37 protein-coding genes (1 of these 37 running past the window's edge) are annotated in these 57671 nt (G+C 55.8%); 23 read left to right on the forward strand and 14 right to left on the reverse strand.

Going from position 1 to position 57671, the window contains the following annotated elements; genetic code table 11:
• Window positions 1-617: 617 nt before the first annotated feature.
• Window positions 618-1334, reverse strand: a complete 717-nt coding sequence (locus tag TRESADRAFT_RS07060; protein WP_002704244.1) for a 5'-methylthioadenosine/adenosylhomocysteine nucleosidase — start codon at window positions 1332-1334, stop codon at window positions 618-620.
• Between the two features lie 422 nt (window positions 1335-1756).
• Between TRESADRAFT_RS07060 and TRESADRAFT_RS07065 the strand changes: the two genes are divergently transcribed.
• The 4 genes from TRESADRAFT_RS07065 (at window position 1757) to TRESADRAFT_RS07080 (ending at window position 6730) form a co-directional block, all read left to right on the forward strand.
• Entirely contained in the window at window positions 1757-2605 is an 849-nt protein-coding gene (locus tag TRESADRAFT_RS07065) for an alpha/beta hydrolase (protein ID WP_002704246.1), read from the forward strand.
• A 228-nt stretch (window positions 2606-2833) separates the two neighbouring features.
• Complete coding sequence (gene pepF, locus TRESADRAFT_RS07070; RefSeq protein ID WP_002704248.1) at window positions 2834-4630, forward strand: oligoendopeptidase F; 1797 nt, start codon at window positions 2834-2836, stop codon at window positions 4628-4630.
• Window positions 4631-4891: 261 nt separating this feature from the next.
• Complete coding sequence (gene add, locus TRESADRAFT_RS07075) at window positions 4892-5917, forward strand: adenosine deaminase (protein WP_141607240.1); 1026 nt, start codon at window positions 4892-4894, stop codon at window positions 5915-5917.
• A 6-nt stretch (window positions 5918-5923) separates the two neighbouring features.
• The gene (locus TRESADRAFT_RS07080; RefSeq protein WP_002704251.1) at window positions 5924-6730 is read left to right on the forward strand and encodes a hypothetical protein; all 807 of its coding nucleotides are present in this window, start codon (window positions 5924-5926) and stop codon (window positions 6728-6730) included.
• Between the two features lie 94 nt (window positions 6731-6824).
• Here TRESADRAFT_RS07080 and TRESADRAFT_RS07085 read toward each other — a convergent pair whose 3' ends face one another.
• Complete coding sequence (locus TRESADRAFT_RS07085; protein ID WP_040842533.1) at window positions 6825-8882, reverse strand: tRNA uridine-5-carboxymethylaminomethyl modification enzyme MnmG/GidA; 2058 nt, start codon at window positions 8880-8882, stop codon at window positions 6825-6827.
• A 934-nt stretch (window positions 8883-9816) separates the two neighbouring features.
• On the opposite strand from TRESADRAFT_RS07085, the gene TRESADRAFT_RS07095 reads away from it, so the two are divergent.
• Entirely contained in the window at window positions 9817-10455 is a 639-nt protein-coding gene (locus tag TRESADRAFT_RS07095) for an RpiB/LacA/LacB family sugar-phosphate isomerase (protein WP_002704255.1), read from the forward strand.
• Between the two features lie 89 nt (window positions 10456-10544).
• On the opposite strand, the gene TRESADRAFT_RS15110 is transcribed toward TRESADRAFT_RS07095, so the two are convergent.
• From TRESADRAFT_RS15110 to TRESADRAFT_RS07110, 3 genes are all read right to left on the reverse strand, one after another.
• Complete coding sequence (locus tag TRESADRAFT_RS15110; RefSeq protein WP_002704257.1) at window positions 10545-11360, reverse strand: phosphatase PAP2 family protein; 816 nt, start codon at window positions 11358-11360, stop codon at window positions 10545-10547.
• Window positions 11357-12145 (reverse strand): 23S rRNA (guanosine(2251)-2'-O)-methyltransferase RlmB, encoded by a 789-nt coding sequence (rlmB, locus tag TRESADRAFT_RS07105; RefSeq protein WP_002704260.1) that lies wholly within the window; start codon window positions 12143-12145, stop codon window positions 11357-11359. The genes TRESADRAFT_RS15110 and rlmB overlap by 4 nt, the downstream gene beginning before the upstream one ends.
• A gap of 69 nt (window positions 12146-12214) precedes the next feature.
• A complete protein-coding gene (locus tag TRESADRAFT_RS07110; RefSeq protein ID WP_002704262.1) occupies window positions 12215-12715 on the reverse strand; it encodes a YchJ family protein in 501 nt (166 codons plus the stop codon).
• A 227-nt stretch (window positions 12716-12942) separates the two neighbouring features.
• On the opposite strand from TRESADRAFT_RS07110, the gene TRESADRAFT_RS07115 reads away from it, so the two are divergent.
• The gene (locus tag TRESADRAFT_RS07115) at window positions 12943-14853 is read left to right on the forward strand and encodes an AMP-dependent synthetase/ligase (RefSeq protein WP_002704264.1); all 1911 of its coding nucleotides are present in this window, start codon (window positions 12943-12945) and stop codon (window positions 14851-14853) included.
• A gap of 94 nt (window positions 14854-14947) precedes the next feature.
• Here TRESADRAFT_RS07115 and TRESADRAFT_RS07120 read toward each other — a convergent pair whose 3' ends face one another.
• Window positions 14948-16345, reverse strand: a complete 1398-nt coding sequence (locus TRESADRAFT_RS07120; protein WP_002704265.1) for a small ribosomal subunit Rsm22 family protein — start codon at window positions 16343-16345, stop codon at window positions 14948-14950.
• 191 nt (window positions 16346-16536) lie between these two features.
• Here TRESADRAFT_RS07120 and TRESADRAFT_RS07125 point away from each other — a divergent pair, with 191 nt between their 5' ends.
• Both TRESADRAFT_RS07125 and TRESADRAFT_RS07130 read left to right on the forward strand, forming a co-directional pair.
• The gene (locus TRESADRAFT_RS07125; RefSeq protein WP_002704267.1) at window positions 16537-17922 is read left to right on the forward strand and encodes an OmpP1/FadL family transporter; all 1386 of its coding nucleotides are present in this window, start codon (window positions 16537-16539) and stop codon (window positions 17920-17922) included.
• A 30-nt stretch (window positions 17923-17952) separates the two neighbouring features.
• Window positions 17953-19494: a lipase family protein gene (locus TRESADRAFT_RS07130; RefSeq protein WP_002704268.1), complete on the forward strand. Its 1542-nt coding sequence runs from the start codon at window positions 17953-17955 to the stop codon at window positions 19492-19494.
• A 607-nt stretch (window positions 19495-20101) separates the two neighbouring features.
• Here the strand turns inward: TRESADRAFT_RS07130 and der are convergent.
• Entirely contained in the window at window positions 20102-21706 is a 1605-nt protein-coding gene (gene der / locus TRESADRAFT_RS07135) for a ribosome biogenesis GTPase Der (protein ID WP_002704269.1), read from the reverse strand.
• A gap of 201 nt (window positions 21707-21907) precedes the next feature.
• Window positions 21908-23635 (reverse strand): phosphoenolpyruvate--protein phosphotransferase, encoded by a 1728-nt coding sequence (gene ptsP, locus TRESADRAFT_RS07140; RefSeq protein WP_002704270.1) that lies wholly within the window; start codon window positions 23633-23635, stop codon window positions 21908-21910.
• A gap of 286 nt (window positions 23636-23921) precedes the next feature.
• Between ptsP and TRESADRAFT_RS07145 the strand changes: the two genes are divergently transcribed.
• From TRESADRAFT_RS07145 to TRESADRAFT_RS07165, 5 genes are all read left to right on the forward strand, one after another.
• Entirely contained in the window at window positions 23922-24476 is a 555-nt protein-coding gene (locus TRESADRAFT_RS07145; RefSeq protein WP_159100040.1) for a TetR/AcrR family transcriptional regulator, read from the forward strand.
• Between the two features lie 15 nt (window positions 24477-24491).
• Window positions 24492-25199, forward strand: a complete 708-nt coding sequence (gene rsmI / locus TRESADRAFT_RS07150; protein ID WP_002704277.1) for a 16S rRNA (cytidine(1402)-2'-O)-methyltransferase — start codon at window positions 24492-24494, stop codon at window positions 25197-25199.
• A gap of 24 nt (window positions 25200-25223) precedes the next feature.
• Complete coding sequence (locus TRESADRAFT_RS07155) at window positions 25224-25520, forward strand: flagellar biosynthesis anti-sigma factor FlgM (RefSeq protein WP_002704279.1); 297 nt, start codon at window positions 25224-25226, stop codon at window positions 25518-25520.
• A gap of 171 nt (window positions 25521-25691) precedes the next feature.
• Window positions 25692-26849, forward strand: coding sequence for an iron-containing alcohol dehydrogenase (locus TRESADRAFT_RS07160; RefSeq protein WP_002704281.1), 1158 nt, complete (start codon window positions 25692-25694; stop codon window positions 26847-26849).
• A gap of 9 nt (window positions 26850-26858) precedes the next feature.
• On the forward strand, window positions 26859-27704 hold the full coding sequence (locus tag TRESADRAFT_RS07165; protein WP_002704283.1) for a TrmH family RNA methyltransferase: 846 nt from the start codon (window positions 26859-26861) through the stop codon (window positions 27702-27704).
• A gap of 20 nt (window positions 27705-27724) precedes the next feature.
• Here TRESADRAFT_RS07165 and TRESADRAFT_RS07170 read toward each other — a convergent pair whose 3' ends face one another.
• Complete coding sequence (locus TRESADRAFT_RS07170; protein ID WP_245534334.1) at window positions 27725-29140, reverse strand: HDOD domain-containing protein; 1416 nt, start codon at window positions 29138-29140, stop codon at window positions 27725-27727.
• 449 nt (window positions 29141-29589) lie between these two features.
• Here TRESADRAFT_RS07170 and TRESADRAFT_RS07180 point away from each other — a divergent pair, with 449 nt between their 5' ends.
• From TRESADRAFT_RS07180 to TRESADRAFT_RS07210, 6 genes are all read left to right on the forward strand, one after another.
• Window positions 29590-30861, forward strand: a complete 1272-nt coding sequence (locus TRESADRAFT_RS07180) for a hypothetical protein (protein WP_002704293.1) — start codon at window positions 29590-29592, stop codon at window positions 30859-30861.
• 164 nt (window positions 30862-31025) lie between these two features.
• Window positions 31026-31793 (forward strand): Nif3-like dinuclear metal center hexameric protein, encoded by a 768-nt coding sequence (locus TRESADRAFT_RS07185; protein ID WP_002704295.1) that lies wholly within the window; start codon window positions 31026-31028, stop codon window positions 31791-31793.
• Window positions 31794-31832: 39 nt separating this feature from the next.
• On the forward strand, window positions 31833-32351 hold the full coding sequence (lspA, locus tag TRESADRAFT_RS07190) for a signal peptidase II (RefSeq protein ID WP_002704297.1): 519 nt from the start codon (window positions 31833-31835) through the stop codon (window positions 32349-32351).
• Window positions 32348-32650 (forward strand): hypothetical protein, encoded by a 303-nt coding sequence (locus tag TRESADRAFT_RS07195; RefSeq protein ID WP_002704299.1) that lies wholly within the window; start codon window positions 32348-32350, stop codon window positions 32648-32650. The genes lspA and TRESADRAFT_RS07195 overlap by 4 nt, the downstream gene beginning before the upstream one ends.
• A 342-nt stretch (window positions 32651-32992) precedes the next feature.
• A complete protein-coding gene (locus TRESADRAFT_RS15115) occupies window positions 32993-34768 on the forward strand; it encodes a methyl-accepting chemotaxis protein (protein WP_050985057.1) in 1776 nt (591 codons plus the stop codon).
• A gap of 239 nt (window positions 34769-35007) precedes the next feature.
• On the forward strand, window positions 35008-36858 hold the full coding sequence (locus tag TRESADRAFT_RS07210; protein WP_217169684.1) for a [Fe-Fe] hydrogenase large subunit C-terminal domain-containing protein: 1851 nt from the start codon (window positions 35008-35010) through the stop codon (window positions 36856-36858).
• A gap of 171 nt (window positions 36859-37029) precedes the next feature.
• Here TRESADRAFT_RS07210 and pta read toward each other — a convergent pair whose 3' ends face one another.
• From pta to uvrC, 3 genes are all read right to left on the reverse strand, one after another.
• Complete coding sequence (gene pta, locus TRESADRAFT_RS07215) at window positions 37030-38055, reverse strand: phosphate acetyltransferase (RefSeq protein WP_002704306.1); 1026 nt, start codon at window positions 38053-38055, stop codon at window positions 37030-37032.
• A 298-nt stretch (window positions 38056-38353) separates the two neighbouring features.
• Window positions 38354-39127 carry a class I SAM-dependent methyltransferase gene (locus TRESADRAFT_RS07220; RefSeq protein ID WP_002704308.1) on the reverse strand — a complete coding sequence of 258 codons (774 nt, stop codon included), beginning with the start codon at window positions 39125-39127 and terminating at the stop codon, window positions 38354-38356.
• 42 nt (window positions 39128-39169) lie between these two features.
• Window positions 39170-41143, reverse strand: coding sequence for an excinuclease ABC subunit UvrC (uvrC, locus tag TRESADRAFT_RS07225; protein WP_002704311.1), 1974 nt, complete (start codon window positions 41141-41143; stop codon window positions 39170-39172).
• Window positions 41144-41225: 82 nt separating this feature from the next.
• Between uvrC and TRESADRAFT_RS07230 the strand changes: the two genes are divergently transcribed.
• Both TRESADRAFT_RS07230 and TRESADRAFT_RS07235 read left to right on the forward strand, forming a co-directional pair.
• The gene (locus TRESADRAFT_RS07230; RefSeq protein WP_245534335.1) at window positions 41226-42665 is read left to right on the forward strand and encodes a fibronectin type III domain-containing protein; all 1440 of its coding nucleotides are present in this window, start codon (window positions 41226-41228) and stop codon (window positions 42663-42665) included.
• Between the two features lie 100 nt (window positions 42666-42765).
• Complete coding sequence (locus tag TRESADRAFT_RS07235) at window positions 42766-46152, forward strand: tetratricopeptide repeat protein (RefSeq protein ID WP_002704317.1); 3387 nt, start codon at window positions 42766-42768, stop codon at window positions 46150-46152.
• A gap of 66 nt (window positions 46153-46218) precedes the next feature.
• Here the strand turns inward: TRESADRAFT_RS07235 and TRESADRAFT_RS07240 are convergent, their stop codons facing one another.
• Together TRESADRAFT_RS07240 and murJ are read right to left on the reverse strand one after the other, a co-directional pair.
• Window positions 46219-47391 (reverse strand): M24 family metallopeptidase, encoded by a 1173-nt coding sequence (locus tag TRESADRAFT_RS07240; RefSeq protein ID WP_002704319.1) that lies wholly within the window; start codon window positions 47389-47391, stop codon window positions 46219-46221.
• Between the two features lie 52 nt (window positions 47392-47443).
• Window positions 47444-49048: a murein biosynthesis integral membrane protein MurJ gene (gene murJ, locus TRESADRAFT_RS07245; protein ID WP_002704321.1), complete on the reverse strand. Its 1605-nt coding sequence runs from the start codon at window positions 49046-49048 to the stop codon at window positions 47444-47446.
• 300 nt (window positions 49049-49348) lie between these two features.
• Here murJ and TRESADRAFT_RS15120 point away from each other — a divergent pair, with 300 nt between their 5' ends.
• Window positions 49349-55507 carry an Ig-like domain-containing protein gene (locus TRESADRAFT_RS15120; RefSeq protein ID WP_002704323.1) on the forward strand — a complete coding sequence of 2053 codons (6159 nt, stop codon included), beginning with the start codon at window positions 49349-49351 and terminating at the stop codon, window positions 55505-55507.
• Between the two features lie 137 nt (window positions 55508-55644).
• Window positions 55645-57671, forward strand: the start of a protein-coding gene (locus TRESADRAFT_RS07260) for a hypothetical protein (protein ID WP_002704325.1). 10501 nt of this gene lie beyond the right edge of the window; the window shows 2027 of its 12528 coding nt (coding positions 1-2027); the start codon lies at window positions 55645-55647; its stop codon lies beyond the right edge, outside the window.

The raw sequence follows: 57671 nt of genomic DNA on the forward strand, positions 1-57671 counted from the left end.
CGGAGCAAGCGCACGCAGCTTTCCGTGGAGTGGGGAGTGCGCCTTTGTGGGGGTGCGCGCGTGGAAAGGTGATTTTTCGTTCTGGGTTTTGCTTGCGGAGATTTGCGGGTTCTTGGATTGGCTTTGTCGGAGCAAGCGCACGCAGCTTTCCGCGGAGCGGGGAGTGCGCCTTTATTGGGTTGCGCGCGTGAAATGGGGATTTTTCGTTCTTGGTTTTGCTTGCGGAGAGATTTGCGGGTTCTTGGATTGGCTTTATCGGAGCAAGCGCACGCAGCTTTCCGTGGAGTGGGGAGTGCGCCTTTGTGGGGGTGCGCGCGTGGAAAGGTGATTTTTCGTTCTGGGTTTTGCTTGCGGAGATTTGCGGGTTCTTGGATTGGCTTTGTCGGAGCAAGCGCACGCAGCTTTCCGTGGAGCGGGGAGTGCGCCTTTGTGTGGGGCGCGCGCGTGAAAATGTGATTTTTCGTTCTGGGGTTTGCTTGCGGAGAGATTTGCGGGGTCTTAGATTGGCTTTGTCGGTGTGCGGTATGGCGTCATTCCGAACTTGTTTCGGAATCTTGGCATTGCATTGCGTAGATGCGAAACAAGTTCGGAATGTTTTTTTGCATCCCGGTTTGCTGTCAGGCGATTTTCTGGATGATGCGCTCGACGAGTTTCGCGCTCATCGTGGCGGCGGTTTTGTCGTTGAATTCGTAGCTGGATTCCTCGCCGTCGTCGGCCATGTCGCTCATGCAGCGGAGGACGAGGAACGGGATTTTGCAGAGGTGGCAGGCGTGGGCGATTGCGGCGCCTTCCATTTCCACGCAGGCGGGGGAGCATGTGCTGACGATTTTCGATTTCACGTCGCGGCTTGAGATGAACTGGTCGCCGGATGCGATTCTGCCTTCGATTATTTTATGACCCGCGAACGGTTCCTCTCCTGAAAGCTCGGCGAACGCGTCGAGGGCGGCTTTCCGCATCGCTTCGTCGGCTTTGAATTCGCTTGTCTCCATGCGCGGGATGACCGTCGGCTTGTAGCCGAATCCTGTCACGTCGAAGTCGTGGTAGACGGCGTCGGTCGAGGAAACGAAGTCGAGGATTCCGAGCCCGTGTGCCGTTGCGCCCGCGATTCCCGTGTTGATTATGTGCGTGACCCCGAATTCGATTGCGAGGCGCTGCGCGCACAATGCCGCGTTCACCTTGCCGATTCCGCTCATGACGATTACGGCGTCCTTCCCGCCGATTTTTCCCGTTACGAACGAAAGCCCGCCGCTTTTCGTCTCCGACTTTTCCGTTGCGATCGACTTGAGGTATTCGACTTCCTCAGCCATCGCGCCGATGATTCCGATTTTTGTCATATTCAGACACTCCTTTTGATTATTCTGCTTAATTTTCGCAATTCCGTCAACATTTGCTAAAATTCTGTTATTTTTGCGAAGTCTTGCAAAAAAACGCAAGATTTTCAACGATTTTCAACGAAAAGGTATTGATTTAAAATCGATGAAGGTCTATTATCATCATCAGCAGCAAGAAATTGGTTCGTCTGTCAGGCGAGCCCGTCTTATAAAAACCCGCGCAGTTTCTCCTCCTTTAAGCGCGGGTTTTTTTTGCCCTTTTTCCCTTTTCTGAATAAATACCGTCGGAAACTTCAGTTTCCAAACATCTCTACTATAATCCTCCCGCGTGATTTTGCCCGTTTTTGGGATTTTTTTGCGAAAACGCCGTTTTTGCCGCGAATTTTTAAGCATTAAAAATGATTCGGTGTGGTAAAATTGTCGCCATGTTAAAAGAAAGTGAGACAATCATCCTTCCTGTCCACTATTCCGGGAAGGTTTTCAATTCAAATCAGAAGCCGGTCTTGAAAACATATCTATTGGAGACATCTGTCCCGCTTCCGCTCGTTCTTATTTGCCCGGGCGGGGGATACGAGCATCTTTCCGAGCGGGAAAGCGACCCTGTCGCGCGGAAGATGAATTCGCTAGGCTTTCACGCCGCGGTTCTGAGCTATTCGCTCGCGCCAATGGAATTTCCCGCCGCCCTGTGCGACCTTGCGGAGGCTGTCGCGACGATACGGGGCAGGGTTGCCGAATGGAACGTCAATCCAGACGGAATCGTCGTCGCGGGCTTTTCCGCGGGCGGTCATCTTGCCGCCTCGCTCGGATGCTATTGGGGATTCGGGCTTCTCGACGACCTCGTCCCCCATTCGAAGGATGAAATCCGCCCGAACTACATGCTCCTGTGCTATCCGGTCATAACTGCGGACGTGAAGCATTGCCATGAAGGCTCAATCCGAAACGCTCTCGGAAAGAACAACCTCGACATGCGCGATTTCGTCAGCATAGAGAACCATGTTGAGCCGTCGTTCCCGCCGACTTTCATGTGGCATACGCTGGAGGACGAGGCTGTTCCTGCCGAAAATTCGCTTCTTCTTGCGATGGCTTTGCGCCGCGAGGGCATCGATTTCGAATACCATCTTTTCCAGAAAGGCTGCCACGGACTTTCGCTCGCGACGCCCGAAACGGCGAAGCCTGACGGAAGCTGCCAGCAGAAGGAATGCGCGGTCTGGCCCGAGCTTTTCAAGGCGTGGTTCGACTCGCGCGTCCGCTGTCCCGAATCCGGGCGCGAGTAGCGGCGTTTTTTGTTTCGGCTCTGTCTGAATTTCTGGTGCCATTCCGGACGGATTTCTGTGAAATCGATTTTCTTTGAAAACCTGTTTCGGAATCCATCAATATGGCAAAAAAAATAACTCAACCGTTTTTACAGGCAGAGCCTACGTTTTTATGTGGCGCCTCACAAAAATTCCGTGCCCGGAAAGGCGATTTCCGGCACGCCGACATTCATTTTCAGGAGATTTTTTATGGCAGATGAGATTCCGTTGAGGAAAGATGTCCCCGAAAGCGACAAATGGGATTTGACTACGCTGTACGGAAGCGACGAAGAATGGGAGCGCGCGCTCTCCTCCGTTTCTGGGCTGACGGAGAAGGTCGTTTCTTTTAAAGGAAAGCTTTCGCAGGGCGCGGAGTCGTTTTTGGGCGCGCTCAAGGCGCTTGAGTCGCTGTACATGACGCTTGAGACCGTCTCGAATTACGCCGGGCTAAAGCTGACCGCCGACGAAGGAGACCCCGACTCGCTCGACAAGGACGGGCGCGCGACGATGGCGTATTCGAAGTCGCTTTCCGAGATTTCGTTCTTCGACCCGGAGATGATGGCGATTGACGACGATGTCATCGAGGAATGGATTTCCCGCCCTGAATTCGACGATTACCGCGTGTTCGTCAAAAAGGCGCGCCATTTCAAGAAATACACGCTTTCCGAGAAGGAGGAGCGCATCCTCTCCCTTCAGGCGGAAAGCGCGCAGACTGCGCACAACGCGTTCGGAATGCTGACGAACGTGGACATGAAATTCGGGACGATTTCCTGCAACGGCGCGGAAAAACCGCTCACGCAGTCGACGTATTCGATATTCATCCACGATTCCGACAGGAATATAAGGAAAGAAGCGTACAAGAAATTCTACGGCGCGTTCGCCGACCATCAGAACACAATTGCCGCGCTCTATGCCGGAAGCGTGAGCCACGACGTCTTCAGCGCCCGCGCCCGCGGATACGAGTCCTCTCTCGCGTCACGGCTTTACGGGGACAAGGTTCCGGAAAGCGTCTACAGGAATCTGATTGAGACCGTCCACAAGAACCTGCCTGTCCTCCACCGCTACTATTCGCTCCGGAAAAAAGTCCTCGGCGTCGATGAGCTGCGCCATTACGACGTCTACGTCCCGCTCGTGAAGGACGTGAAGATGAAGACGAGCTACGAGGAGGCCGTCGAGATTTGCCGCAGCGCGCTTTCGCCGCTCGGGAAGGAATACACGGACACTCTCTGCGGCGGGCTTCTCGGCGGCTGGGTTGACCGGTACGAGAACAAGGGAAAGCGCTCCGGCGCGTTCAGTTCCGGCTCGTACAAGGGGTATCCGTATATCCTCCTCAACTACAAGGAGGACGATATACGCGACGTCTTCACCATGGCGCACGAAGGCGGGCATTCGATGCATTCGTGGTATTCGAAGAGCAGCAATCCGTTCATGCAGTACGATTACACGATTTTCGAGGCGGAAGTCGCGTCCACGTTCAACGAGGAGCTTGTCTTCGAGCATCTCCTGAAAAACGCGAAGGACAGCCAGATGAGGAACTATCTCCTTTCCATGCGCGCGAACGACATCCTCGCGACGCTCCACCGGCAGACGATGTTTGCCGAATACGAGCTGAAGGCGCACGAGCTTGTCGAAAGCGGGACGCCGCTTTCCGCGGACGTTTTGCGGAAAACATACCGCGAGCTGCTTGAGCAGTATTTCGGCCCGGAGATGGTTTTTGAGGATGAGAGCGATTTGGAAGGGCTCCGCATCCCGCATTTCTACGGGGCGTTCTACGTCTACAAATACGCGACGGGAATAAGCGCGTCGCTTGCCCTCGCAAAACGCGTCGTCGAAGGCGGCGAGCGCGAGCGGAACGATTACTTCGCGTTCCTGCGCTCCGGCGGCTCTCGCTATCCCATCGAAAGCCTCAAGGTTGCGGGCGTTGATATGTCCACGCAGGAACCCGTGCAGAGCGCTCTCGACGTTTTTGCCGGAATCGTCGGGCAGCTTGAGGAATCGCTCTTCTGAAAGAGGAGTCGCCGCTTCTTTTTGCCCGATTTGAAAAATAGTTTTGCCCCGGAACGGGAAAATCGGTTTTTTGCCGATATAATTAATACGCGAGGTTCCGGGGCTTTTTCGGGGCTTACGCCGAAGCATGTTTGATTCACGGATATGACATCGGGTCGCCGTTCGTGGGTGGGGCAGGCGAATCCAATCCGTTTTTCCCGTTTTGGGGCGTTCATTTTTCGTAGCGGTTCGGTGTCATTCTGAGTCAAATGGAGTTGATCAATGATGGAAAAAGCTGATTTCTACGATTTCTTCAGGAAGATTCCTAAAGCTGAGCTTCACCTTCACATAGAGGCTGTCATAAGTTTTGACTCCATCAACAAATTCTACATGCGGAAATTTCCGGGCATCGGCAAGGACGAGGCCGCCCGCGAAATAAAAAAGCTTTTCACCTACGACAATCTCGACGGCTTTATTCAGGCGTACCTTCAGATTCAGGAGATGTACGAATCCGTCGCCGACTTCGACCTTATTTTTTCCGACCTCAAGGATTATATCGTGAGGAACGGCATCTCGTATGTCGAGGTTTTTGCGGCGCCGAGCGCATTCGTCAAGAAGGGATTCGATTTCTCTGCGATGGTCGAAAGCTACAGTCGCAACGTCCGGAAAGTAAAGGAAGAGACCGGCGTTGACGTCAGAATCCTCATCGACGTTTCCCGCACGTTCGGCGCGGAGAACGCGGAAAAGAACCTTCAGCTTCTTCTGGCGAACAGGATTCCGGAGATAATCGGAATCGGTCTCGGCGGCTCGGAATCTAAAGGCCCGTGCCGCGATTTCGGCGCCGTTTTCGAGAAGGCGCGCGATAACGGGCTTTTCACCGTCGCACATGCGGGTGAGGACGTCGATGCGTTCTCGATTTGGGACGCGATAGACATCCTCAAAGTGTCGCGCGTCGGCCACGGCGTCACGGCGTTCCAGGACGAAGCCCTTATGAAGGAGCTTGTCCGCCGTGGCATCGCCCTTGAATCCTGCCCTATGAGCAACGTGTTCACGAAACGGTACGTGAAGTCGCTTTCCGAACATCCGTTAAGGAAATTTTTCGACGAGGGAATAATGGTGACGCTGAACACGGACGACCCTCTTTTTTTTGGCGTCGAGCTTGTCGACGAGTACTGGAACGCATATTCTCAGATGGGATTTTCCGCCGCCGAGCTGAAGGAAATTGTCAAGAACAGTTTCCGCGCCTCGTTCCTTGACGAAGGCAGGAAGGCGCGTTTCTGCGCTGCCGTCGATGAGGCGTGGGGATGAATTCAGATGGATTCGTTTTGTGATGCCTATGTAGACCTTTGCGCCGGTATGGGGCAGGGGGAATTCGCGGGATGGGCGGGATTCAGCCGGGACGGAATGAGCGACGACGAGGTGCGGCAGTTCTCCGCGATGAGATGCGTCTGCGCGGACGACATCCGCTCGCTTTTCGCGTTGTCTTTGGCGCGCCTTTCGTGCGACGGGACGGCTCGCGCGGTGTGCTCCGTCGGTCTCGATTTCGTGACGTCCGAAATTCCCGTAAGAAAGTTGCTTCCCGTCCTGAGCGAGCTGAAATCCGCGTCGGGAATCGAAATCGAATACGTCCTTTCCATAAATTCCGATTCGTCCGCCGTGATGAACGAGGCTTCTGTCGCCGATGCGTTCTCGCTGTTGGGAAGCGGGCTTTTCCGCGGCGTTTTTTTCTCCGGTTCGCCGTTCATCGAGAAGCCCTCTGTTTTCTCGCGCTTCATCCGCTCCGCGTTCAGGCACGGGCAGATGACAGGAATCGACATGACGCATAATGCGCGCCTTTCCCGCGCCGCGAACTGCCTCATTCGCGATGTGCGTCCCTGCGAGGTTGTCGCGTCATCTCTTTCCGATGCCGATTTCCTGATTTCCAATATCGATTTTCTTTCCGAGAACAACGTCGCCGCTGTCTTCACGCCCGACCTTTTCCGGCGCTACGGCTCCGAGCTGCTGAACAGAATCCGCTATCTCCATTCCTGCGGCGTCAATGTCGCGTTCGGTTCGGGGCGGTTCCTTTTCCACGGAATTTCCGCGCGGCTTTTCTGCGAGGAGGCTGCAGTCCGCCGCTGAGAAAGGCGTTCCCCGCTGCGATGATGCAAAAAATGCCCGGCAGGAAAAATTCTCGTCCTGCCGGGCATTTTGCGTTCCGCTTTTCGGGGGGGAATCAGCCGAGATAGACCATAAGCAGCATTATGTCAGAATTTCGAATCCCGGAAATCCGGCTTGCCTGCCCGAGCGTCAGCGGCCGCACCTGCTCGAGCTTCTGGCGGCTTTCCGACGAGAGGGCGGGAATCGCACCGTAATCGAAATCGGCGGGAATCCGGTATTTTTCCATCTTGTGCATTTTTTCGACGCGTGCGTCCTGCTTCTCGATGTAGTATTTGTATTTCGCGTCTTCCTGCGCGATTTCCCAGAAGAGCGGCGGAAGCCCGGGATTCTCCGCCGACGGATTCTTGAGAAGGAGCGCGCTCGCCTCGTCGATGAGCGCGTATTTTGCGGAGACGGAATCGAACTGCGCCTTCGTCTTGAGCCCGACGCGGAACGCCTTTTCGGAAAGACGCCTGTCCGCCGTGTCGTGCCGGAGCTTGAGCCGGTATTCTGCGCGCGCCGTGAACATCCGGTACGGCTCCTTCGTGCCGAGCGTCACGAGGTCGTCGATGAGGACGCCGATGTACGCCTCGTCGCGCCCGAGAATGAGCGGCTCGTATTTCGGCACGGCGCGGAAATTCGAATTTCCGTTCGATTCGGAGAAATTTCGTATGTATTCGTTCGTCAGGTTCGTGATGTTCTCCGAGATGCGCGAGAAACGCTCCAGCTCGTCCGCGCTGAATTTGGGCTTGGGCTGGAACGAGCCTTCCTCCGCGCTTGACGGCGACTGACCAAGCCCGCTTTTCGCGTCGGGAAGCTTTCCGCACAATTCTTCGTGCGCCTTCGCGTAGAGCGATGCGTTTATTCCTGCGACAAGTCCCTGGCCTGCCGCCTCCTCGTATCCGCTCGTCCCGTTTATCTGACCCGCGTTGAAAAGACCCGCGACGCGCTTCGTCTCAAGCGAGGGGAACAGCTGCGTCGGCTCGACGTAATCGTATTCGACCGCGTATCCGGGGCGCGAGACGTGGCATTTCTCGAATCCGAGAAGCGTCCGCAAGAAAGCGTCCTGCACTTCCTCGGGAAGCGACGACGAAAGCCCGTTGAGGTAAATCTCGTCCGTAAGAAGGCTTTCCGGCTCCACGAAAAGTTGGTGTCGCTCGCGCTCGGCGAATCGCATCACCTTGTCCTCGATTGACGGGCAGTACCGCGGCCCGACGCCGCTGATTTTTCCCGAGTAGAGCGGAGAGCGCGAAATGTTTTCGCGGATTATTTTGTGCGTCTCCTCGTTCGTGTAGACGACGTGGCACGGAACCATCGGCCGCTCGACTTTCTCCGTCTCGAAGCTGAACGGGATTACCTCGTCGTCGCCGTCGTTCTCCTCAAGGAACGAGAAATCGATTGTGCGCCTGAGAATGCGCGGCGGCGTTCCCGTCTTGAGCCGTCCCGTCGTGAACCCGAGCCGCCTGAGAGATTCGGTAAGCCCGAACGCGCCCGTCTCGCCGATTCTTCCGCACGGCGCGTCGTATTCCCCGATGAAAATCCGCCCGCCGAGAAACGTTCCCGTCGTGAGGATGACCGAGCGCACTGGGATTATCCTTCCGCGTTCCGTGACGACGGCGGTGACTTTCTGCATCATCCCCGACCGTGCCGCCTCCGAAAGGTTCTCGCCCCTCGACTCGCCCGGAATCTGCCCCTTCTGCGCGCTTTCCGAGTCCGGCGGGAGCTTTTCGTCCGTTGCCGCCGTTATGATGTCCGTCACGGTGTCCATCAGCGTGTGGAGGTTTTCCGTCGTCTCGATTGTCTGGCGCGCAATCTGTGAGTAGATGATTTTGTCAGCCTGCGAGCGTGGCGCCTGAACGGCAGGCCCCCGGCTTTTGTTCAGCATCCTGAACTGTATCATCGATTTGTCGATTATCTTCGCCATCTCGCCGCCCAACGCGTCAATCTCGCGCACGATGTTTCCCTTCGCGATTCCGCCTATCGAGGGATTGCATGACATTCGTGCTATTGAATCGATTGTCTGCGTGATGAGAACCGTTTTGAGTCCCATCCGTGCCGCCGCGAGCGCGGCTTCCGTTCCCGCGTGTCCGCCGCCGACAACGGCGACGTCGTAAGATGAATAAAAACTTGGCATGGCGGATAGTCTAACGTCCGGCGCGTTTATTGTACATTGCGCACGCATTGGTTTCCGCGCGTTTATCGTTTGCTTTTTGTAGCGTGCGCGCGCAGCTCCCCGCTTTTGCGGGGAGTGCGCCTTGATGGATGGTGGAGATGTGCTGAAGTTTTGTCGTGTTAAGAAAGAAGTTTGAGGATTGCGTTTTGTTTTTTCTGTCACGCATTTGTTTCCGCGCGTTTATCGCTTGCTTTTTGTAGCGTGCGCGCGCAGCTCCCGGCTGGAAGGGAGAATTATCAGTTAGCAAGCATTCGCGCCAAGAAGAAACGCGCACCCTAACTCGGGAAGGCGCACGGGGAGGCACGCGGGGAAGGCACGCGCTCCGCGCGTGCCGACGAACGCCCGATACAACGCATAAAGATAAGGACGCGCAAAGGTCTACGGGGCACACGGGGAGGCACGCGCCCCGCGCGTGCCGACGAACGCCCGATGCAACTCATAAAGAGTAACACGCGCAAAGATTCACGGGGCGCGAACGCCCGATGCAACTCATAAAGAGTAACGCGCGCAAAGATTCACGGGGCGCACGGGGAGGCACGCGCCCCGCGCGTGCCGGCGAACGCCCGATACAACGCATAAAGATAAGAACGCGCAAAGGTCTACGGGGCGCTAACGCCCGATACAACGCATAAAGAGTAACGCGCGCAAAGATTTACGGGGCGCGAACGCCCGATACAACTCATAAAGGGTAACACGCGGAAAAGATTCACGGGGCACGCGGGGAGGCACGCGCCTCGCGCGTGCCGGCGAACGCCTGATACAACGCATAAAGATAAGGACGCGCAAAGATTTACAGGGCGCGTCTAATTCTTGACGTTTTCGTGCGCTTTCAGAAGGGGATGTTTCTGCTAGAATGGGGATGTTCAAAATATCAATGCTTTTTAAGGAGACAAACATGAGAATCGCTCTTATAAACGAGAATTCGCAGGCGGTCAAGAATGCCGTCATCTACAATTCGCTCAAGAAGGTTGCCGACGCGCACGGGTTCGAGGTGGTGAACTACGGGATGTACTCGGCGGAGGACAAGGCGCAGCTCACATACGTTCAGAACGGAATCCTCGCCGCGGTGCTCCTCAATTCCGGGGCGGCTGATTTTGTCGTGACGGGATGCGGAACGGGCGAGGGCGCCATGCTCGCGCTCAACAGCTTCCCGGGCGTCATCTGCGGGCACGTCGCGACGCCGCTCGACGCGTACACGTTCGCGCAGATTAACGACGGGAACGCGATTTCCATCCCGTTCGCGCTCGGATTCGGGTGGGGCGGCGACCTCAACCTCGAATATATTTTCGAGAAGCTTTTCAGCGAGCCGTTCGGGCAGGGATATCCGCGTGAGCGCGCCGTTCCCGAGCAGCGGAACAAGAAAATCCTCGACGGTGTCCGCGCCGCCGCGTTCAGGCCTCTTCCCGAAATCCTCCGCGCGCTCGATTCTGAGCTTGTGAAGGGCGCCCTTTCCGGCGAGAAATTCCGCGAGTATTTCTTCCGCGACGCGAAATGCGACGAGATGAAAGCCCTCGTGAACGAAATCCTCGGCTGACGTTCCGAAAATCGCTTCAAAAAATCCCCGCGCTCCGTTCCGGATTGTCCGGATGAAGACGCGGGGATTTTTTTTCGGATTCGGAAAAATCAGAATTCGTGCCGTATCGAAAAGCCGAGAGGGCTTGCCGTTATCGTCGTCGCCGCATTTTTCGCGTTGAGCGTGTGCATGAACGGGACGAGGAACCCGACCGCGCTTCCGACAGCCGCCCCGACCAGAACGTCCGTCGCGAAGTGGCATCCCGCGAGGATGCGGCTCGCGCCGGTGAATGCCGCGAGAGCGTGCGCCGTAATCGCGAACGGAATCTTCATCCGCGACTCGGGGAACCATTTGCAGAACGTGTAGCTCGCGAACGTCGCCGACGCGAACGCCATCGTCGTGTGCCCGCTGAAGAACGAGCGTTTCCAGCTGTCCTCAATCGCCTCGTCTCCGCCGTAATAGTTGTACGGGCGGACTCGGCTGACGGGGCCTTTGAGGAGATGCGGGAGCGTGTGCGCCACGAGGACTGTTTCCGCGAACATCACCGAATGCGTCAGAAGCTCGCTGTTCCCCCCGTCGCGGTGCACGAAATACGCGCCGAAGAGAAACGAGCCTGCGGGAAGGACGCACATCATGGCGTCGCCCGTCCTGTCCCACGCTTTGCTGTAGCTGTGCATGAGCGCGCGGTCGAACGGGTTCACGTCGTTTTTGTCGAACGGTTTTCCGTCCCAGTCGTCTTCGACGAACGCGAAGTCGTATATGTTGTGGAACACTTCCCCCGCAATCTCGAACGCCCCGATGCCGATTTCCGTTCCCTTTCCGAGCGAGAAGGGCTGGGCATTCGCAATCTGGCAAACTGCGAGGAGAAAAAGAGCCGCCGCGATTTTTGCGGCACCCGTTTTTGTCGATTTTTTCTCGGCCATCATTTTCTTCCGCTTGTCTCGTAGAGGAGGACGCCCGCCGCGACGGAGACGTTGAGGCTGTCGATTTTTCCGCATGTCGGAATCGAAACAATCTTGTCGCACTGCGATTCGAGGAGCTTTCCGATTCCGCTTCCCTCGCTCCCCATGACGATTGCCGTCTTGTCCGCGAATTCGACTTCGCGCACGTTCTCACCGCCCGCGTCCGCGCCGTAAAGCCAGAATCCCGCCTCCTTGAGCATCTGCGCCGCGCGCACGAGGTTCGTGACGACCGCGACGGGAACATATGCCGAGGCGCCCGCGCTTGAGCGTGCGATAATCTCGTTTTCGGAGACGTCGCTTGCTCCGTGCCTGCTCGGCATGACGACGAGCGATGCGCCGAACTGGTCGCACGAGCGGATTATCGCGCCGACGTTGTGCGGGTCCGTTATCGAGTCGAGGATAAGCACAGTCATTTTTTCTTGCGACTGCCCCGCCTCAAGAATCCACCGGTCAAAATCGACAACGTTCGCCTTCGATTCCTCCCCGTCCGCCTCCATCACGATTCCGCGGTGGTCTCGCGCGACTTCCGGAAGACTCCTTACGAGCGAGTCGAGCGCTTTCGCGTCTTCGTTCACGATTTTTATTCCGGCATTCCGCGCCGCCTCAAGGATTTTCTTCACGCGCGGCCCCGTCTTCGCGACATGAAGCACGATTTCCGCGCCCTTTTTTCCCCCGTTTTCATTCTGCTCGTCCGCCGCGCGCCTGACTCTCTCCTCTATCGCGTGGAACCCCGTGACAATCTGCCTCATATATACCTCCAAATAAGTAAAAAAAATCGGTGGCTTTACCACCGATTCCTTGTTTTCTGTTATCCGAACTTATCTTCCGCAGCACTTCTTGTATTTTTTTCCGCTTCCGCACGGGCACGGGTCATTGCGCCCGATTTTCGCGCCTTCGCGGACGACGGTCATCGGCTTTACGCTGCCGACCGAATACATCCAGCTGCCCTCGATTTTCTTGAAGTAGCCGATTTCGTGGTGGATTTCGCGGAGCCCCTGCTTCGTCGTGTACGTTGCCTCGAACTCGACGATTCCCTCGTCATCGCTTTCGGTTCCTTTCTCCGTGCGGAGGATTTTGAGCCCGTGCCATGTCGAATTCTTCGCCCAGTCTTCCGTCGCCTTGCGGTCGATTTCCGCGATTTTCTCGCCTTCCTCGCAAGAGTTGATTATGAAGTCGATTTCCTTTTTCTCGTATGAGGAATAGCGCGCGCGCATGAGGCTCTCTGCCGTCGGTGCTTTTGCGGTTCCCTTGATGATTGGTTCGCAGCATTCCGCGTAGGTTTTTCCGGAGCCGCACGGGCACAAATCTTTGTCAGCCATTTTGTTGTCCTTTATAAAGTAAAATTGAATTTGCCCGAATTATATCAAATTCTGCAAAACGGTTTCAACTTTTTCCGAATACGCTCTATAATGAGCAGACATTTTTTTTGACAAAAATCATGTTTTTGTCATGGAATCCCCGTGCCGACGCCGGGATTTCCGACGGATGAACGCGCCTTTCTTTTTTGCGCGGCTTTTCCAAATAATTTTTCAAGGGGTTCATACATATGGAAACTACACTTCCTCGTCTTTTCAGAAAACGCGCCTCGGAGCATCCCGAGCTTGCGTTCCAGATGTCACGGTGCAAGGACGGGCATTTCGAGCCGACAACGTACAAGGAGGCTTACGAAAACGCGGTCGCGTTTGCGGGCGGGCTTCTCGCCCACGGGGTCGCGCGCGAGGAGCATATCGGGCTTGTTTCCGACAACAGGAAGGAATGGGAGCAGGCCGACATGGGGCTTCTCATGCTCGGCGCGATTGACGTTCCGCGCGGGTGTGACGCGACTTCCGGCGATTTGGAATACATCCTCTCTTTTTCCGAGTGCCGCCGCGTAATCGTCGAGAATTCCGCGCAGGTGGAGAAGATAATCGCGCTCAAGGAGAAGCTTCCGCTCGTGACGGAGCTCATCATGTTCGACAATCCGGGCGACAAGGATATCGAGTCCGCGAAGAATGCGGGGCTTTCGCTTTTCTCGTTCGAGCAGATTCTTTCCGAGGGGCGCGAATTCAACGCCGCGAATCCGGGAAAAGTCGAGGATGAGATGGACAAGGGAAAGTGGGACGACCTCGCCACGATAATATTCACCTCGGGGACGACCGGAAAGCCGAAGGGCGTAATGCTTTCCCACGGGAATTTCATCACGCAGCTAGACGAGGTGTGCGAGAGAATCTACCTGTATCCCGGCGACCGCGGGATGATGGTTCTTCCTGTCTGGCATGCGTTCCAGCGCGCCGTCGAATACGTCGTCCTGAACCAGTCCGCCACAATCTGCTACTCGAAGCCCGTCGGCCCCGTCCTCCTCGCCGACTTGAAGGCGCTGAACCCTCAGGTTCTTCCGGCTGTTCCGCGCGTCTTCGAGGCGGTCTACGACGGAATCTACCGCAATATGAGGAAAACGGGCGGAATCGTCCTCAGGCTTTTCAATTTCTTCGTCGCAATCGCGCTTTTCCATTCGAAACTCGACCGCGTCCTATTTGACCGCACGACGAGGTACGGAATGGACAAGAGATGGCTGCAGTGGCCGGCGTTTGTCATCCCGTGGCTCGTCTGCTACCCGATAAAGCTTTTGGGCGGCGCGATGATTTTCAGGAAAATCCGCAAGATGCTCGGGACGAATTTCCGCTCCGGTGTCGCAGGCGGCGGCGCGCTTCCTCCAGCCGTGGACAAATTCTTCTGGGCAATCGGAATCAAACTCGTCGAGGGATACGGCCTCACGGAAACGGCGCCGATTATCTCCGTCCGCCCGATTGACCGCCCCGTTTTGGGGAACGTCGGCTCGGCAGTCCGCGGGATTTCCGCGCGCGTCGTAGACCCGCTTACGAGGAAACCGCTCAAGCGCGGGAAGAAGGGCGTGCTCGAAGTGAAGGGCGGAACGGTGATGAAGGGATATTACAAGCAGCCGGAGCTTACCGCAAAGGCAATCGACGAGAACGGGTGGTTCGACACGGGCGACCTTGCGCGCCTTACCGCGAACAACGAAATCGTCCTGTGCGGAAGGGTGAAGGACACGATTGTCCAGACCGGCGGGGAGAACGTCGAGCCGCTTCCGATTGAGATGAAGATGCAGGAATCGCGTTTCATAAAGACTGCCGTCGTTCTCGGGCAGGACCAGCGCTATCTTGCCGCACTCGTCGTTCCCGAGCAGTCGGAGGTCGAGGCTTTCTGCACGTCGTCCGACCTTCCCTACAAGAAATACGCCGACATGGTGAAAAGCCCCGAGGTTCTCCATCTCATCGAGACCGAGGTCGCGACTCGCGTCAACGCGAAAAACGGGTTCAAGAGCTACGAGCGCATAAACAAAATCGCGCTTCTCCCCAAGGAATTCGAGGTCGGCGTGGAGCTTTCGGCGAAGCAGGAAATGATGCGCTACCGCATAAACGAAATCTACGCGAAGGAAATAAAAGCGCTTTTCCGCTGATGGAAGCGCCGCAATAAAAAAGGGCTGCCCGAAGAGAATTTCTGCGGGCAGCCCTTTTTGTTTTTTCCGAGACGGAGCGGATTCCCTTTTTCCGTCAGATTGACACGATTCTCGCGCCCGATTTCTTGTCCTTCGCGAGTTTTCCCTGCGGGTAGGGTATTTCGAGCGACTCGCCGTTTTTCGGTCTTGCGCCGGACTCGTCAATCGCGAGGAGAAGCCCGAGCTCGCTGCACGCGTAGTAGCCCGATTTGTGGAGTTCGGGAAGCTTTATGAAATCGCTCGCAATCCTGATGCGAAGCCGCGCGTCCTTCCGCTCCTCGCCGATTTTCTCAAGCTCCGCCGCGCGCTTCTTTTCCGCCTCTTCCGCGGAATCCTTCCTGCATACGACGAACGACAGCGACGCCCGCTCCTTCGGAAGCCCCGCCTTCTCGGAAAGTTTCAGGAGTTTGTCGGGCGCGCCGTCCGTGCTGAACGCGAAGTTGCACCATTTCCCGTCGCGTTTTCCCTGCGTGCGCCCCGCCATCGGGCATTCGCCGGCGTGCGGGCAGGGGGAGACCGGCAGAAATCCGCGCCTTATGAAGGCGTCGCGCATGAGCGAGACGAACCGCGCGGAATGCGGGTCGCCCGGCTCCACCAGAATGGCCGTCGCCGGTTTCGAGCCGTCGCCTTCAAGGTACGACTCGATTGTCCCGGAATATTTCTTGGCGAGGAAATCTGTCGGCATCGTCTCGTTCTGAATCATCTCGTTGAACGCGTTCGCGCACGTGACGAGCGACGCTTTTTCCTTTATCTCCGTCCCGATTGCGCCCTTGACGCGGATGATTCTCCACGGCTCTGCTTTCCCGCCTTTCGAGAGAATCTTCGCCGCGACGGAAAGAAAAATCTCCTCGCCCTGCGCGAGCGCGTTCTGCGATATGTCCATGCAGTACCACGTGATGCGCCTGCTCCTCAGTTCCGGGCGGGCGAGGTAGAGCGCCGTCACCGCCGTGAGCGGGCCGCTTCCGATGTCGATTGCGATTCCCCCGTCGGGAATGTCGAGCGCTTTTTTTGGAAGGGACGAGAAAAGCCTCGTGAGGCGGACGATGTTCCACCACATGAAATAGGAAATATACGCGCTGACGCTCTGCGCGTCGTTCATGTATCCGACACGGCGCGTCGTGCGCTCGTCGGTGAGCTTGTGCGAGAGCTTTCGTATTTCCGCGGCGAGGAAGACGCGCTGCTTTGACGAAAGCCCCATGACGTCCGCGGCTATGTCGCCGAAGTTTTCGATTATGTCGCGCGCGTCGTCCGGGATTTTCTTGTCGCCGAGAATCTCCGCGCGCGAGAAGACGCTTTTCCGCCTTTCCGCGTGCCGGTGCGTTCCCCTCCCGAGCGGCGCCTTTTTCTCCGCTTTCTCTCCCTTTTCCCTCTTCATGAACCGCTGTGCGCGCGATTCCTTCATTCCGCCTTCGCTGCCGTATTTCTGTTCCCTGTTGCTGCTGTTTTTTTCCATGATTTGATTCCTCCCGCGCGTTTTTTCCGCGTGAACGTTTTCGGGTTCCGCAGTGGTTCCCTATGATACCCGATTTGCAATCTCGACGGGAAGAATCGGGAAAATTCCGCGGAATTCGTTCAAAACGTCTTTGACAAAATGACAAAAGATGTCAAAGTGTCATGCAAAATTTTTTGATTGGAGAAAGAAGAATGAAAAAATCGTCAGGACTTGCATGCGCGGCGCTGTCGTTCCTGTCGGCGTTCCCGCTTTTCGCGAGCGGAGTCGAGAACAAAACGAACATGAGCACGGGCTACCTGAGAAATCCGAGCCGGAACTCGGAGGCGAAGCGTCCAGAGGCTTCGTACTACAACATAGCCGGAACCGCGTTCATGGAAGACGGGCTTTTTGTGGAGGCGGGAAACCAATTCGTCTTCAAGGAATACGGAAACGAACTGGATACGGGCGACAAATACGCTTCGAAAGGGCTTTCAGATTATTATTCGAACGACGAGACGACAGTCTGGCTCTATCCGGACGCGGATTTCGTCTACAAGCGCGACAAGTTCGCCGTGTTCGGGAATTTCGGTGTGTACGCGGGCGGCGGCTCTCTGAGCTTTTCCGAGGGAACGAGCGCGACTTCGCTCCTTTTCGCGGGCGCGGCTTCCGACTACATGGAAAAATCGGCACAGGCCTATGCGGCCGCATCTGGCGCAACAGACGAAGATAAGAAAAACGATTACCAGAACGCTGCGGAAACTGCCAGCACTGCCGCGTCTTATCTCATGAAGACGGCGCGGAAAGGCGGACACTCGCTCGACGTGACTTCTATTACTTACGGCGGCCAGCTCGGACTCGCCTATTCAATCCTCGACAACCTTTCCTTCGCCGCGGGACTCCGCTATGTGCACGGAACGCAGGTCATGTCGATTTACAGCGGCTACTTCAACGAGCTTGGAAACGGCGGCGACAAGATTTCCTACAAGGCGAACGGCTGGACTGTGAGCGGCGTTTTCGGACTCCACTACAGGCCGATTGAGACTGTCGATTTGGCGGTGCAGTACCAGGCCAAGTCCTCCGTGAAATACAAGGTGAAGGACGTGGAGGGGGAACTTGCCGACGACTTCGGAATCTACGACGGAAAGACGTTCCACACGGATTTGCCTGCCGCGTTGAACTTGGGCGCGGGCTGGCAGGTTTTGGAGCCTTTGTATCTGAGCGCGAGCTTCAACTACTACTTCAACTACTTCGCCGACCAGAATTCCATTCTTGGCGAGACGGACTACGACAACTCGTGGGAAGTCGCTCTCGGTGCCGACTACAAATTCTGCAAGTGGGCTTCTGCGAGCCTTGGCTTCCAGTACGGAAACCAGGGGACGAACGACAGCTCGAACAGTTCGTTCAACCCGGTCCTCGACAGCTTCTGCGTTGGAACTGGCGTCGAGTTCTATCCGGTCGAGAACCTCACTGTCACGCTTTCCGGGCTTTTCGCGACCTACTTCGACATGGACTACTACCTGAGCGGAAACAAGACCACGCTCAGCAAGGACGTGACGAACCTCAGCATCGGTGTCACCTACCACTTTCCGTCGCTCTAGCTTTTGATTCTTTTTAAGGAGAATTTCTGTATGTTTCTCAAATTGACTGGCAAAATGAAAAAATCGGCGCTTCCTGTCTTGGCGGTCGCCTTCGCTTTCGCGTTTTTCTCATGCTCCAACGACGATGGGGCGGACTACGACTACGAATCGAACAACGCGGTCGTCAATTTCACTCTCGGCTCGAACGTCCTGAGCTTCGACACTTCGTTCGCCTACGACAACTCCCTGCTCGTTGGCGCGGACAACAGCGCGTACTCTCCGGCTCTCGCCCGTTTCGCCTTCGCCCTCGCGTTCGACTGCTACGACACTGCGAAGGTTTCACTAAAAACAAGCTCGAAGAATCCTTCTAGCTCCTACGACAACACGGCTCTCTACTCGAACTTCGGCTTCGAGGACGCTGAATACGTGGAGCTTTCTTCATCCGATTACCTGGCGGACACACGCGACCTCACGAATGCGGTCTTCGCGCACAAAACCGTGGATTCGGGCGACAAAAAATACCAGATTTTCACTGTCGCCGTGCAAGGCTCTTCCGGCATGGACCAGTGGTTCAGCAACTTCGACGTGGGCGACTTTTCCGATGCCGCGACTACAAAAACGTATGCCACACTCTCCGCGACTCACTCGGTGGCTGCCGCGGTTGCTGCTGGGAACACCGACCAGGCTTCTGTTCAGGCAGAATCTATTTCAAACTACACGACTCTCGCCAGTTCATTTGCGACCGAGCACAAGGGCTTCGCTCTCGCTTCCCTCCGCTTGAAAGAAAAATTCGAAGCGTATGTCGCAGAACATGAAGTTTCAGGTTCGGAGAAAATCGTTCTCCTGACAGGACACTCTCGCGGCGCGGCAATCGCGAACATTCTCGGAAAAGTGTACGAGGACGACAGCGGCTGGACTTCTTTCGCTTACGGATTCGCGACTCCGAGGACGACCACAGCGTCGAACGCCTCCGAGTACAAGACAATCTTCAACATCGTGAACACGGACGATTTGGTGACGGAACTTCCGCTCAAAAACTGGGGCTTCACCCGCTACGGAACCGACAAGGCGGCGAGCATCAGTTCCACCTACCTTTCCGAATGGAAAAAGACTCTCCCTCTCGCGTCTGCCTACGTCAGCGCGAACGGCGAGGACACGAGCTACCTGAACGGAGTAGCGTCCGGCCGCACTGACTTGTACAAACTTGAAGACGCTTCCGCCGTCCAAAGCAACACGTTCAACCTGACTTTCGACACGGAGGCCGAGGCGAACACAATGCTTTCCTACCTGAATGGCTATGGTTTCGGAATCGCTGCATACGACCCGTACAGCACATTTTCTGTTGTGGAGAATGACGGAAAATACACGCTTTCCGCAACGTTCCGCCCGCAGTTCTTCCTGAACACGCTTGTCATGTCGATTTGCCTTGCCTCTTCTGACACGACGGCGGCCACAAAATTCGTCACGACGATGTGCGGAGGCTATTCTCTCCTCCACAAGAGGGCGCTCTTCACGATGTCGCAGAAAATCACGGGCTTCGCGTACTCGCATTCCGCCCCGTGTTATTCGATTCTTGCAGATAATCTCGAGTAGCGCCCCCCTCGATTCAAAAAAAATCGCGTTGCTTTCCCCCAAAACAGGAAAACAACGCGAAAAAATCCGCCAAGGCTCGCTCCAAGAAATAAAGACAAACGCGCATCAAACAACGTGCGCAACTTCATCAAGGCGCACTCCCGCTTTCGCGGGAGCTGCGTGCGCACGCTCCAAGAAATAAAGACAAACGCGTGTCCAAAACGCGCGCAACTTCATCAAGGCGCACTCCCGCTTTTGCGGGAGCTGCGTGCGCACGCTCCAAAAATAAAGACAAACGCGTGTTCAAAATGCGCGCACTCCCGCCAAGGCGCACTCCCGCTTTCGCGGGAGCTGCGTGCGCACGCTCCAAAAAATAAAGACAAACGCGCATCAATCAAAGCGTGCGCCTTTGTCACTCTTCGAAGCGTTTTTCCCATTTTTTGCGGCTTGCCTTCAGTTCAAGCGTCACCGGAATTTGGTCGAAGCCGTCGCGGAAAATGCGTCCGTGCATTTTCCGCTTGGAAACGGCGTGCGCCGTTTCTCATTTTTCGCGTGATGAGATGTCGCGACATCCTGTCGCTGTTTGAAAAAAAACAGCTTTTATCGCGTCATGCGGGCTTCGAAAATATTACTCCTCGAAGCGTTTTTCCCACTTCTTTCGGCTCGCTTTCAGTTCCAGCGTCACCGGAATTTGGTCGAAGCCCAAATCTTTGCGAATCTGGTTTTTCAGGTACGTCACGTAGCTTTCGGGGACGTTGTCGGGGCTGGTGCAGAATATCCTGAAGGCGACGGGGTTCACGCTTGTCTGCGTCATGTAGCGGACTTTGAAGTGTATCGCCTTTGTCGCGGGCGGCGGATAATGGAAAAGCCAGTCGGCAAGCGCCTTGTTCAGCGCGGATGTCTCCACTTTTCGGACGAGCTGCCCGTACAGCTCGATTGCCTTGTTCATCAAATCCTTGATTCCCTCTCCGTTCAGCGCGGAAAGCGGGAGAATCGGCGCCCAGTTCATCTGCCCGAACATGATTTTTATGTACTCGGTCGTTTCGCGGAGCGTTTTGCGGCTCTGGTCCTGCGTGTCCCATTTGTTCAGGATGAAAATTATCGCGCGCCCGCGCTCGAACGCGAGCGAGCAGATTTTCTTGTCCTGCTCGGCAAGTCCCTGCTGCGCGTCAATCATGAGGAACACGACGTCGCACTGGTCGAGCGTCTTGATTGCGCGGTTGACGGAATAATACTCGACATTCTCGTGGACTTTCGCGCGCCGCCTGATTCCCGCCGTGTCGAGCACCTCGAACGCGCGCCCCGCGTACGTGAATTCGCCCTCGACGACGTCGCGCGTCGTTCCCGCGTAGTCGCTGACGATTGAATTCTCGCTGTGCGTGAGCCTGTTCGACAGCGTGGATTTCCCGACGTTCGGTTTTCCCATTATCGCAATCCGTATCGGGCGGTCCTCCTCGCTTCCTTCCTTCACGTTCGAGAAATCGAGTCCCGCGACTATTTTCTCCGCGAAATCGCTTATGTGGTCGCCGTGGTCCGCCGAGATGAACATCAGCTCCCTGAAACCGTACTTGAGGTAGTTCCATGAGACGTCCTTCCCGTTCCCGCCCTCGCATTTGTTCACCGCGGTGACGACTTTGTCCTGATACGGGCGGAGCAAGTCGATGAATTCCTCGTCCTCGCCGGTGATTTTTCCCGCCTCGAGGAGAAGGACGATTCTGTCGGCTTTTTTTATCATCGAGAGCGTCTTTTCCACGACGAGCTCGTCCATCTCCGCTTCCTTCGTCCCGATTTCGCGGTCGATTTTGTATCCGCCGGTGTCCACAAGATGGACGGGCTTTCCCGCGATGAACGCCGTCGCCTCCACCGGGTCGCGCGTGACGCCCGGTGTCGGGTCGACAATCGCGAGCCTTCTCCGCATGAACCTGTTGAACAGCGTCGATTTTCCGACGTTCGGCCTTCCCGCGATGACGACGAGCGGAAGGTTCGTGTACAGTTTCCCCCTCGTGAACGTGATTCCGTCCTCGCCCTCGTCCGTGGCGTTCGCGTCAATCTGCCCGAATTCGTCCGATGCCGGCGCGCTTTTTTCCTCTTCCGGGGCTTCCGCTTTCTTCCCGTTCTCGCCTGCCGCGTTCATCTCCCTGATTTCCTCTTCCGTGAGCGGCATCTGCGATATGTCGGCTTTCTCTGGTTTCGGCTTTGAGAAGTCCGGTTTCCTCTTCTTCTGTTTTGCCATTGTCCTTTCCTTAACTGATTTTTGTTTCTGGATTTAATGTATTTCCGTCCGCCATTCTATCCTATTGGCGTACTGTTTCAAAGTGCGGATTGCGGGCTGCGGGGGATAAAGGCGGGCGCGTGTATCAATAGACCTGTTCTGAAACTGTTGTCTCCGAACAGCCTTGATGAACCGCTTCCGATTTCCGCGCCCGCGTTCAGATTAGAATTTGTTGAATTTGCTTTCCGAAAGCCCTTCGAGCTCCTGAACGGTGAAGCGCGACAGAAGCTCCTTCACCTTCGAGATTTTTGTCGGGCTCATGCTCAGGTTCCGTATTCCCATTCCCGCGAGAACCATCACGCTCTCGTTCTTGCTCGCCATCTCGCCGCAGACGGAGACCGGAATTCCCGCGCTGCTCGCCTCGCTGACCGTGCGCTGGATGAGGCGGAGCACTGCGAGGTGGAATTCGTCGTAGAGCGGGGCGACGGCGGCATTTTCACGGTCGACGCCAATCGTGTACTGCGTCAGGTCGTTCGTTCCGATTGAGAAGAACGCCGATTTCTTTGCGAGGCAGTCGGCGATGATGGCGGCCGCGGCTGTCTCGACCATTATCCCGATGGGAACGTCCTCCGCAAAAGGAATTTTCTCCTCGCGGAGCTCCTCCTTCGCCTTTTCCGCAATCTTCAGCGCGGCGGTCACCTGCTCGACGCTCGTGATGAGGGGAAGCATGATTTTGAGGTTGCCGTGGACTCCTGCCCTGAAAAGCGCGCGGAACTGCGTCTTGAGCTGGTTCGGGTTGGCAAGGCTCTGCCGTATCGCGCGCAGCCCGAGAAGCGGGTTTTTTTCCGACTCGCTGCTCGCGTCCGCCGGAGAGATTATCTTGTCGCCGCCGGCATCGAGCGTCCTTATCGTGACGGGCTTTCCCTTCATCGTCTGGAGAACTTTCTTGTACGCCTGATATTGTCCTTCCTCGCTGAACGCGGTCGTGCGCGTGTGCGCCTGGCTTATCTCCGATTTCGATTCCGTCATGAAAAGGAATTCCGTCCTGAAAAGCCCGATTCCGTCCGCGCCTTCGTTTTTGGCGATTTCCGCCTCTTCGACGGTCCCGATGTTCGCCAGTATGTTGAATTTCGTCCCGTCCTTTGTCTGCGCGGGTTTGTCCCTGAACCGCTCGAGGTATTCCTTCCGTCCGCGCTCCGCCTCGATTTTCTTCTCGTATTCCCTGAGCGAGTCCGCATCGGGGGAGTTGATGACCTCGCCCGCATCTCCGTCGACGATTATCGTCTCGCCGTTCTTGATTTCCTGCGTGGAGTAGTCGAGCGCGAAGACTGCCGGAATCCCGTAGTTCCGCGCGAGAATTGCGACGTGCGACGAGACTCCGCATTCGACGAGCGCAAGCCCCGCTATTTTCCGTTTTGAGAGGACGATTGTGTCGCTCGGGCTCATCGTCTTCGCGACGATGACGGCTCCGTCCGGAACGCTGTCTATTTTGAACGGGTGGAAGTCGAGCAGGTCGTCGAGGACGCGCCCGAAAACGTCGATGACGTCCTCCGCGCGCTCGGCAAGGTATTCGTTCCCGCTCGAGCGGAGCATCTGCGCCGATTCCTCGACTTTTTGGTTCAGTATGAATTCTATGTTGTAGTCGTTCTCGTCGAACGATTTTTTGACGCTCTTTATGAATTCCGGGTCGTTCAGCATCATGAAATATGTCTCGAAGATTTCCTTCTGGACTTTGTTGCTCGGAACGGACGTGTCTGAAACCGCGTCCATCTGCGCGGCTATCTGCGTGATGACGGTCGCGACAGAATTATCGAATCGCTCAAGCTCTTTCTTCTTGTCCCCGGGAAGAATTCCCACCTGAGGAATCACGCGCTTTTCCGATGCCGGGATGACGAACGCTTTCCCGATGCCAACTCCAGACGATGCCGATGTTCCTAAGAATAAATTCATGATAAGCAAGTGTACAATTATAAGAAAATGCTGTCAAATGATTCTTTTGTTTACCGTTGTTTTGAAAATCTTTGAAATGAATTGAAATTCTCCTCATTTTTTGCGAGATATTTGAGAAAAAATCATGTTTTTTGTTCGGAATAATCCATTGCTGGTTGGAAAATGTTGTTTTACGATGTCTGTAAATTTTATGTAAATTTTAAGCAAACACATTCGGAATCAGCTCGTTCGTGCTTGGGGCGTGCGGCCTGCTCGCGCGGGCGGCGTTCCTGCCGATATAATGGGGATGAAAAGAGAGCGGATTTCAAAGCAGCGGATAATAGAAGCGTTCGTGTCGGAATCATTCACGAGGGGAGCGGAAGGGACGTCGCTTTCCGACATCGCTGCCGCGCTCGGGATAAAGAAATCGTCCCTCTACAACCATTACCCGAACCGCGAGGCAATCGTCTCCGACGCGCTTTCGTATTGCGGCGGCCTTCTTTGCGCGCGGATTCCGCTTTGGCTCGAAGAGGCTCGCGCGCATTCCTGCGATTTCCTTTTTGCCTTCGCGCGCGCGTTGTTCGCGGATTTCGGCTCGGGGCAGCTTGTCGAGGCGGTGTCCCTTGTCGAGTCGGAGAAATTTTTCGACGACGTGGCGTTTTCCGTGTCGAGCCGCTTCAAGGTCGGGATGGTCGGCGCGCTTTTTCCCGTGCTCGGTGCCCGCGCGGAGGGATTTGTCGGAGCGCTCTGCCTGATGCTGGACGATTACGTCTCGGCAGGAAAGATGATGGCGCGCCGCGGCTGCGGAATTGAGGTTTCCGAGGAGAAACTCCGCGCCCTTATCAACGGATTCTCAAGGTGATATAATTTTTTGCGAATGGCTACTTTATATATTGTTGGAACGCCGATAGGAAATCTCGGTGACATAACGTTCCGCGCGGTCGAGACGTTCAAGAGCGTCGATGTGATTGCCGCGGAGGACACAAGGCATACTCTTCAGCTTCTGAACCATCTCGGGATAAAGAAGCCGCTTGTCTCGTGCCGCTCGCAGAACGAGGGCACGGCAGGGCAGAAGATAATAAAGATACTCGACGAGGGGCAGGACGTCGCATATGCGAGCGATGCCGGAACGCCGGGTGTGAGCGATCCGGGCGCTGTCCTTGCCGGAATGGCGCGCGCTGCCGGGCATAAGGTCGTCCCCATTCCCGGTCCAAGCGCGTTTGCCTCTCTCGTGAGCGTTGCCGGCGCCGGCGGAAAGACGCTCGTGTTCGAGGGCTTTCTCTCGCCGAAGCCCGGACGCAGAAGGAGCCGCCTCCGCGAGCTTCTCGCGACGGGGGATGCTGTCGTCCTTTACGAGTCGCCGTTCCGCGTCGTGAAGTTGCTGACGGACATTGCCGATATTGATGGCGGGAGAAGGGTCGTCGTCGGACGCGAGCTTACGAAAATCCACGAGGAAATCGTGGAGGGAACTGCCGCTGACGTGCGCGATGATTTTGCGGGACGGGACAAGGTTCTGGGGGAGTTTGCCGTGTTCATATCCGGTGTGAAGAAGGCTCAACTTTCTGGGGAATTTGCCGATAATTAATTCATCAAATAGGGCAGGTCGTTTATGATGTTGAACAAACTTGATACTTTTGGGGGAGTAAATCCCCTCAATACCGTACAGAACACACACCACGCAAGTAATAGGCCAGCGGGAATCGCCGTCAACGACTCGATAAGCGTTTCGGCTGAGGCGATGAGTGCTGCTGAGGCGTATTATTTGGATCAGGTTGCTGAAGAGACACCGGATGTTCGTTCTGACCTTATTGCATCGATCAAAGAAAAAATAAAGGATCCGAATTATCTCAATCCTGAGAGAATCGCATCTGCTGCAGACGGTCTTATGATGGCTTGGGGGCTTTGATCTGGATAATTGCGACTGCCCATCGTCCTTCGGTGGGCAATCTGTAATGGATTGCGGATTTTGCCTGTAATGCAAGGGAGTGCATTCTTTCAAATTTTCTTGATCAGGGGGCGGGCGCGCCCATTAAGACGGAATCCATTTTCCGTCTTTTTTTGTTGAGAGGTGTTTTTTATGGCGGATTTTACGTTCAAGTTGTCATCAAATATCATGCTCGGCTCTTATATGTCGAGCAGAATCGGGCAGTTTATTCTCGAATGCGGGAACAGGGTCATGTTCATCGTCGACCCGATTCTGAAGGAGAACGGTATTGCCGACAAGATAAAGCAGGCTTTGTCGGAGCGGCAGGTCGATTTCTTCATATTCGACGAAATTTCCGAGGGCGCCGTGACGAAGAGCATCGAGGCTGCCCTGAACCTCGCGAAGGAGGCGCACATCCATTCCGTGCTCGCGGTTGGCGGCGGGAAGACGATGTGCGTCGGGCGCGCCGTGGCGTCCGTCCTGAACGACATAATGGCGGGCAAGGATTTCTACACGCTTGTTGACGGCGCGCTTCCGGAGAAGAATCCCGTTCCGCTTATCTGCGTACCGACATCGCTTCGCGACGCATACATTTTTACCGACCGGATTCCCGTAATCGATTCACGTTCGTCAAAAACGAAGCTGATGCCCGCGCGCGACGGTCTGTGCTCCGTCGTCGTCTTCGATCCGAACCTGAACGTGACGCTCTCGCAGAACCAGACGAACTCGATTTCAATCGAGATTCTCTGTCTCGCAATCGAGGCGTATCTTTCCCAGAAGGCGAATTTCTTCAGCGACATGCTCGTCGAAAAATCGCTCGGCCTGATGCGCGGGGTGATGTTCGGAAGCGAGAATTCGTTCATGGCGGAGACGCAGGAGGAAATCCTCTCCCAGGCGGGATGCCTTGCGTCGCTTGCGGCGGGGCTCAGTTCCGTCGGGACGGCTTCGCTTCTTTCGCTCTGCATAAATTCGATATACAAGATTCCGCGCTCGCTCACCTCGTCAATCCTCCTTCCGTATGTGATTTCCGATTGCGCGAAGTTCAAGCTCGACCGCGTGAGCCGCATTTCGAGGATGCTCGGCGTTGCCGGCGACGGCGATGACGACGAGCAGGCGGCGAATGCGCTCGCGGAGTCAGTGAGGCAGCGCATCGCCCAGGCCGACCTTCCCGCGCGCCTCAAGGACCTCGGCGTCTCCATCGAGAACCTCGCGCTTGTCGTGGAGAATGCCGCGAAACTCGAATTCATCAATTTCCTTCCGCGCAGCATGAACAGCGACCTTTTGTTCGAGCTCGTGAAGGCAGCGTTCTGATTTTCCGCCATGATTGAGCCAGGAAAACTCAACACGCTTTCCCCCGGGCAGAAGCGCAGGAAGCTTGCGCTCACGTTCGGGGCGCTTGAGCGGGATATAGACGGAATTCCGGAGAAGGGGAGCGAGTATTCGTTCAAAAATATGCCGCGCGCGGAATACACGAAGCGGCTCGCGCAAATCGTCATCGATGACCCGTCGCTGCCGCCCGATGCGAGAGAGGAGCTTTCCGCGCTTGTGGGACGCGAGCCGTTCGACGTCGATGCGGAGCGGCGCACCTGCAACGTCGCGAGGAACAATCTGCTTGCTATAATCGGAACGTTTCCCGCGGAATGGGATCTCATAATCGCGCCGCACAAGACGGCAGCCGCCGGAACGGTCGCCGTGCGCGATTTTTTTCCGGGCGTCTGCGTCTATGCGGAGGATATCCGCTCTCCGTTCAACATCGGCTCGATTTTCCGGAGCGCGGAGGCGATGGGGGCCGAAAAGGTCATAATATCGCCGAGATGCGTTGACCCGTCGCACTCGAAATCGCTGCGGAGCGGGATGGGATGCGTCGAGACGATGGGATTCGAGCGCATGTCCGTAGGAGAGCTTTCCGATTACGCTGAAAAAGAAAATCTCCCAGTCTTTGTCCTTGAGACGGGCGGGGACGACATCAGGACGTTCGATTTTCCGGAGCGCGGGATTTGCATCATCGGCTCCGAGGAGCTCGGCGTCAGCCCCGAGGCGCTTTCCGCGGCGACATACGGGCGCGTGTCGATTCCCATGAAAGGGCTGAAGGCGTCGCTTAACGTCGGCGTCGCGTTCGGAATCCTGATGCAGAAATGGGCGGAGAGCCTTGCGTCAAGGAAATAGAGGCAAGCCCCCGTCTGAAATCAGAACGGCTCCTTCGCGAATTCGCTTGCGAGCTTTTCGGAAATCATCTTGAGCTGGCTTTGCGTCGTTATGTGGAACGAATTGAGGACTTCCTTGTCGAACTGGTAGAAATCGACTTCCTCTCTCTGGAAATGCGCGAGCATGTCCGCAAGGTATATGATGTTCGCCGTCGCCTTGTGTTCCGGGGCAGCAAGCTCCGGGTCGTGGTGGAAGCGGATTACGTTTGTTATGACTTCGGGGAAATTCCATTTTTCGGCGATGAGCGCGCCGATTTCGCCGTGGTTCACGCCCGCGACGAGCCTCTCGAAAACGTCCGTCGAGATGTCCTTTTTTACGCAGACCGATTTCATCCTTTCGTTCATGAGCGGGTGCACCGCCTCGAAAATAAGCTTGCCCATGTCGTGGAGAAGCCCGCAGATGTACGAGTCCTCCGCGATGGTCGCGCTTGTCGGGTAGAAATTCTTTGCCAGGTTGTACGCGTAGAAAGCGACGCGGTAGGAATGAATCCACATGTCCTTCCTGATTGATTTCTTTTCGTCGACGCCGTCGCCGAGCCGAGACAGCTCGTTTATAGACGCGATCGAGAGAAGCATGTTCTTTATGCCGTGTATTCCGACGAGCTTCACGGCTTCTGAGATGCTCCGGCAGGGAGATGCGAGCGCGAACGCCGCTGAGTTGACGAGCCGCAGCAAATCCGTCGCGAGCGAGACGTCGCTCGATATGATTGACGCGATTTCGCTCATTTTTGCGTTCGGGTCGTCAAGAAGGTTGTTTATGCGCGTTATGTTCTCGGGAAACTGCGGAAGATTGTCGATGAGCTTCACGAATTCATGCGACACGACGGAAAGCTCCTTCTGCGATTTTTCGTTTATCGGAAGGATTATCCGCGTTATCGTCTCGCCGTTCTCGCAGAGAACCTGATAGTTCTCCTCGGTAAGACCGACTTTCTCGAGCATCAGTATCATGATTATGATTCCGAGCCCCGCGCCTTCCGAATCGTCGAGAATCTGGTTCATCGCCTGGTCGACGGACGTGTACTGCTGCGCGCGGGAAAGCTTGTCGTGTATCCTCTTGTATTCGCGGAACGTCATCTCGGAATTGTTCCTGACTTCGAGCTTTATCTTGTTGTTCCTTGTCTGGAGGATGAATTTGACGTACAGCCCCGCGGCGCGCTGCATGTTCATGTACCTTTTTATGTCGCCGAGCGTGTCCTGCTTGAAGTTTTTCATCCCCTTCTCGTATTGGGCGTCGTCGGTTATGTCGAGCCCCTTTTCCTTGAAGTAGATTCGCTTCGTGTTCGCCTTTTTCGAATTCGTGACAAGCTCGTTCAGGCAGTATCGGAGGTATTCGTTCATCGAGCTTTGGTTGAGTTCCTTGAGGAATGCCGACAGAACTGCCTCCATGTATTCAACCATGTCCCTCGGAAGGGTGTAAGTCGTAATGGATAGAGGAATGCCGGCCCTTATGGCCATCTTGATTTTTGAAACATCCAAAGTAATGTTGCGGTTTGGCATGAATGCCTCTTTCTCACCTTTTTTAGATTTTGTTTTCTCCGGAAACTTGCATCCAACCCTCCGGTACGAAAATTCGTCTCTGATTATAACACACAATTTTTTTTTGAACAAACATCGCTTCCCGCCGGAACAAGGCAACCGCATTTTTGCTCATGTATAGAGTTTTCCCTGTTCCTCTTTGGATAAAAAACAACAGTGTTCGTTGCAAAGTCGTTTTTTCATCACTTCGGCTATGGAAAATTTTATAATGCGTTTGACCTGCCCGCCGGAAGAGCCTTCCCCAAAAAATGGGCAGGACTCCGTTTCGTGCATGGTGGAGTGGATGCGCGAATTCCTGTATCATTGTCCGCATGTTCGATTTGTTTTTGGGGCAGTGCCTTGTGCTGCTGCTGCTTTTTATATCGGGAGTCCGTGTTTTCTTCATCAAGAACCCGAAAATCGATGCCGCGACGGTCGTAAGCCCGTTTTCTTTCATCGTGTCGCTGCTCGTCATCGCCATCTGGGGCTTTTCCTATATTTCGCTCGCGCTGTGCTGCCTTTCGTTCGTCGTTTTCGTGACGAACCTCCGCGCTATTTTCAGGCTTTCCGCGGAGCTTTTCGTTGACCATTATTCCGCCGTGTTCATTGTCGCGTCCGTAATCGAGACTGTCCTGACTCTCGTTCTGGCGGCTGCCGTGCTGTATTTCCGGCCGGTGCGCTGCGTTCCCACGGATTTCGGCGTCGACAAGACCGTCCTCAGCGTTAACGGGAACGCCGCTTCCGGGTTCCGCGTCGATTCGGGGATTCTGCCGGAGACGCTTGAGGACGCCGATTTCTCGAAAGTCGCGGAGCTTTCCGATTTCAGCCGCGTGAAGGAATTCTTCTTGGGGCATTCCGTTTCGGGGACCGTCACGATTTATTCGCCGACGGAGAAAGTCGAGTGGATTTCGTCCGACGATTCCCTCCTCAACGGAATCGATTTCTTTATCGGGCCGCACGATGTCGTCGAGCCGTTCGAGAGCAATGATGACGAGCCTGCGGTCGAGGCGCTCAGCGCGGCGGAGGCTCCGCTCCTCATTTTCGTGGGAAGCGCGCTTGCCGAGACGTTCTGCTACGAGCCGTATTTCGTTTTTCTCGCGCAGAAAGGATTCACCGTCATCACGGCCGATTTCTTCGCGCCGGACATGCGCCTCTTCAACGACCGGCGCGATTCGCGGATATTCCGCCGTTTTTCCGTCGTCCGCGCGATGCTTGAGGGTGGCGAGGAATTCGAGCGCATCAAGGGCGAGATGGCTGCCTTCACGCAGAAGGGATACGAGGCTCTTTCGTCGCTCGTACTCGAAAAGTACGGGAACGAGCGGAAGGTCTTCTATATTACGGACGGGCTTTCGTCGGAGCAGATTTTCGCTTTCTCCGACAAATTCCCGGGGAGCGTCGAGGGTATGCTGCAGATGGAATTCATCCCGGAATACAAGAACGTGGGGCTGGGGTTCATCGAGCAGACGGACATCCTTCTCGCGCACCGGCTCGGAATCGCGCGGGACGGGGAATTCTTCATCCCGCGGTATTTGTCGTTCAAGACGGTGCAGCAGCTCGCCGGATTCGTCGCGGAGAAAAAAAGCAGGCGGAAGGTTTCGGATTGAGCTGTTTTTCGGCGTTCCTTTCCGAATCCCGGAATATCGTTGTCGAACAAGCCCGCCCGGAGATTTCCGTTTCGGGGCTGGCTTATTGAAATGCGATGCTCGAAATCGCGTTATCCTGTTCGGGCGTTTTTGCGCCGGACGGGTTTGATAATTTGGAGGAAAAAATGAATCTCATTGAGCTGAACAGGTTTTTCAACTCAATCCTTCACAAGGAGGATTTTTCGTCGGACATTTCGCTCAACGGAATCCAGATTGAGAATTCCGACCCGCGCGGAAAGGAAATACGCAAAGTGGCGTTTGCCGTCGACGCGTGCGAGGCTTCCGCGCTCCGCGCCAAGGATGCGGGCGCCGACGTCCTTTTTGTCCATCACGGGCTTTTTTGGGGACATTGCCAGACTGTGACGGGAACGCTCTACAAGCGGATTTCCCCGTTCATCAAGAACGACATCGCGCTGTGCGCCTACCATATTCCGCTCGACGCGAACGCGGAGGTCGGGAACAATTTCGGGATGGCGGCTCGGCTCGGTATTCAGGAGCCGCGCCCGTTCGGAAAATGGCGCGGGATGACGCTCGGCGCAATCGGCGAGCTTTCTGAAAGCGTCTCCGTCGACGCGCTTGCCCGGATGATGTTCCCGGACGGGGAGAAGCCGTCGCGGATTCTTCCGTTCGGAAAGAAGGAAATCAGGCGCGTGGCGATAATCTCGGGCGGTGCGGGCGACGACTTCGACCAGGCGGTGCGCGCCGGTGCGGACGCGTTCATAACAGGCGAGGTCGGCCACGAGCAGTTCCACGAAATCGAGGAGTCCGGAATCAACGTCATCGCGGGCGGCCATTACCAGACGGAAACGGTCGGCGTCCGCCTCATGATGGAGCGCGTCTCGAAGGAGCTTGCCCTTGAGACGGTGTTCATCGACATCCCGACGGGAATGTAGGAAATCAAAAAAGAAACATACGGAGATACATGTCAGAAAATGAAAAACAAAATTGAAAAACTTCTTCCGGTGGCGCTTCTCGTCGCCGTCGTCGTGTTCGATCAGGTTACGAAGCAGCTCGTCGTGGCGAACATTCCGGTGCATTCGGTGGGCGCGTCGTTCTTCGGCGATTTCCTGCGGATTGTCCTCGTCTACAATACGGGGGTCGCGTTCTCCATCGGGCAGGGGAGCGGCGAGATTGTCCGGCTAATCCTGTTCAAGATTCTCCCGATTGTCGCGCTCGGCTTCGTGATGGCGTTCTATTTTCTGAGCGACAAAATCACCCGCCTCCAGCGATGGGCGATTTGCGGAGTCGTGGGCGGCGGAATCGGGAACATAATCGACCGCGTTTTCAATCCGCACGGCGTCATCGACTTCATCGACGTGAAATTCTACGGGCTTTTCGGCTTCGAGCGGTGGCCTACGTTCAACATCGCCGATTCCGCCGTCGTCGTCTGCGGAATCCTCCTGTTCGTCTCCGTGATGCTTTCGAAAGGCGGGGAAGGAGCTGAGAAATGACGAGGGGCGAGAGGACTTTCATTTTCAACATCTGCGTTCTCGTCCTGAACATACTCATCGGGACGGTCATCGAGGTGTTCATCATTTTCGCGAGCGCGTTCATCCTTGCAGGCGCGCCGGAAAGCATCAGGCAGAGCGCGCCCGTCAGCGTCATCCTGCCGTTTTTGCTTCTCGCGGGGCTTCTCTGCGCGATTGCCGTGTCGCGGCTGTGCATTATCTGGGCGCTCGACAAATTCGACCTCCGCGACAAACTCGACCCCAAGCTCGTCACGCGGTATCCGCCGTCAAAAAAATCGTGACGGATTCAGATATCGGTTTTTTGCGACCTGCATAAACAAACGGATTCGTTCAGGACTAACGGCCTTCACTTTTTTAAAGTGGGCGATGGTAATCGCGAACAAATCCGTTTGCCTTAGGCGCTGTCCGGATTTCCCGTGCCATTCCGAACGGGGACCTTTGAAATCGCAATCCCGCGAAATTCCGTTCATCATGGCAAAATCCGAATCAGCCGTTTTTCAGGGCGAAGCCATGCAAAAAAAAGAAAAAATTGTCTTGAAAATATCCGGATGTACGGAATAGAATTTCTGCTCATAGGCCGATTTGAAAACGGCATTCATCCTAAGGCTTTTGAAGGGGTGTCTATGGCAGGAAAAAGGACGCTGTACAAGGACAAATTTGTCCCGATTATTCTTATCTCAGGAATGGCTTTGCTGCTGCTTTTCGCTTACAACGCGATTTCAAGGAACATGGCGAAGAACAACCTGACGCAGGTGCTGCGCGAGGAAGTGAACCAGAAGGGAATCATGATGGAGGATTATCTCCAGCCGGAAATCGCCCTGACGAAAAAACTCGCGTCCTCCCCGACAATCGTGCGCTTCTTCAAGAATCCCAACGACGCAGAAAACCGCGAGCGGGCGTTCGCCGAGCTCAGGAGCTATAAGGAGGCGTTTTCCTCGCATATAGTCTTTTGGGCGAACGACGTGGACAAGGAATTCTGGAACGACATGAAACTTGCCTATGTCGTTGACCCGAGCAATCCCGACGACTATTGGTACAACATGACGCTCCACAAAACAGACGTCTACAATTTCAACATAAACTACAACGCCGATATGGACATGACGTGCCTGTGGCTCAACGCGGTCGTGCGCGACGAAAAAGGAAATGCAATCGGCATGGCGGGAACGGGCATCGAACTCGACAACTTCATAAACAAATGCTACGAGACGCTGCGGAACGGAATCCACCTGTATTTTTTCAACGACGACAAGGAGATTACGGGCGCGCAGGACAAAGAGCTGCTTCTGGAGAAGGCATCGATAAAGCGCGTCTACAACGGAAGCGACGATTTTGACGCCTTGATGCGGGAGGCGCGCGATTTGGCGAGCAACTCGAACGGGCAGCACACGTTCAGGGTCAACGCGAAGGAATACGGCGTCATGCGCTATTTGTCGAGCTACGGCTGGTACCTTATTGCGACCGCCCCGACAAGCGCCGGAAAATCGAGCGGAAACATGGTGTTTTTGATTATCTGCATCGCGCTTGAGATTGTGTTTTCTGTTTTCGTTCTTTTCATATCGAAATTGCAGGCGATGATGAGGAAGGCGACTTCTGCGAGCAACCGCCTGATTGACGAGACGGAGGATCTTACCTCGTCATCGAAGGAAAACGCCGAGACAGCCCAGAACCAGAGCGCTGCCGTAAAGGAAATCGTCGCGACGATGGAGGACAATACCGCGCTGTCCGAGAATATCTCGAAAAAAATAAAGGACGTTACGAGCCTCGCGAACAAGACGTCGGAGGATGTTGCCGACGGAGTGCAGTACCTTGAGGAGAATGTCACGCAGCTCGGGAAAATCGCCGAGGCAAACCAAACGACGATTGAGGGAATCAAGGCTTTGGGCGACAAAATCGCGAAGATTTGGGATATCGTGACGCTTATCAATGCCGTCGCGGACCAGGCGAAAATCATCGCGTTCAATGCCGAGCTTGAGGCGTCGAGCGCGGGCGAGGCGGGGCACAATTTCCACATCGTCGCCACCGAAATCCGGCGCCTCGCGGACGGAATCATCGACGGGACGAAGGAAATCAAGGAAAGCATCACGGAAATTCAGAAAAGCTCGGACAGCCTGATTTTGATGAGCGAGAGCGGAACGGAACGGATAAAAGAGGGAGTCGATAACGCGAAGAGCCTTGAGAACCGGTTTTCGAGCATAAAAAACGCGTCGGAAATTACGGCGGGAAGCGCCGACGAGATTACGACGATTATTTCCCAGCAGGCTGTCGCGAGCGAGCAGATTCTGATTTCGCTCAAGCAGATTTCAGGCGGCGTTGACAAATTCAAGGAAGCGACCGCCGAGATTTCCGTCGCCTCCGAAAAATTGTCATCGATTGCCCAGGAGCTGCGCAGAAAATAGCATTTTTTCGGCATCGGCTCCGATGCCGAAAGCTATATATTATCTGAATTATTTTTGTATCTCCCTTGAACTGTGGTATAATCAGGAACGTGCGCGTTTTTAGTTGTACGTTCTATTTTTTATGTTTGGATTAGCCTATGAATGACTATTCAAGTGCGGAACATCTCCGACCCGTAATCAATGTCGATCCGGAAAAATGCTGTAACTGCCACCGATGCATCAGCGTCTGCCCTGTGAAAATGTGCAACAACGGTTCCGGAAGCTATGTGTCCATCAACCACGACCTGTGTATCGGTTGCGGAACCTGCATAGATGCCTGCGTGCACGGCGCGCGAACGGGAATCGACGACATGCCGGAATTCTTCCGCGACCTGAAGTCCGGAATTTCCATCGTCGCAATCGTCGCGCCTGCGGTTGCGGTCAACTTTTCGGGCAAGGACCTGAACCTTAACGGATGGCTCAAATCCGTCGGCGTGAGGGCGGTGTTCGATGTCGCGTTCGGCGCGGAGCTGACGACAAAAAGCTACGTCGAGCAGATAAAGAAAGAGAATCCCATGATTATGATTTCCCAGCCGTGTCCTGCTCTCGTCAGCTTCATAGAAATATACCGCCCGCAGCTGATTCAGTATCTGGCGAAAGCCGACAGCCCGATGGCGCACACGGTGGAATGTATCCGCCATTTTTATCCCGAATACCGCGACTGCAGAATAGCGGTCATCTCCCCGTGCTTCGCGAAGCGGCGCGAGTTCGACGAGAACGGAAGGGGCGACTACAACGTTACCATGAAGAATCTCGACCTCTATTTCAGGGAGCACAATATAGATTTGACCTCGTACCCGCAGGTCGATTACGACAATCCGCTCGCCGAACGCGCCGTTCTGTATTCGACGCCGGGCGGCCTCATGCGCACGGCAGAGCGTTTCGTTCCCGGAATTTCGTCGAAAACGAGGAAGATTGAGGGGCAGCCTGCGGTGTTCGAGTATCTTGCCGGTTTGGATCGCTCGCTTTCGTCCGGGTGCAAGCCGTATTATCAGCTCGTCGACTGCCTGAACTGCGAGAAGGGATGCAACAGGGGCGGCGGAAGCATAAACAACAACATGCCGCTTGACGAGCTTGAGGATTTGGTGGAAAGCCGCGCTCGCGCCAGGCAGGAGAAGTGGAGGACTGGCGGTAATCCGAGCAAGTTCGCGCTGAGGAAGCTTGAGAAGACGGTAAACGCGTACTGGAAACCAGCCATTTACGAGCGCGTGTATCAAGACCGCAGCGTTGCCGTGGAGAAATTCATAAAGGAGCCGAACGAATCCGAACTCCAGCAGGTGTATGAAAGCATGGGCAAGCACAGCAAATCCGACATCTACAACTGCGGTGCGTGCGGTTACAACAGCTGCGAGCAGATGGCGGTCGCCATTTTCAACGGGCTGAACAGAAAGGAGAACTGCCACCATTACGTCATGAACCTCGCAAATCAAGACCACGAGAAGGAAATCCGCGAGGCGATGAACAGCATCACCGAGGCAGTCCGTTCCGGAAGCGAGGCTTTGCAGAGCAATGTCCGCGACTTGCAGGAAATCAGGAACATGAACATGCTCACGACGGAGGGAATCAAGAAGCTGAACACGAAGATGAACGGCATCTGGGATATCGTCGGCATCATAAGCAACGTCGCAGACCAGACGAAAATCATCGCGTTCAACGCAGAGCTTGAGGCGTCCAGCTCCGGCGAGGCGGGAAAGAATTTCCATATCGTCGCGACGGAAATCCGCCGATTGTCCGACACAATCATCGACAGCATCAAGGAAATCAAGAACATCATCGACGAGATTCAGAACGCGTCGGACCGCCTCATCCTCGACAGCGAGAAGGGAACGCGCCAGATAGACGCCAGCTGCGAGAACGCGCGGTCCCTTGAGCGTGGGTTCGGAAGCATTATGGCAACGTCCCGGGCAAGCGGCGCCGAGAACGCTCAGGAAATCAAGAAATATGCGGGGCAGGTCGTCTCTTCCGGCGGCAAGATTTTCGACACGCTCCAGCAGATTGCGCACGGCATCGAGGAATTTTCCCAGAACACGTCTGCAACCTCCGATTCCTGACGAAAGCAATCCGAACGCAAAAACTCCTGTCCGATGCGGCAGCTCGTGGAATTTCCGTCGGGAAAATCGGCGAATCTGTAAAAAAATCGGCATTCCGCATCAGCGACAAGATGTCGCGTCAGCAAAATGCCGGACAATATGACGCGGCACCTTATATGGGTGCCGATTTTTTTATGCCTGAAGTGCCGTTACCGCGACCGTGTCGACGATTTCCTCGACGTTGCAGCCGCGCGAAAGGTCGTTGAGCGGCTTCGCGAATCCCTGGCAGACGGGGCCGATTGCCTTCCAGCCGCCCATGCGTGCCGCGATTTTGTAGCCGATGTTTCCTGCGTTGATGTTCGGGAAGATGAACGTGTTCGCGTGTCCTGCGACCGCGCTTCCCGGCGCTTTGAGCTCGCCGACTTCGGGGGCGATTGCCGCGTCGAACTGGAATTCGCCGTCAAGCGCGAGTTCCGGAGCCTTTTCGTGTGCGATTATCGTCGCGCGTGAAACTTTTCCGACTGTGTCGCCGTCTTTGGGGTCTGCGCCCGAACCTTTCGTTGAGAATGAGAGCATCGCGACGCGCGGTTCGATTCCCGCGATAGCCTTTGCAGTTCCGGCAGACGCGATTGCGATGTCCGCGAGCTGCTCTTCAGTCGGGTTGATGTTGATTGCGCAGTCGCCGAAAACCGCGATTCCGTCGGAGAGGTATTTGTTCCCGCCCTCGGGAGCGACCATGATGAAGCAAGAAGAGACGGTCTTGATTCCGGGTGCAGTCTTGATGACCTGAAGTCCCGGGCGGAGCGTGTTCGCCGTTGAGTGGCAGGCGCCTGAGACGAATCCGTCAGCGTCTCCGGCCTTGAGGATGAGCGCGCCGTACATCGTGTAATCTTTGAGAGCCGCCGCTTTTGCTGCCGCGACGTCAGCGTATTCGGGAAGACCCGTCTTCTTGTTGAGTTTTCCTTCGCGCGCCTTGTAGAGAATCTCCGCGTATTTGTCCGCGTTCGCGTCCGTCGTCGGGTCGACGATGTTCACTCCGCTCATGTCGAATCCGAATTTCTCTATCTCTGCCTTGTTTCCGAGGAGGATTATTTTCGCGATTCCTTCCTTAACGATGACCGAAGCAGCCTCGACAACGCGCTTGTCCTCGCCCTCGCAAAGAACGATTGTTTTTCCTGCCGCTTTTGCTTTTGCCCTGAGTTCCTTTACAAAATCCATAAATGACTCCTGAAAAATAAATTTGGTTTTAGAATATCACTATGAAAAACGAACCGCAATGTAAGGAAAATAAAAGTCCACTATGTTGAAAAAAGTCAACGGAAAAGCGCTTGCCGGGCATTTTCCGTTCTGAGTTCGGCGTGCCGGCGAACGCCTGTTCCGATGAGCAAAGATTAGGACGCGCAATGGTAAACGGGGCGCCGATTCGCCAAGTTGGGAGGTACGCGCCTCGCGCGTGCCGGCGAACGCCCGTTCCGATGAGCAAAGATTAGGACGCGCAATGGTAAACGGGGCGCCGCTATTTTCGGCAGACTAAGACCATTGTCTGCATGTTTTCGTCGTAGGGGTTCTGCTCGAAGTCTCCGAATATTTCGACGGTTTTCCAGCCGATTCCGAGAAGCGTCCTTTTCAAGTCGGAGGCGGAGTAGAGGCGCTGGACGAATTCGTGGTCGATTACGCTGCCGGTCTCCTTGTCCGTGAGAATCCATCGCGAGCGGAGCCCTTCCCACGCGCCGACGACACTGAATTCCGTGCGGACGATTTTTCCGGCTCGCTCGAATTCCTCTCCCTTCGTGAAATAGCGGATTGCGACTTCGCGGCTGATATTTTCGAGGATGAACGTTCCGCCTTCTTTTACGGAATCGAAAATCGAGCGGAGAATCTGCGTGTCCTCCTCCTCCGTGTCGCAGTAGCCGAACGACGTGTACAAATCGACGGCCGCGTCGAATTTTCCGATTCCGTGTTTTTCCGTGCGGAACGTGCGGAGGTCGTCGCGGATAAGGGTGAGGGGGACGCCCTCGTCGTCGGCGCTTTCCCGCGCGGCGTCAAGCTCGCTCTGAATCAAATCGACGCCCGTGACGTCCAGCCCGAGCGCGGCAAGTTCCACCGAAATCCGTCCGATTCCGCAGCCAGCGTCCAGAATCCGCGCGCCTTTTCCAGCTCCCGAAATGGAGACGACGCGTTCCGCTACCGCGGGCGCCTCTGACCAGCGCTGCTCGTCGAACATTATCGGGCCGTAGTTGTTCCAGAAATCCTCGGATTCGAACCATTCTTTCTTCTCTTCTTTTTCCATTCCGTGCCTCCGTTTTGTCGTGCCGTGCCGTTTTCGGGCAGGTTATTTGCTTTCGCCGTTCCCGCTGTCCGCAACGCGGGATTCCGCCCCGCCGAGGAACGATTCGAGAATCGGCTCGTATTCCGTTTTGCCTTCCGTTATGCCGTCGATTTCCGCTTTGCGCTGCTTCCTCGATTCTTCCCGTTTCCGGCTGATTTCCTTCGCGGCGACGAGGATGTCGGCGGCGTCGCCCGCCCGAATGTGCAGCGATTCGGCGATTTCCGATTCCGGCGATTCGGAAAGCTTCTCCATCGTGACGAATTTTTTCAGGAGGATTTTCTCGCGTTTCTCGCCGACGTGCGGAAGCAGCGCGAACGCCGATTCCGTGTTCTCCTTCGTCCGAAGCTCCTGGTTCCGGCTTGTCGCGAACCGGTGCGTCTCGTCGCGGACCCGCTGCATCAGCCTGAGCGCGTCGCTCCTTCTCGGAAGGCAAATCGGTTTCTTCGCGTGCGGCAGCCAGATTTCCTCGTCGCGCTTTGCGAGCCCCGCAATGGGAATCGAAAGACCGAGCGAGGAGATTATCTCGTCCACGGCGTTCACCTGCCCGATGCCGCCGTCGATGACGATGAGGTCGGGCTTTTCGGCTTCTCCGTTCGCGACGCGCGTGTACCTTCTCGCCGTCGCCTCCTTCATCGACGCGAAATCGTCGATTATCCCGTCCGTTGTCTTGAGCCTGAACGTGCGGTAGTTCTTCTTGTCCGGGTTCCCGTCGAGGAACGAGATGAGGCTTGCGACGGGAAATTTCCCGCCGATGTGCGCGATGTCGAACCCCTCGATTCTCCGCGGCATGTTTGGAAGCGAAAGAAGCGTCATGAGCTCCTCCATCGCGGGAACGTCGCCCCTTTCGCGGAGCCTTCGGATGATGTCCTCGTGCGCGTTGTGCGCCGCCATGTCGAGGATTGCGGAATGCCGCCTTCCTTCTCCGTTCTCGCTGTTTTCTGGCGTCGTCACGGAAATTCCCTGCCCGAATGCGCTTTCGATGTATCGTGCGATGAGCGACGGCGTGTCGTCGTCGCCTCCCTTTTTCGGGACGAAGATTCGCGGCGGGATGTCCGATTTGTCCGTGTAGTAGCCCGCCGCGAATTCCCCGGCAAGCTCCTGGTCGTCGCTCAGCGAAATCAGCGGGTAGTTGTCGCGCGCGATAATCTTCCCGCCGCGCATTTTGAGCACGGTGAAGCTGACAAGCTCGCCGTCCCGGTAAAAGCCGATGTAGTCCGCGTCCTCGTCGGTGAATCCCTCTACGATATTCTGGTTCTGCATGACGGAAAGCGCCTTGATTCCGTCGCGGATTCTCGCCGCCTTCTCGAAGTTCATCTCCGCCGCGGCTTCCTTCATCTTTGCCGTGAGCGATGAAATCGATTCGTCGCCTTTTCCCTCAAGAAGGTTTTTAATTTCTTCGATATATTCACTATAGGTGTCTTTGTCGATTTTTCCCGTGCACGGCGATTTGCACCTGCCGATGTGGTAGTACATGCAGGGCGCGCTCCTATTTTTGAGCGTGCGGCAGTGCCTCAGCGGGTAAATTTTGTGTATCGCCTCGATGAAGGAGTCGAGCGCGGTCACGTCCGGGTACGGCCCGTACAGAATGGAGCCGTCCTTGCGCGCGGAGCGTGCCTTTATTACGCGGGGGAAATCCTCGTTCGTGATTTTGAGGACTGGATACGATTTTCCGTCCTTGAGCTGTATGTTGTATCTCGGCGAATGTCGCTTTATGAGGTTGTTTTCGAGTATGAACGCTTCGTATTCGTTCGCTGTTGTGATATATTCGATTGAAACAGCGTTTAAAATCAGGAGCTTGGTTTTAATCGTTCTTTCACCGGAGAAGTAGGAGCTGAGCCTGTTCCGCAGGTTCTTCGCCTTCCCGACATATATGACGGTCTGCTCGTCGTTCCGCCATAAATAAACGCCACTGGAGCAAGGAGCTTTTAACGCGGTTTCGTGAAGCAATTCATAAGCTGGGTTATCTGTTGGATTCATAATGGTTTCGTTGAAAAAAGTTTCTAGATTCGCCCTGATTCTATCATCAATTCTGTTTTTTGATACAGTTTCGTCGTTTGCTGTGCCAAAGAAAATGGTTTTCGGCGGGAAGAACGGATGGAACGACTTCCAGAAGATGACCGGGCTTACCACGGGAGTCGGACGGTTCGGATACGAGTCGCTCCAGCTCGTCACCTCGACGCAGTGCACCGATGACGAGACCGACCTCCTCCTCACGTTCGACGGGCAGGATGTGCGCGATTCCACGGGGCATTACGAGGTCGTGTCGAACAACCTCCTCCGCGCAGACGGCGCGGCGAGGGGAAAAGGCGCGGCTCTTTCGCGCGGAATTGACAAGGGCGTCTCGCTCAAGGGCGACAAAGGCTCCCTTTTCGGCACGAGCGGAATGGCTGGCTCGTTCACGATTGAATTCTGGCTGGCTCCTTCCCTTGCGGAGAACGGGGAGACGGTTTTCTCGTGGCGGTCGTCGCTCAACGCGTCCGGATATTCGAAATACCAGATGATTTCCGCATCGTTCTTCGCGAACCACCTGCAGTGGAAATTCAACAACATCTTTCTCGGATTCGACGATTCCGAGGTCGTGCTCGACGGGCTTTCGACGGTCGTCCCGAAAAAATGGAGCCGCCATACGCTTTCGTTCGACCAAGAGACGGGCGCGCTCGAATACTGCGTTGACGGGCGCACGGAGGCGATAAAATTCATAACGAAGACGCAGCACGAGAACGGTACCGTATGCGAGCCGAGCATCGGCGTCGTGGCAAAAATCGACATCTGCCCGCAGTACGCGGGAAAAATCGACAACTTTAGGATTGACAGGAGCGCGGGAAAAGCTTCCTCCGAGTGCGCCATCGGCGTGACGGGCAACGAGAAATTCAAGGCTGACGGCGGATTCTTCATGACAAAACCGATTCTCGTGTCGCATTCGGCGGAGATGGACGAAATTTCGGCGGAGATGAGCGTTCCCCCGCAGACTGAGGTGAAATTCTACGTGCGTTCGGGCGACAACTGCTACGAATGGAACGACAAATACCCCGCATGGAAGGAAGTCGTGCCCGGGGAAAAAATTTCCGATGTTTCGGGGCTTTATTTCCAGATTGCGGCTGAGCTTCTTCCCGACGGCGGCGGCGAGCATACGCCGGCGATTTCCGAGATGACGCTCGCCTATACCGAACAGGACGATCCGCTTCCTCCTTTCTCCGTGGAGGCGATTCCTGGCGATGGATGTGTTACACTGTCATGGAGTAATTCCGTTGACGACACCGCCGGCGGATACTACGTCTATTACGGGAACCGTCCGGGCGAGTATCTTGGTGTCGTGGCGTCAGAAGGCGCGTCGCCGATAAAAGTGGGGAACAGGAATTCGATGACGCTCAGTGGGTTGAGGAACGGCACGATATACTATTTTGCCGTGTCCGCTTATTCAAAACTCGACCCGAGAATTTGTGGCGAGGTCTCGAAGGAAGTGTTCGCCCGGCCGTCGGCGAGGCTTTCGATAAGGTGAACCATCGGATTCTTAAGGAACCGGGGCTCAGCAACGTTTGGTAAATGCCGTTCCGCCTCATCGCATCGTTCGGGGGCGGGCTGCTCATCAGGATGTGATTATGTCGGATAAGGAACTTCTGCTGAAAAGGGCAAAATCCGCGCTTATCTCTCGCGATTACGAGACTGCCGCAAGGATTTACAAATCTCTGATAAAAAGCGACAAGAAGAACATGGATTTGAAAATCCAGCTCGGGAACCTCTACGTCAAGAGCGGTCAGGATTCGCTCGCTCTTTCGTGTTTCGAGGAAATCGAGCAGTACATGATGATTTCCGGCGAGGAGTTTCCGTTCGCCGTTGACGTGTACCTCTCGCTCGGCGGAATATACAGGCGGCTCGGCCGCTTCGACGAGTCCCTTGCCGCGCTCGGGAAGGCGGGGGAGACAGGCGCGAAGGAAATTCAGGTTTCATACAGCCTCGGCTTCACGTACCGGCAGATGGGAAAGTACGAATCGGCCATCGACTGCTTCCAGAACGTAATCGACAAAAATCCGCGCGACGTCCTCGCGTTCAACCATCTCGGCGCAATCCACGCGCTTCAGGGAAACCACGAGAAGGCTATCGTCGCATATCAGCACGGGCTGAAAATCGACCCGAACCATCCCGTCATCCAGCTGAACATAGCAAAAAGCTACGAGGCAATCGGCGAGACGCGGAAGGCGCTTTCCTGCTACGAGGGGGCGCTCCGCTCGAAGCCGGGGTGGATTGAGGCAATCGACCTCTATTCCGACCTCCTCCTGAAGGAAAACCAGGTGAAGGAAGCCGACGATGTCGTATCGCGCGCGCTCAAGATAAATCCCGACGACGTGAAGATGCACACCGCGATGGGAAAAGTCTTCAACAGAAAAAGCGTTTTCGAGGACGCGGAGAAAGAATTCAAGAAGGCGCTTTCGAAGAACGACGTCTACGCGCCAGCTCTCAAGGGGCTTGCGCTGTCGCAGGAAAAGCAGGGGAAGAGCCGCGAGGCTGCGGAGACGATTCAGAAAGCGCAGAAACTCAGCCCGGACGACATAGAGATTCTCAAGCAGACGGCGCACATCCTCCTTTCAGCGAACTATCTTCCCGCGGCATACGAGAAGATTTCCCATTTGTGGAAGATAAACCAGGACGACATCGATACGGTGAACCTGCTCGGGCAGTACTACATCTGCCACGGCGACGAGGACAAGATTGAGGCGTGTTTCGACCGTCTTGAGCGGATTAAGCCGGGATGCACGGACGTCTACAAGGATTGGGGCGAGCGCTACCTCCAGATTGGCGACGAGAAGAATGCGGAGGATTACCTCAAGGTTGCGGTCCACGAGAATGCGGGCGACGCAGACGCGATGATTTCGCTCGCGAGGATGTACGACAAGCAGGGGCGCACGAACGAGGCTCTCGATTTGCTTTACAAGGCGGGAAAAGCCGACGCGAACAACGAGTCCGCGAAGAGGGCCGTCGACAGAATCGAGCGCAAGAAGCAGCTTTTCCACAAGGAGCCGCCGGCTCCGGCCGTCCAGCCGCGCCCTGAAGAGGGGCTTCCGGTCGACGACTTCGATATATTCGACCGTGCCGCCGAGATGTCCGGCGGGGTTCCCGAGAATGTCGGGGAAGTTTCGATGGGCAAGGAATTCGATTCCCTCAAGACGGAGCTGAATTCCGTCGATGTGCCGTTCGACCTCGGGATGGGGGACGGCGAGCTTGTCGAGAACGAGAACGCCGATTTCGAATCCCCGATAGATTTCGATGACAGCGCGAAGGATGACAGCGATATCGAGGGCGGAGAATTCGACGACTCGAAGTCGCTCGAGAATCTCATCGACGCGGAGAACGATTCCGTCGATTCCGTCCTGCACGGTGGGAGCGAGATGTCCGATTTCGGCGACGATTCTTGGGAGGACGAGAGCGGGGGCGGAAATCCTGCTGCGTCTGGCGGCGGCTCAGCTCCGGCTGATATCGTTCCCGCGGTGGATGCGGCCGATGACGGCGACGTCTCCGACAAGGCAGGGCTTGTTCAGGAAAACGCGGCTTCCGCGGCTCCTGTATCGGCTTCCGGCTCAGCCGCGCCTTCCGACGCGTTCGATTTCAGCCAGTTCGGGGCGGAGGATTTGAGCGGCGACACCGACGACATCGTTTCGATTGACGAGATGATGGGGGACGGCGAGCGCGATTCCGGCGACGTCATTGACGATTTGGTCGATTTCGATGCGCCTGTCGACGAGGAGGACGATGTCCGCCGCGAGCGTATGCCCGACGGTTCCGGCGTTCTCGACGCCATCAGCCACGCCGCCGATTATCCGGAGCAGGGCATCGAGGAGGAGGTCGTCCGCGATTTTCCTCGCGAATTCAACGCGCAGAGGCCGAACCTTTTCCGCGACGAGGATTTTGATGACAGGACACCCGTAAAGCCGTATGTCGTTGGCGACGGATCCGATTATGCCCCGCAGCCTCCGTCATACAAGCCTGACGCTGCGGAAAATTTTCAGCGCCAGAGCGTCCCCGATTCGCGCCATCAGCCGCGCCCCGTTTCCGACGACGACTATCTTTCGCTCGAACGGCAGATTCAGCAGGTCGCGCGCAATGCCGACGACGCGCAGTACGCCGCGAACCAGGCCCGCCGCGCCGCGCAGTTCGCCGAGGAAAACGTCCGCGACACGGAAGGGCGCATAAAGCGTTCCCTTGAGAATTCCATCGAAAGCATGGTCGAGGAAAAAATCCGCGAGCGAATCGGCGATGATTTGGACAACCGCATCGACGAGAAAATAAGCGAGCGGATAGGGGACGATCTCAACAACAAGATTTCCGAGACAATCGACAACTTTATCGTGGGGCCTGATTCGGAGCCTGAGCCGGAGGGCGAAATCGAGCTGATGAACGAGGATGAATTCGAGCGCGCGCGTGAGGATGACGGCGACGATGTCGAGCTTCCTGTCCCCGATGTCGAAGTCCCCGAGAACGCGCTCGAAATCGTGTCGCAGAATTTGTACGAGGAGCCGGAGAAAAACGAGGCGGAGAAGATGCTCGAAAAAGCCGTCGCGATTCTTCCTTCGATTGTCCGTGCCATCGAGGACAAATCCGTCATGGAGGAATTCAAGTCGTCGCTCGAGATGTTCAAGAAGCTCCGCGAGATGCTCGAATTCCTTCCTCCCGCGAAGAAAAAGCAGTTCATGACGAGCAGGACGCGCATAATGCTCGACTACGTGATTGCGAAGCTGTCCGGACGCCCGGGGCTTTTCGCGACGGTCGTCGCGCTGCTCAAATCCGGCGTGATGAGCGGCCCGACACCGACGGAGGAGATTACCTCGCCGATAGATATGGACGCTTCAAGCGACGAGTACATCGTAACGCTGATTTCCTCCGTGATGGAGACGCTGCGGAAGCTGTGCGAGAGCCTTGAGGACGATTACCTCCGCGACGCAATCGATTCCGAGATTCTCGGGATTCTGGAGAAAATACGCACGGCGGTATGAGAATCAGCCGCCGTTCATAAAAAAAGCCGCCCGTTCCTGAAAAAGGACAAGGCGGCTTTTTCGCTTTTACAGGCGGATTATCTTCGAATGCGTGATGACCTCGTTGCCGGTTTCCGTAATCAGCACGTCGTTCTCCAGCCTGACGCCGCCGAGTTTCGGGTCGTACAGCCCCGGTTCGAGAGTGACAATCATTCCCGGCTTGAAGGTGACGGTCTCCGTCTGCTTGGCGCTTACGCGCGGGAATTCGTGGATTTCAAGCCCGATTCCGTGTCCGAGCGTGTGCGGCATCGTCTTTTTCGCGCGCGCGAACACTTCGTCCGCCTTTTTTCCCGCAAGGTTGATTTTCCCGCCCGGCGCGTAAAGCGGGAGCGATTCCTCCGCGGCTTTCTCGACGAGGGCGACAAGCTCCGCCTGCTTCTCGTTCAGGTTTTTCGCGACGGTCAGCGTCGTGTCGCTCGTGTATCCCTCATAAACGACGCCGAAATCGAGAATCGAAAGGCCGTCTGCCGGCCAGGGCGCGTCCGTGTATCCTGGGAACGCGTGGATTGCCCATGAGCGCGCCGGTCCTGCCGCAAGCGTGTCGAATCCCGTCCGCTCGCAGCCGCATTTCCGCAGTTCGCTTTCGATGAGGAGCGCGACGTCCATCTCCTTGTGGAGCCAGTTCTCCCGGATTCCCCGCTCGATTTCCGATATGATGTGGTCGCCGACGCGCGCCGCTTCCTTTGTGCATTCGATTTCGTACTCGTCCTTCACGGCGCGCATGTCGACGACAAAATCGTGCGCCGATTTCTCGCGGCAGAGGACGTCCCATTTGCCGGCGCTGAGCGCATCGACGAATTTGAGGAAAAGCGGGTACGGCGTTTCCGGCGGAATCTCGACTTTTTTCGCGCCCTTCATCTTCAGCGACGAGAGCGTCTTGGCGACGGCGGTCGTGCTGAGCCTGTCGTATTTGTTGAACGGTACAATCTGCACGTCGAGCGATTTTTCCTTGGCGAGGTTGTCGTCCCACGGGATGAGGAAATCCTTGAGCGGGATGTCTTTCCCTTCGTCGGGAACTGCCGTTATGATGTACAGCGCGTCGCTCGGATGTCCCGTGAAATACCTGACCGCGGGATTTCTCCGCCCCTCGGTGTCCTCAAAAACGACGGCGGAGATGCCGTTCTCCTTCATGAAATCGATGAGCTTGAGCTTTCTCTGCCTGTAGATGCCTGCCAGCTCTTCCTTGCTGAAATGCCTCATATTTTTCTCCTTAACAATTTTTCCGAGATGCGGATTTTGGAATGACGTTTTTTCATCTGCGCCGAATTTTCGAGACGGCGACGGCGAGAATCTCGTCCTTCGTGACGGCGAGGAGCGCGATTCCGACCGCACCGTAGGCTGCCGCGCATGCCGCCAGCGGGATGCCGAACGAGACGAGCCGCCCGTGCCCCGCGAGCGATGACGAAATCGGGTCGTGAATGAAACGGACTGGTACGGAAGCCGCAGCCGAGAACGCGACGAGCTTTATCGTGTATGCGATTGTCCCGAGCGTTATCGACTTTACGTTTATCGATTTGTTCCTGCTCAGGAATGCGAAGAGCGCGATTGTGTTTGCGGCGCTCGCCACGGAAAGCGCGAGCGCGATTCCCCCGCCGGCCCTCGTTCCTTTCGCGAGAAACGTCACCATCGCGAACGCGAGCGCGATGTTCACCGCAAAGCCGATTATTCCCGCGGCCGTCGGCGATTTCGTGTCCCCCTGCGCGTAGAATGCCGGCGCGACAATCCTGTTCACCGCGATGAAGAAAAGTCCCGCGATGTGGAAGTTGAATGCCGTCAGCGTGAGCGCGACAGATTCGGCGTCGAACGTCCTGTTCTTGTAGACGAGCGAGATGATGTCCTCGCCCGTCGAGAGGGAGAAGAACGTCACCGGAACGGAAATCAGCGCGATTATCTTTATCGCCTGAAGAAGCATCCCGCTGAATTCGTCCCATTTCTCCTTTTTCGCAAGCCCGCTCAAGTCGGGGAGGAGGACGGAGCCGATAGAGACGGCGAAAATTCCGAGGATAAGCTCCTGAAGCCTGAGCGAATACTGAAGGCTCGACACGATTCCCGTTCCCGCCTTGCCCGCGAGCGCCGTCGATACCGCGTCGTTGAGCTGGTATGCCGCCATGCCGACGACGGTGGGAATCACGAGCGCGATGACCTTGCGCGTCCCCGGGTTCGTGAACGCCTTCCGAATCGACGAGAATCCGCACCACCAGCCCGTCTTCACGACGAACGGAAGCTGGAACGCCGCCTGAACGAATCCTCCCGCGAGGACGCCTACCGACATCGCGCGCGCGGGATTCTGCATCCGGGGCGCGAGCAGGTACGTCGATGCGATGACAATCGCGTTGAAAAGCACCGGCGTGAATCCGGACGGCGAGAAAATCTTCACGCCGTTCAGTATTCCCTGAAAAAAAGCCGCGACGGAAATCAGCATGAGGTACGGGAACATAATCCTCGTGAGGACGGCCGTCTCCCGTATCGTCGCGACGTTGTTCCCGTCGTAGAAAAACGGGACGATGAGCGGCGCGGCGATTATCCCGAGCGCGACGACGATTGTCGTGAGGAACGTCACGAGCGTGAGCGTCGCCGAGACGAATTCCCTCGTCTGCGCCGTTTTCTCGTCCTGCTCGTCCTCGATGAATCTCCTGAACGTAGGTATGAACGCGACGGAAATCGCGTTCTCCGCGAAAAGCCGCCTGAAAAGGTTCGGAATCATGAATGCGATTGTGAAAGCGTCCGCGTACATCGACGTTCCGAGGAATGTCGATTTTGTCATTTCCCGGAGCAGTCCGAGAATCCGTGAGAGAAGCGTGAAGAACGACAGCGAGAATGCCGCCGCCACCAGCGATTTCGGTTTTCTTTGAGCCATAGGCGAAGAGGATAATCGCTTTTCATCAGTGTTGCAAACGCCGTTTTTCCGCTTTTTTTTATGTCTGAATAAGTCAAAAATTATGCAATTTTCTTTGAAAATAATGTAGTTTAATTGAATCTGAAAGAAAAAAGTTGAAAACCTTTCAGAATTCATAATTGATTGCCGATGATAAAACTGTTAGAATCTCAAAAATCTCCAAAGCGTAAGAATCCGTTCTCGAACATGCACTTCATTTTTCCAAGCGCGTTTTTTTTATTCATGCGCGGGTTCTTTCTAAAAAATGAGGACAGTAAAGCAATGAGACATATTTTTAGGAATACAGTTCTTTTCTTTCTTGGCGGCCTGGGCATTTCTTCAGCATTCGCAAAGCGCGACATTACGACTCGCTCTGTCGAGCAGATGGACAGCTGGCAGGAAAAATTCGACATAAACGAGAAGAAGCCCGGAAAGTACAACATCGTCGTCACGGCGACAGACAAGGGCGGGAACACTGGGCTTGCCGGCCCGTTCAACATCTACATCGACCCCGAGTCCGACCTTCCCGTTTCCGGGATAACGAACCCGAGCGAGCAGATGCGCGTTCCCGGAAACCTCAACATCGTCGGAACGTGCGTCGATGACGACGGCGTCGACCAGGTGTGGCTCATCCTCGACGGCGACAAGGAGAATCCCGTCCTCGCCGATGGAAAGGAATTCTGGTCGTACTATCTCGACACGACGCAGCTTGAGGAAGGCCCGCACACAATCGAGGTGTACGGGACGGACATAAACGTCGGCGACGAGAAGAAGACGGGCCATTCGACGAAAGTCACGTGGAACCTCGACCGCAGGCAGCCCGTCACCGAGGTTACGAACCATACACTCGGCGAGCTTGTTTCCGGGAAGGTCACGCTCAACGGAACGGTCTTTGACGGAAACGGCATAGATTCTCTCGCGTATTCGCTTGACGGCGGCGAGGAATTCATCCCCACGAAGCTGAAATACGACAAAAAGCTGAATGTCTGGACGTTCGAGATTCCGATTGACACGAGGAAATTCCTTGACGGGCCTTCTGTCGTCTGGTTCAAGGCGTTCGACAAGATGGGCTCAAGCTCCGTCTACTCATATCTCTATTTCATCGACAACACGAAGCCGAACGTGCAGATTGTCTCGCCTGAGCAGGGCGAGGTCTGCAACGGAATTTTCGGCGTCGCGGGATTCGCGAAGGACGTTATCGGAATCTCCAAACTTTCGTGGAGATGCGGGGACGATTCCGGCGATTTTGAGCTTGTTCCCGGAAACCCGTACTGGTTCAAGGAAATCGACACGCGCGGGATTTCGTCCAAGTCGATCGAATTCTTCGTCACTGCCGTCGATACGGTCGGGAACACGGTCACGGTCTCGCGCGCAATCCCGCTCGACCAGAACCTCGACAAGCCCGTCGTCACGATTGAGACGCCTGAGGCTGGCGCTGCTGTCGGAAGCGAAGCCGGCTCCGAGTATCTTTCCGGTCTCGTCCTCGACGATGACGGCGTCGCGTCCGTCACGTACAGAATAGACGACGGCGAGGAGCGGACGGTGGATTCGCACGGAAGCTTCTACGTCCATCTTTCCGATGAATTCATCCCGGCGGGAAAGCACACGGTCTTCGTTTATGCGACCGACATCCACGGCGTCAAAGGCAATGCCGCGTCGGTCGAATTCGTCGCGAAGGGAAACGCGCCTTCGTTCTCCACGGACGTTCCCTACGGTAAGAAAATCCATCCGGAGGACAATCCTTCGTTCACCGCGAAAATACACGCGGACGGCGGAATTGCCAGCGCGCGGTGGCGCATTTCCGGCGGACAGAACGCGGAGTCGGAGGGCGAGCTGAACGTTCCTCCCGAGCCGAACGTGAAAAACGATATCGACGTCACCATTCCGCTTGCGGACGCTCCGTGGGGAATCGTGCAGGTCGAGATTTTTGCGACGGACAAATACGGGCGCACATCCCGGTTCAGCTCCGTCGTCGATATGATTGATTTGACGCGCATCCACACGGATTCCCCGCGCGTCGTGTTCGACGATTCACGCGTCATTCCGAGCCCTGACGGCTCGTCGTTCTCGATAATAAAGAACGACAAGAACCATCCCGTGCACGGATTTTTCCTCGACTCTTCGTCGGCGGGAAAAATAAAATCCGTCGCGCTCGTCCCGAACACGTCTCTCGCTTCTGCTGAATTCGACGCGGAGACGGGAATCATCACGCTCAAGGCGGGGAAGGGCGGGCTTGTTTCCGAGCCGGTCGTCGTCCGCGTCACGACGGAGCGGAACAAGACGTTCGACAGCATTCCCGTCGTCTTCGAGGCGGAAGTCGATTGGGATGCGCCCGCGCTTTCGTTCGACAGCGACGGAAAGACGTTCGACATAGCGAACCCCGCCGCGCCCGCCGCCGAATCCGTTTCCGAGAATCCCGAAGCGGTCTCGGAGCCGGAGCCGGCAAGCGCGCCCGCGGAGATAATCGTAAAAGGCACGGTATCATCCGCGCAGGCAATCAAGAAATTCGGCTACCGGATTTACAGCGCGCAGAGCGTTCTCAACGGCGGCTTTGTCGTCCCGAACTCGCAGAAGGATTTTTCGGCGATGGAATTCGTCGATGTGGAGATAGACCCGCTTAAAACGGAGAAATCGGTCTCGTTTGCGATTCCGTATGAGAAATTCTGCCCCGGCGTCTCCGTTGTCGAGATTGTCGCGGACAACGGAAACCGCTCGTTCAGCCCGTTCTTCGTCAACAACGTGCGCCATTCCCCGGAAATAGCCGCGAACGGAAAAAAAGCACCGGCGCCGGCAAAACCGGACGTGCGCTGGTTCGAGAGCATGGACGGCGGCGACATCTACCACGCTGTCGTGTACCAGGGAAAGGACGCGATTGAGAATATGTTCGGCCGCCACCCGAGGTCTGAAGTCGTCGAGGCGATGCACAAATTCACCGCGAGCATCTCTTACGAGGGCGGAAAAACGCCCGTCGAGTCTTCTTTCAACGTAACGGGAAAAAGCAACGCAAAGGTTTTCATCGAGAAGGTCGGCGATTTTGCGTTCAGGAACGGCATGGTCGTCCCGATGGAGCGCGGAAGCGCGGGAATCCCCGTGCGCGTCTCAATCGAATCCGACATTCCGGTGAAATCCGTCTCCTTTGAGATAAGCGGCGACAAGGTTCCGGGCGGAGCAGAATCCGCGAAGGGAACCGCGCCTGTCGTTCTCGACGAAAGCGACGGAAAGAAATATGTCGCGGAATTCGTCATGGCCGACCAGCCGTCGCGCTTGACGCGCATTTCCGTTACGGCGGAGACTGAGCTTGACAAGACGACGTACAGCGGGACGGTGGGAATTGTACGCGAGATGCCCGCCGCGAGAATCCGCGATGACGCGAAGATATTCTGGATTCCTGACAATGCCGTTTTCGATGAGAAAAACGGAAGGTACGTTCTGACCGGCTCACGCGCGTTCGAGGGTTTTGCGAACTTGTACGCGCCTGTCTCCGTGCAGGTTGCTGGCGGCGTTTCCGGCGTTTCCGTCGTCGAGGAAAGCGGCGAGGACGGAAGGTCGTTCGCAATTGCGTTCGAGAAGGACGGCGTGTACAAGAACGTTTCGGTGAAGGCGGTCGACGCCCTGGGAAACGAATTCACCAGCCCCGCGATAACGGTCCTCGTCGATACGGAGGCTCCGAAACTCGAAATAGGCTCGCCCGTTCCGCAGTCGTGGATTCGCGACAGCGTGAAATTCTCCGCGAAGGTTTCGGACGACAACGAGATAACGCTCACCGAGATTTCGACGGATGAGGGCGACACGTGGACGTCGTTCAAGGCGGACGGAAGCGAGTCTGTGATATCGTTCGCGAACGCGCCCGACGGTCTCAGGCGGATAATGGTGCGCGCGACGGATGTTGCGGGACACGTTTCCATTGCGTCGGTCGGCGTTCAGAAAGATACTGTTCCTCCGGAAGTGCGCGTAATTGTGCCGACTCCGGACGATATAGTGAACGGCGAGAACCTCATCGCGTTCATCGCCAAGGATTCCGGGTTCGTCATGTCGTCGCAGTTCTCGCTCAAGAAGCAGACCGCCCCGGCAAGCGGAAAGAAGCCTGCTGAATTCGCGGACATTTCCGTTCCCGTTGACGTGGCGCCGATGATTGCGACGCACGTTGGAACGCTCGACAAGCCGATTGACCAGGCTATGGTATTCTCGTTCACCGACGAGGCGGGCAACACGACCAAAATCGGCGAGTGGGAATTCAGCGTGGACGAGCAGAGCGACCTTCCTGTAGCGTCGATTCACCTTCCCGAGGAGAACGCCGTCCTCACGCGCGACTTCACGATTTCCGGAATCGTCACCGACGACGACGGAAAGAGCAAAATCTGGTGGAAAATCGACGACGGAGAGTACAAGGAGCTTCCTGAATACGACAACAGCTTCTCAATCGACATCCCGCTGAACACGATGACGGACAACGAGCATTCCGTGACGGTTTATGCCGTCGACATCAACGGCATAAAGGGCGACGAGGTGACGAGAAATTTCCGCATATCGCTTGAGGAGCCGAAGGGCGAGGTTCTCACTCCGCCGATTTCCGACACCGTGCGCGAATGGATAAAGATAACGGGCAAGGCGACGGACGAGAACGGAATCAGCAAAGTCTACGTCTCGCTCGACAACGGAAACAGCTACGACGAGGCAATCGGAAACTACTCGCACGAGGAGAAGCTCTGCAACTGGAGCTACGAATTCGACACGCGCGTAATCCAGGACGGAACGCACGTCGTCTTCATCAAGATTGTCGACTGGTACGGAATCGAGGGGCTGTACTCCTCGCTCATAAACATTGACAATACGCCGCCGGAAATCAATCTCGAGTACCCGCTCGACGACTCGGTCTCCACGGGAACGCTTTTCTTCAGCGGCCAGACAATCGACAACATCGACCTTACCGATTTGTTCATCTCGGTCAGGAGCCTTGAGGGGAAAAACGTCCCGGCGGAGCTCTCACACAAAAAGCTCGTGCCCGACCGCATCATCACGCAGATTCTCGAAATCGGCGCGCTTTCAGACGGATTCTACAACGTCGAGCTTACCGGAAAGGACGCGGCGGACAACATCACGCGCGTCAGCCGCAACTTCCGCCTCGACCGCTCCGCTCCCATCGCGAAGGTCGACCTTCTCTATCCGCTCAACGGTGAGGCGGTGCAGAGCGTCTTCAACGTTTACGGAACGGCAGTCGTCACCGAGCCGCGGAAAATCGTCTCGCTCAAGCTTCTGTCGGACAACGCGGAAATCGGCGAGACCGAGCTTTCCGAAAGCGGCTACTACAAATTCACCGTGACGAAAGAGCAGATGGAAGCAGGACAGCATTCGATTCGTGTCGTCGCTGTCCTTGACGATGGCACGAAAATCGATTCGAACGAGCAGTACCTCATTTATTCCGACGTCGGCCCGTGGATAACAATCGACAACTTCACCTACGGCGATTTTGCGATAGATCGCCCGTATATCAAGGGAAGCGCTGGGTATACTATTTCCGAGGAGGAGATTGCCGCCGCCAAAGAAAAGGGATTGTCGAAACGCGTCGAAAAGGAAAGGAAGGACGCGCTTGAGGCGAAGCGCATCGACAAAATCGAGCTGAGCCTGGACAACGGAAAGACGTTCCAGACGATTTCCGAGAAGAAGAACTGGAAATACCGCGTGGAGAACGAGGACATCGCGGAAGGATACCACTTCCTCCTCGTCCGCGCGCGCATGAAGAACGGCGAGGTTGCCGTGACGCGCTGCATCGTGCAGGTTGACAGCACGAAGCCGACGATACGGCTTATCAGCCCGGGAATGGGCGGAAGATACAATCAGGAGCTTGAGTTCAGCGGACTTGCGCACGACGACGTTTCGCTCAAGCATCTTGAGCTTGCGCTCAGAAAGGGCGACAAGGCTGCTTACGAGATTCCGGGATTCATCCAGGGATTGTACATGGACGGACAGTTCTGGGGCGCGACGTTGTATTCGTTCGGCGCGGGACTTTCGTTCTATGACGACAACGTAAAGGTTCAGTTCCAGTTCGGGCAGTTCACGCAGGCGCAGCGGGACATATTCTCGATGACGGCGCAGCGCTACGGCGGAAATGTCATGGGGCTGAAGATTCTGGCGAACGTCTACAATATGCCGTTCCGCTATTACTTCGGACCCGATTGGGATTGGCTCAGCCTGAACGTTTCGGTGGGCGCCAATTTCAGCCACTTCAGCGAGTCTGGTTCGGGTTCCGATCAGATTCTTTCGGCGCTGCTCTTCCAGCTTGAATTCCCGAAGGTGACGAGGGACAAGAAGGCGAAGATGTTCAGGACGTTCTCGTTCTACACGGAAGGTCAGCTCTGGTTCATTCCGTCCGATGTTTCGAGTGCGGATATCGCAACGCTTGTCCCGCAAATTTCGTTCGGTCTGAGGGCTTACGTGTTCTAGCGGGGCGGCTCGCGTGGTTTTCCGGTGCGTTTGAAATGGAGTCTTCATCACGTCGGATTCATCTGCGCAAGAATTTCTGTTTTGATTTGGGGACGGGGGAATTTTCTTCCGTTCCCGGGAATATGAGAGAGATTTTTATGGATGATATGGTGATGAAGATGTTCAGGAAGATTTCGGCGTCAGTTGCATGTTGTGTTTCTCTTTTCGCGGTCGCGGGCTGCGATGTCGGTTTGGGCGAGTCGGTGGACACGTCGGCGCCGACGCTCTCAATCGAATACCCGCCGATTGCGGCTGTCATAAAGGATACGTTCGTTCTTTACGGCTCGTGCGATGACGACAAAGATGTCGCGTCCGTTTCCGTGCAGGTTGTGAACACGGAGACGAAGGAAGTCGTGGACACGCTGAATGCGACGATAGACGCGGGCGGAAAATCATGGCGCGTCGATGTGAACCCGTATATCGAGGAAACGGGGAAATACAAATATCTCGACGGGACATACCAGTTCAGCGTGAGCGCGGTTGATGGCGCGGGGCACTCGTCCGGCGAAAGCTCGCGCACGTTCGACCTCGACAACACCGCGCCAGTGTTCATCATATCGAAGCCGGGCGTCAGGAAGGGCGAGAACAAATCCGCGTCAAAATACGGTTCCGTGTTCACGATTGACGGCACGATTGCCGACGACCACACAATCGCCGTTATGGACGTGAAGATTTTCAGCAGCACGACGGGCGAGCTTCTTTCCGCCGAAACGTACGACGGCGAGCAGCTTGAGTCGTTCCGCGAGGAGGAGATTGCGACTGCCGGCGGAACGAGCGTGACGATAGCTCAGTACGGAAGCGGAACGCGCTATTCTCAGCTCCATCCGAATGACAGCGGGACGGAAACTTACTATGCGGAAATATCTCTTTCCGACAATGCGGAAACCTACAATAATCCGGCGGAAAGCGATCGGAGCGCCGCGGAATCGAAAGCCGATTCCATAGGGAACACGACGTCAAAGCTCTATCTTTACGATGACGTATACACCTCGCTGATGAGCACGAAAAAGGGGCTTGGGCTTTCCGCCGCCGACCTCAAAAACATCCTGAACGGAACTGTCTCGAACGATGAGGCGCTCGCGAAACTGGCGGAAAGCGAGACTGACACGTCCGCCGACACGGACAGCAAGCTTCTGTTCTCGCTGAACCCCGAGTCGAACCCGACGTACACGGTTTCCGGGTACGGATTCGATTTTTCGGGAAACGGGACGATTCAGTCCGCGTCGAGCGGAAATACCGTGAACTTCACGCTGAATTCAGGACTTGACGGCGTGAAGGTGGACCCGTCTACGCTGAAAGTCTGGATAAAAAGGTACGAATCGAAACCGAACGACGAGTCCTCGATAAAAGAGGATATCGCAAGCCTCGTAGGAAAAGTCGGCCCGCTCGACGCGAACGCGAAAAGCGACGGCGAGAAGACGATTTCCGATGAAGACAAGCAGCGGATATCCGACGAGGACGGCTGGACGTGCATCTTTGATTATTGCGACTATACGGGAAGTTCCGTCGATGTCGAGTCGGTCGCAATCACATTGCCGACGAACATAAAAATCAACAAATACTACATTCTCGCGGCGACGGGCTACGACGTTGACGACGTTGCGTTCTCGCACAACACGGTGTACGGATTTGCGGGCAACGAGCAGGGAATTGCGCCAACAATCGAATTCACTTCGCCGGAAAACGCTGCATTCGTCAACGCTTCCGACTTCTCGTTCGTCGGAACTGCCGTCGTGAACAGCGAGTCGCTTTTCGTCAAGAAACTCGTCGGAACGGTTACCGCGGCGAGCGGAAGCAACTCGAATATCGGAAGCCGCGAAATCACCCTTTCGCGCATGACCGTCGCGGAGGATATGGCGTGCGAGGATTCTGAGCTTGGGGAGGCGTTCACTTTCGACCGTTCGACGGGCATCTGGACGTTTACGCCTTCAAAAATCCCGAATTTCGTTTCCGAAACGGGAGCTGCAACGAAATATACGCTGAGCCTTTTTGCTGAATCCTCTTCCGGGCACAACATCACGATGTCGACCATGGTGCAGCTCGACACGACGAAGCCGGTCGTCACAATCACGACGGTCACGCCGACGGTTTCTGGAGCGGACTTCGACGGAAGCGACAACGTGTA

Origin of the sequence: Treponema saccharophilum DSM 2985, assembly GCF_000255555.1 — a bacterium.
Lineage (GTDB): Bacteria > Spirochaetota > Spirochaetia > Treponematales > Treponemataceae > Treponema_D > Treponema_D saccharophilum.

Coding starts and splice junctions, on each gene's coding strand:
- TRESADRAFT_RS07060 (WP_002704244.1), bottom strand. CDS start 1,334: ATGACAAAAATCGGAATCATCGGCGCGATGGCTGAGGAAGTCGAATAC.
- TRESADRAFT_RS07170 (WP_245534334.1), bottom strand. CDS start 29,140: ATGGTTGAATACATGGAGGCAGTTCTGTCGGCATTCCTCAAGGAACTC.
- TRESADRAFT_RS07195 (WP_002704299.1), top strand. CDS start 32,348: ATGACGAGGGGCGAGAGGACTTTCATTTTCAACATCTGCGTTCTCGTC.
- TRESADRAFT_RS07180 (WP_002704293.1), top strand. CDS start 29,590: ATGTTCGATTTGTTTTTGGGGCAGTGCCTTGTGCTGCTGCTGCTTTTT.
- rsmI (WP_002704277.1), top strand. CDS start 24,492: ATGGCTACTTTATATATTGTTGGAACGCCGATAGGAAATCTCGGTGAC.
- TRESADRAFT_RS07165 (WP_002704283.1), top strand. CDS start 26,859: ATGATTGAGCCAGGAAAACTCAACACGCTTTCCCCCGGGCAGAAGCGC.
- murJ (WP_002704321.1), bottom strand. CDS start 49,048: ATGGCTCAAAGAAAACCGAAATCGCTGGTGGCGGCGGCATTCTCGCTG.
- TRESADRAFT_RS07210 (WP_217169684.1), top strand. CDS start 35,008: ATGTGCAACAACGGTTCCGGAAGCTATGTGTCCATCAACCACGACCTG.
- TRESADRAFT_RS07095 (WP_002704255.1), top strand. CDS start 9,817: ATGAGAATCGCTCTTATAAACGAGAATTCGCAGGCGGTCAAGAATGCC.
- TRESADRAFT_RS07235 (WP_002704317.1), top strand. CDS start 42,766: ATGTCGGATAAGGAACTTCTGCTGAAAAGGGCAAAATCCGCGCTTATC.
- add (WP_141607240.1), top strand. CDS start 4,892: ATGATGGAAAAAGCTGATTTCTACGATTTCTTCAGGAAGATTCCTAAA.
- TRESADRAFT_RS07160 (WP_002704281.1), top strand. CDS start 25,692: ATGGCGGATTTTACGTTCAAGTTGTCATCAAATATCATGCTCGGCTCT.
- rlmB (WP_002704260.1), bottom strand. CDS start 12,145: ATGAGGCAGATTGTCACGGGGTTCCACGCGATAGAGGAGAGAGTCAGG.
- TRESADRAFT_RS07080 (WP_002704251.1), top strand. CDS start 5,924: ATGGATTCGTTTTGTGATGCCTATGTAGACCTTTGCGCCGGTATGGGG.
- TRESADRAFT_RS15110 (WP_002704257.1), bottom strand. CDS start 11,360: ATGATGGCCGAGAAAAAATCGACAAAAACGGGTGCCGCAAAAATCGCG.
- TRESADRAFT_RS07130 (WP_002704268.1), top strand. CDS start 17,953: ATGTTTCTCAAATTGACTGGCAAAATGAAAAAATCGGCGCTTCCTGTC.
- TRESADRAFT_RS07155 (WP_002704279.1), top strand. CDS start 25,224: ATGATGTTGAACAAACTTGATACTTTTGGGGGAGTAAATCCCCTCAAT.
- TRESADRAFT_RS15120 (WP_002704323.1), top strand. CDS start 49,349: ATGAGACATATTTTTAGGAATACAGTTCTTTTCTTTCTTGGCGGCCTG.
- TRESADRAFT_RS07185 (WP_002704295.1), top strand. CDS start 31,026: ATGAATCTCATTGAGCTGAACAGGTTTTTCAACTCAATCCTTCACAAG.
- TRESADRAFT_RS15115 (WP_050985057.1), top strand. CDS start 32,993: ATGGCAGGAAAAAGGACGCTGTACAAGGACAAATTTGTCCCGATTATT.
- TRESADRAFT_RS07125 (WP_002704267.1), top strand. CDS start 16,537: ATGAAAAAATCGTCAGGACTTGCATGCGCGGCGCTGTCGTTCCTGTCG.
- TRESADRAFT_RS07120 (WP_002704265.1), bottom strand. CDS start 16,345: ATGGAAAAAAACAGCAGCAACAGGGAACAGAAATACGGCAGCGAAGGC.
- TRESADRAFT_RS07115 (WP_002704264.1), top strand. CDS start 12,943: ATGGAAACTACACTTCCTCGTCTTTTCAGAAAACGCGCCTCGGAGCAT.
- uvrC (WP_002704311.1), bottom strand. CDS start 41,143: ATGAATCCAACAGATAACCCAGCTTATGAATTGCTTCACGAAACCGCG.
- pta (WP_002704306.1), bottom strand. CDS start 38,055: ATGGATTTTGTAAAGGAACTCAGGGCAAAAGCAAAAGCGGCAGGAAAA.
- TRESADRAFT_RS07065 (WP_002704246.1), top strand. CDS start 1,757: ATGTTAAAAGAAAGTGAGACAATCATCCTTCCTGTCCACTATTCCGGG.
- TRESADRAFT_RS07085 (WP_040842533.1), bottom strand. CDS start 8,882: ATGCCAAGTTTTTATTCATCTTACGACGTCGCCGTTGTCGGCGGCGGA.
- TRESADRAFT_RS07145 (WP_159100040.1), top strand. CDS start 23,922: ATGAAAAGAGAGCGGATTTCAAAGCAGCGGATAATAGAAGCGTTCGTG.
- TRESADRAFT_RS07220 (WP_002704308.1), bottom strand. CDS start 39,127: ATGGAAAAAGAAGAGAAGAAAGAATGGTTCGAATCCGAGGATTTCTGG.
- pepF (WP_002704248.1), top strand. CDS start 2,834: ATGGCAGATGAGATTCCGTTGAGGAAAGATGTCCCCGAAAGCGACAAA.
- TRESADRAFT_RS07110 (WP_002704262.1), bottom strand. CDS start 12,715: ATGGCTGACAAAGATTTGTGCCCGTGCGGCTCCGGAAAAACCTACGCG.
- TRESADRAFT_RS07240 (WP_002704319.1), bottom strand. CDS start 47,391: ATGAGGCATTTCAGCAAGGAAGAGCTGGCAGGCATCTACAGGCAGAGA.
- lspA (WP_002704297.1), top strand. CDS start 31,833: ATGAAAAACAAAATTGAAAAACTTCTTCCGGTGGCGCTTCTCGTCGCC.
- der (WP_002704269.1), bottom strand. CDS start 21,706: ATGGCAAAACAGAAGAAGAGGAAACCGGACTTCTCAAAGCCGAAACCA.
- ptsP (WP_002704270.1), bottom strand. CDS start 23,635: ATGAATTTATTCTTAGGAACATCGGCATCGTCTGGAGTTGGCATCGGG.